Annotated in this window: 54 protein-coding genes and 3 tRNA genes (1 of these 57 only partly in view); 21 read left to right on the top strand and 36 right to left on the bottom strand. The window is 67.6% G+C overall.

The features are described from left to right. Positions 1-196: 196 nt before the first annotated feature. From RMCB_RS24295 to RMCB_RS24310, 4 genes are read left to right on the top strand one after another with little or no spacing between them, the layout of a single operon-like run. The gene (locus tag RMCB_RS24295; protein WP_062830827.1) at positions 197-565 is read left to right on the top strand and encodes a hypothetical protein; all 369 of its coding nucleotides are present in this window, start codon (positions 197-199) and stop codon (positions 563-565) included. Positions 566-578: 13 nt separating this feature from the next. After that, positions 579-1,460 carry a tRNA glutamyl-Q(34) synthetase GluQRS gene (gene gluQRS / locus RMCB_RS24300; protein ID WP_062830828.1) on the top strand — a complete coding sequence of 294 codons (882 nt, stop codon included), beginning with the start codon at positions 579-581 and terminating at the stop codon, positions 1,458-1,460. A 59-nt stretch (positions 1,461-1,519) separates the two neighbouring features. Beyond that, a complete protein-coding gene (locus RMCB_RS24305; protein ID WP_084388603.1) occupies positions 1,520-2,980 on the top strand; it encodes an ABC transporter permease subunit in 1,461 nt (486 codons plus the stop codon). Beyond that, on the top strand, positions 2,977-3,732 hold the full coding sequence (locus RMCB_RS24310) for an amino acid ABC transporter ATP-binding protein (protein WP_029372694.1): 756 nt from the start codon (positions 2,977-2,979) through the stop codon (positions 3,730-3,732). The genes RMCB_RS24305 and RMCB_RS24310 overlap by 4 nt, the downstream gene beginning before the upstream one ends. Here the strand turns inward: RMCB_RS24310 and RMCB_RS24315 are convergent. Continuing rightward, on the bottom strand, positions 3,719-5,071 hold the full coding sequence (locus RMCB_RS24315) for an aldehyde dehydrogenase family protein (protein WP_062830984.1): 1,353 nt from the start codon (positions 5,069-5,071) through the stop codon (positions 3,719-3,721). The two genes, RMCB_RS24310 and RMCB_RS24315, sit on opposite strands and share 14 nt — an antisense overlap. Before the next feature lie 115 nt (positions 5,072-5,186). Here RMCB_RS24315 and RMCB_RS24320 point away from each other — a divergent pair, with 115 nt between their 5' ends. Beyond that, entirely contained in the window at positions 5,187-6,422 is a 1,236-nt protein-coding gene (locus RMCB_RS24320) for an MFS transporter (protein ID WP_084388604.1), read from the top strand. Positions 6,423-6,434: 12 nt separating this feature from the next. On the opposite strand, the gene RMCB_RS24325 is transcribed toward RMCB_RS24320, so the two are convergent. Both RMCB_RS24325 and tgt read right to left on the bottom strand, forming a co-directional pair. Next, positions 6,435-7,652 (bottom strand): cytochrome P450, encoded by a 1,218-nt coding sequence (locus tag RMCB_RS24325; protein WP_062830829.1) that lies wholly within the window; start codon positions 7,650-7,652, stop codon positions 6,435-6,437. A gap of 34 nt (positions 7,653-7,686) precedes the next feature. After that, entirely contained in the window at positions 7,687-8,919 is a 1,233-nt protein-coding gene (gene tgt / locus RMCB_RS24330; protein WP_062830830.1) for a tRNA guanosine(34) transglycosylase Tgt, read from the bottom strand. 68 nt (positions 8,920-8,987) lie between these two features. Between tgt and RMCB_RS24335 the strand changes: the two genes are divergently transcribed. Continuing rightward, positions 8,988-9,500, top strand: coding sequence for a lipoprotein LpqH (locus RMCB_RS24335; protein ID WP_029372701.1), 513 nt, complete (start codon positions 8,988-8,990; stop codon positions 9,498-9,500). Here the strand turns inward: RMCB_RS24335 and RMCB_RS24340 are convergent. Next, a complete protein-coding gene (locus RMCB_RS24340; protein WP_062830831.1) occupies positions 9,487-10,395 on the bottom strand; it encodes a haloalkane dehalogenase in 909 nt (302 codons plus the stop codon). The two genes, RMCB_RS24335 and RMCB_RS24340, sit on opposite strands and share 14 nt — an antisense overlap. Positions 10,396-10,532: 137 nt before the next feature. On the opposite strand from RMCB_RS24340, the gene RMCB_RS24345 reads away from it, so the two are divergent. The 4 genes from RMCB_RS24345 (at position 10,533) to RMCB_RS24360 (ending at position 13,937) form a co-directional block, all read left to right on the top strand. Beyond that, positions 10,533-11,045, top strand: coding sequence for a lipoprotein LpqH (locus tag RMCB_RS24345; protein WP_029372703.1), 513 nt, complete (start codon positions 10,533-10,535; stop codon positions 11,043-11,045). A 93-nt stretch (positions 11,046-11,138) separates the two neighbouring features. Continuing rightward, on the top strand, positions 11,139-11,798 hold the full coding sequence (locus tag RMCB_RS24350) for an SGNH/GDSL hydrolase family protein (RefSeq protein WP_029372704.1): 660 nt from the start codon (positions 11,139-11,141) through the stop codon (positions 11,796-11,798). Then, positions 11,795-13,576, top strand: a complete 1,782-nt coding sequence (locus tag RMCB_RS24355; protein ID WP_062830832.1) for a penicillin-binding transpeptidase domain-containing protein — start codon at positions 11,795-11,797, stop codon at positions 13,574-13,576. Before RMCB_RS24350 ends, RMCB_RS24355 begins: the two co-directional genes overlap by 4 nt. Positions 13,577-13,703: 127 nt before the next feature. Then, positions 13,704-13,937 carry a hypothetical protein gene (locus RMCB_RS24360; RefSeq protein ID WP_029372707.1) on the top strand — a complete coding sequence of 78 codons (234 nt, stop codon included), beginning with the start codon at positions 13,704-13,706 and terminating at the stop codon, positions 13,935-13,937. A gap of 7 nt (positions 13,938-13,944) precedes the next feature. Here RMCB_RS24360 and RMCB_RS24365 read toward each other — a convergent pair whose 3' ends face one another. From RMCB_RS24365 to RMCB_RS24390, 6 genes are all read right to left on the bottom strand, one after another. Next, positions 13,945-15,648, bottom strand: a complete 1,704-nt coding sequence (locus RMCB_RS24365; RefSeq protein ID WP_062830987.1) for a diol dehydratase reactivase ATPase-like domain-containing protein — start codon at positions 15,646-15,648, stop codon at positions 13,945-13,947. Continuing rightward, positions 15,648-15,980: a diol dehydratase small subunit gene (locus RMCB_RS24370; protein ID WP_062830833.1), complete on the bottom strand. Its 333-nt coding sequence runs from the start codon at positions 15,978-15,980 to the stop codon at positions 15,648-15,650. Before RMCB_RS24370 ends, RMCB_RS24365 begins: the two co-directional genes overlap by 1 nt. Then, complete coding sequence (locus RMCB_RS24375) at positions 15,977-18,196, bottom strand: propanediol/glycerol family dehydratase large subunit (RefSeq protein ID WP_062830986.1); 2,220 nt, start codon at positions 18,194-18,196, stop codon at positions 15,977-15,979. The genes RMCB_RS24370 and RMCB_RS24375 overlap by 4 nt, the downstream gene beginning before the upstream one ends. Before the next feature lie 89 nt (positions 18,197-18,285). Next, complete coding sequence (locus RMCB_RS24380) at positions 18,286-19,641, bottom strand: WS/DGAT/MGAT family O-acyltransferase (RefSeq protein ID WP_062830834.1); 1,356 nt, start codon at positions 19,639-19,641, stop codon at positions 18,286-18,288. Positions 19,642-19,690: 49 nt separating this feature from the next. Further along, the gene (locus RMCB_RS24385; protein ID WP_062830835.1) at positions 19,691-20,347 is read right to left on the bottom strand and encodes an MSMEG_1061 family FMN-dependent PPOX-type flavoprotein; all 657 of its coding nucleotides are present in this window, start codon (positions 20,345-20,347) and stop codon (positions 19,691-19,693) included. Positions 20,348-20,349: 2 nt separating this feature from the next. Next, positions 20,350-21,297 carry a PDR/VanB family oxidoreductase gene (locus RMCB_RS24390; protein WP_062830836.1) on the bottom strand — a complete coding sequence of 316 codons (948 nt, stop codon included), beginning with the start codon at positions 21,295-21,297 and terminating at the stop codon, positions 20,350-20,352. A gap of 90 nt (positions 21,298-21,387) precedes the next feature. Between RMCB_RS24390 and RMCB_RS24395 the strand changes: the two genes are divergently transcribed. Next, on the top strand, positions 21,388-21,981 hold the full coding sequence (locus RMCB_RS24395) for a TetR/AcrR family transcriptional regulator C-terminal domain-containing protein (protein ID WP_062830837.1): 594 nt from the start codon (positions 21,388-21,390) through the stop codon (positions 21,979-21,981). A 1-nt stretch (position 21,982) separates the two neighbouring features. Here the strand turns inward: RMCB_RS24395 and RMCB_RS24400 are convergent, their stop codons facing one another. From RMCB_RS24400 to RMCB_RS24415, 4 genes are all read right to left on the bottom strand, one after another. Continuing rightward, positions 21,983-23,458 (bottom strand): aminotransferase class I/II-fold pyridoxal phosphate-dependent enzyme, encoded by a 1,476-nt coding sequence (locus tag RMCB_RS24400; protein ID WP_062830838.1) that lies wholly within the window; start codon positions 23,456-23,458, stop codon positions 21,983-21,985. Continuing rightward, entirely contained in the window at positions 23,458-24,366 is a 909-nt protein-coding gene (locus RMCB_RS24405; protein WP_062830839.1) for a universal stress protein, read from the bottom strand. The genes RMCB_RS24400 and RMCB_RS24405 overlap by 1 nt, the downstream gene beginning before the upstream one ends. Beyond that, positions 24,363-25,772, bottom strand: a complete 1,410-nt coding sequence (locus RMCB_RS24410; RefSeq protein ID WP_201028349.1) for an amino acid permease — start codon at positions 25,770-25,772, stop codon at positions 24,363-24,365. Before RMCB_RS24410 ends, RMCB_RS24405 begins: the two co-directional genes overlap by 4 nt. A gap of 295 nt (positions 25,773-26,067) precedes the next feature. Continuing rightward, positions 26,068-26,769 carry a TetR/AcrR family transcriptional regulator gene (locus RMCB_RS24415; protein WP_081661696.1) on the bottom strand — a complete coding sequence of 234 codons (702 nt, stop codon included), beginning with the start codon at positions 26,767-26,769 and terminating at the stop codon, positions 26,068-26,070. A 216-nt stretch (positions 26,770-26,985) separates the two neighbouring features. On the opposite strand from RMCB_RS24415, the gene RMCB_RS24420 reads away from it, so the two are divergent. Further along, positions 26,986-28,455, top strand: a complete 1,470-nt coding sequence (locus RMCB_RS24420) for an aminotransferase class I/II-fold pyridoxal phosphate-dependent enzyme (RefSeq protein WP_201028345.1) — start codon at positions 26,986-26,988, stop codon at positions 28,453-28,455. A gap of 26 nt (positions 28,456-28,481) precedes the next feature. After that, positions 28,482-30,128, top strand: a complete 1,647-nt coding sequence (locus RMCB_RS24425; RefSeq protein WP_062830842.1) for an amidohydrolase — start codon at positions 28,482-28,484, stop codon at positions 30,126-30,128. A 10-nt stretch (positions 30,129-30,138) separates the two neighbouring features. Here the strand turns inward: RMCB_RS24425 and RMCB_RS24430 are convergent, their stop codons facing one another. From RMCB_RS24430 to RMCB_RS24450, 5 genes are all read right to left on the bottom strand, one after another. After that, positions 30,139-31,314, bottom strand: coding sequence for a Glu/Leu/Phe/Val dehydrogenase dimerization domain-containing protein (locus tag RMCB_RS24430; protein ID WP_062830843.1), 1,176 nt, complete (start codon positions 31,312-31,314; stop codon positions 30,139-30,141). Between the two features lie 3 nt (positions 31,315-31,317). After that, the gene (locus RMCB_RS24435; RefSeq protein ID WP_063979672.1) at positions 31,318-32,673 is read right to left on the bottom strand and encodes a flavin monoamine oxidase family protein; all 1,356 of its coding nucleotides are present in this window, start codon (positions 32,671-32,673) and stop codon (positions 31,318-31,320) included. Positions 32,674-32,791: 118 nt separating this feature from the next. Continuing rightward, positions 32,792-32,882: transfer RNA gene (locus RMCB_RS24440), tRNA-Ser, on the bottom strand. A 110-nt stretch (positions 32,883-32,992) separates the two neighbouring features. Continuing rightward, positions 32,993-33,448 (bottom strand): nucleoside deaminase, encoded by a 456-nt coding sequence (locus tag RMCB_RS24445; RefSeq protein WP_062830845.1) that lies wholly within the window; start codon positions 33,446-33,448, stop codon positions 32,993-32,995. Beyond that, positions 33,445-33,951 (bottom strand): tRNA adenosine deaminase-associated protein, encoded by a 507-nt coding sequence (locus tag RMCB_RS24450; RefSeq protein WP_029372728.1) that lies wholly within the window; start codon positions 33,949-33,951, stop codon positions 33,445-33,447. Before RMCB_RS24450 ends, RMCB_RS24445 begins: the two co-directional genes overlap by 4 nt. An 83-nt stretch (positions 33,952-34,034) precedes the next feature. Here RMCB_RS24450 and RMCB_RS24455 point away from each other — a divergent pair, with 83 nt between their 5' ends. Beyond that, entirely contained in the window at positions 34,035-34,991 is a 957-nt protein-coding gene (locus RMCB_RS24455; protein WP_072278537.1) for a prephenate dehydrogenase, read from the top strand. On the opposite strand, the gene RMCB_RS24460 is transcribed toward RMCB_RS24455, so the two are convergent. From RMCB_RS24460 to RMCB_RS24480, 5 genes are read right to left on the bottom strand one after another with little or no spacing between them, the layout of a single operon-like run. Then, the gene (locus RMCB_RS24460; protein WP_029372731.1) at positions 34,957-35,565 is read right to left on the bottom strand and encodes a putative glycolipid-binding domain-containing protein; all 609 of its coding nucleotides are present in this window, start codon (positions 35,563-35,565) and stop codon (positions 34,957-34,959) included. The two genes, RMCB_RS24455 and RMCB_RS24460, sit on opposite strands and share 35 nt — an antisense overlap. Then, positions 35,562-36,365: an ABC transporter permease gene (locus RMCB_RS24465; RefSeq protein ID WP_062830846.1), complete on the bottom strand. Its 804-nt coding sequence runs from the start codon at positions 36,363-36,365 to the stop codon at positions 35,562-35,564. Before RMCB_RS24465 ends, RMCB_RS24460 begins: the two co-directional genes overlap by 4 nt. Beyond that, positions 36,362-37,024, bottom strand: coding sequence for an ABC transporter permease (locus RMCB_RS24470; RefSeq protein WP_062830847.1), 663 nt, complete (start codon positions 37,022-37,024; stop codon positions 36,362-36,364). Before RMCB_RS24470 ends, RMCB_RS24465 begins: the two co-directional genes overlap by 4 nt. A gap of 4 nt (positions 37,025-37,028) precedes the next feature. Next, a complete protein-coding gene (locus RMCB_RS24475; protein WP_062830848.1) occupies positions 37,029-38,138 on the bottom strand; it encodes an ABC transporter ATP-binding protein in 1,110 nt (369 codons plus the stop codon). Between the two features lie 28 nt (positions 38,139-38,166). Beyond that, positions 38,167-39,108, bottom strand: a complete 942-nt coding sequence (locus RMCB_RS24480; RefSeq protein WP_072278541.1) for an ABC transporter substrate-binding protein — start codon at positions 39,106-39,108, stop codon at positions 38,167-38,169. Between the two features lie 138 nt (positions 39,109-39,246). Here RMCB_RS24480 and RMCB_RS24485 point away from each other — a divergent pair, with 138 nt between their 5' ends. Beyond that, entirely contained in the window at positions 39,247-39,654 is a 408-nt protein-coding gene (locus RMCB_RS24485; RefSeq protein WP_029372738.1) for a LapA family protein, read from the top strand. A gap of 3 nt (positions 39,655-39,657) precedes the next feature. On the opposite strand, the gene RMCB_RS24490 is transcribed toward RMCB_RS24485, so the two are convergent. Further along, positions 39,658-40,680, bottom strand: a complete 1,023-nt coding sequence (locus tag RMCB_RS24490; RefSeq protein WP_062830850.1) for a phosphotransferase family protein — start codon at positions 40,678-40,680, stop codon at positions 39,658-39,660. A 30-nt stretch (positions 40,681-40,710) separates the two neighbouring features. Then, the gene (locus RMCB_RS24495; protein ID WP_062830989.1) at positions 40,711-41,331 is read right to left on the bottom strand and encodes a histidine phosphatase family protein; all 621 of its coding nucleotides are present in this window, start codon (positions 41,329-41,331) and stop codon (positions 40,711-40,713) included. 19 nt (positions 41,332-41,350) lie between these two features. On the opposite strand from RMCB_RS24495, the gene RMCB_RS24500 reads away from it, so the two are divergent. Beyond that, complete coding sequence (locus RMCB_RS24500) at positions 41,351-42,106, top strand: SDR family NAD(P)-dependent oxidoreductase (protein ID WP_029372743.1); 756 nt, start codon at positions 41,351-41,353, stop codon at positions 42,104-42,106. On the opposite strand, the gene RMCB_RS24505 is transcribed toward RMCB_RS24500, so the two are convergent. Then, the gene (locus RMCB_RS24505; RefSeq protein WP_062830851.1) at positions 42,103-43,980 is read right to left on the bottom strand and encodes an alkyl/aryl-sulfatase; all 1,878 of its coding nucleotides are present in this window, start codon (positions 43,978-43,980) and stop codon (positions 42,103-42,105) included. The genes RMCB_RS24500 and RMCB_RS24505 overlap by 4 nt on opposite strands. A 97-nt stretch (positions 43,981-44,077) precedes the next feature. Between RMCB_RS24505 and RMCB_RS24510 the strand changes: the two genes are divergently transcribed. Beyond that, positions 44,078-44,815: a GntR family transcriptional regulator gene (locus RMCB_RS24510; protein ID WP_029372746.1), complete on the top strand. Its 738-nt coding sequence runs from the start codon at positions 44,078-44,080 to the stop codon at positions 44,813-44,815. 67 nt (positions 44,816-44,882) lie between these two features. Here RMCB_RS24510 and RMCB_RS24515 read toward each other — a convergent pair whose 3' ends face one another. The 4 genes from RMCB_RS24515 to RMCB_RS24530 form a co-directional block, all read right to left on the bottom strand. Continuing rightward, the gene (locus tag RMCB_RS24515) at positions 44,883-46,217 is read right to left on the bottom strand and encodes an MFS transporter (RefSeq protein ID WP_062830852.1); all 1,335 of its coding nucleotides are present in this window, start codon (positions 46,215-46,217) and stop codon (positions 44,883-44,885) included. A gap of 176 nt (positions 46,218-46,393) precedes the next feature. Continuing rightward, positions 46,394-47,092, bottom strand: coding sequence for a phosphonatase-like hydrolase (locus RMCB_RS24520; RefSeq protein ID WP_062830853.1), 699 nt, complete (start codon positions 47,090-47,092; stop codon positions 46,394-46,396). 25 nt (positions 47,093-47,117) lie between these two features. Then, the gene (locus tag RMCB_RS24525; RefSeq protein WP_062830854.1) at positions 47,118-48,263 is read right to left on the bottom strand and encodes a TIGR03364 family FAD-dependent oxidoreductase; all 1,146 of its coding nucleotides are present in this window, start codon (positions 48,261-48,263) and stop codon (positions 47,118-47,120) included. A gap of 144 nt (positions 48,264-48,407) precedes the next feature. Continuing rightward, positions 48,408-48,899: a metallophosphoesterase family protein gene (locus RMCB_RS24530; protein WP_029372751.1), complete on the bottom strand. Its 492-nt coding sequence runs from the start codon at positions 48,897-48,899 to the stop codon at positions 48,408-48,410. 141 nt (positions 48,900-49,040) lie between these two features. Here RMCB_RS24530 and RMCB_RS24535 point away from each other — a divergent pair, with 141 nt between their 5' ends. Then, positions 49,041-49,697, top strand: coding sequence for a porin MspA (locus tag RMCB_RS24535; protein ID WP_062829305.1), 657 nt, complete (start codon positions 49,041-49,043; stop codon positions 49,695-49,697). 72 nt (positions 49,698-49,769) lie between these two features. Here RMCB_RS24535 and RMCB_RS24540 read toward each other — a convergent pair whose 3' ends face one another. Genes RMCB_RS24540 through RMCB_RS24550 form a run of 3 tightly spaced genes read right to left on the bottom strand, consistent with a single transcriptional unit; the run spans position 49,770 to position 52,916 of the window. After that, entirely contained in the window at positions 49,770-51,188 is a 1,419-nt protein-coding gene (locus RMCB_RS24540) for an FAD-dependent oxidoreductase (protein ID WP_063979665.1), read from the bottom strand. Between the two features lie 7 nt (positions 51,189-51,195). Continuing rightward, entirely contained in the window at positions 51,196-51,999 is an 804-nt protein-coding gene (locus tag RMCB_RS24545; RefSeq protein WP_165606319.1) for a DUF4873 domain-containing protein, read from the bottom strand. Next, on the bottom strand, positions 51,996-52,916 hold the full coding sequence (locus tag RMCB_RS24550) for an AurF N-oxygenase family protein (RefSeq protein ID WP_029370908.1): 921 nt from the start codon (positions 52,914-52,916) through the stop codon (positions 51,996-51,998). The genes RMCB_RS24545 and RMCB_RS24550 overlap by 4 nt, the downstream gene beginning before the upstream one ends. A gap of 53 nt (positions 52,917-52,969) precedes the next feature. On the opposite strand from RMCB_RS24550, the gene RMCB_RS24555 reads away from it, so the two are divergent. Both RMCB_RS24555 and ponA2 read left to right on the top strand, forming a co-directional pair. Beyond that, positions 52,970-53,599, top strand: a complete 630-nt coding sequence (locus RMCB_RS24555; protein ID WP_062830856.1) for a TetR/AcrR family transcriptional regulator — start codon at positions 52,970-52,972, stop codon at positions 53,597-53,599. Between the two features lie 69 nt (positions 53,600-53,668). Beyond that, entirely contained in the window at positions 53,669-56,110 is a 2,442-nt protein-coding gene (gene ponA2, locus RMCB_RS24560; RefSeq protein ID WP_062830857.1) for a transglycosylase/D,D-transpeptidase PonA2, read from the top strand. A gap of 90 nt (positions 56,111-56,200) precedes the next feature. Here ponA2 and RMCB_RS24565 read toward each other — a convergent pair. Further along, positions 56,201-56,273, bottom strand: a tRNA-Arg gene (locus RMCB_RS24565). A gap of 37 nt (positions 56,274-56,310) precedes the next feature. Continuing rightward, positions 56,311-56,402: transfer RNA gene (locus tag RMCB_RS24570), tRNA-Ser, on the bottom strand. A gap of 126 nt (positions 56,403-56,528) precedes the next feature. Between RMCB_RS24570 and hisC the strand changes: the two genes are divergently transcribed. Beyond that, a protein-coding gene (gene hisC / locus RMCB_RS24575) for a histidinol-phosphate transaminase (protein WP_062830858.1) crosses the window boundary here: on the top strand, positions 56,529-56,844 show its beginning. The gene runs 740 nt beyond the window's last position; 316 of the gene's 1,056 nt are visible here — the first part of the coding sequence; its start codon is at positions 56,529-56,531; its stop codon lies off the right edge, out of view.

Below are 56,844 nucleotides of genomic sequence, written 5' to 3' on the forward strand. Positions count from 1 at the left end.
ACCCGGTCAAACAACTCCCGCCGCGTCGCCTTCGAATGCCGATAACCAGTTGGCACGACAACCTCCCAAATCACCGATGTTGTCGTAACCGTATGAATCTGCCGCGCGGGATCTCGCAGAGGATTCACCCTCGCGGCGGGGACGTGCCTGCGTGGGGCGCGGTTTACCGCCTGCGGTCATCGGGCATGCCACCTGCATGTCTGTGACAGCATTTCAGGATCTGCCGCTCGCCGACCGGGACCGCGAATGGGACGGCGACGCCGCCGACAAACGCGTCCGGAAGTGGGCCGACGCGCAGGACGAACCCAACGCGAAATACCGCGACGCGCACGTCTGGTACGACAAGGACGCCAAGGACAACTTCACGGCCTACAAGCTGCTGATCGCCGACGTGGTCGGCGGCAAGCTCGAAGCCGTACCGCGGGGTGTGATGGCCGCCGGCGGGATCATTGACGGCGCACGGGGCGGCATCGACATCCCGAAGGACGACGTCGACCGCGTGAAGAGCCACCTCGCGAAGTACTACAAGAAGATGGGCGAGGAGCCGCCCTGGGACCGTCGTTAGCTAGATTGCGGGCGTGAGCCTCGCCCCCGCCGGACGGTTTGCCCCGAGCCCGTCGGCTGATCTGCATATCGGCAATCTGCGTACCGCCGTGCTGGCGTGGTTGTTCGCGCGGTCGACGGGGCGCCGGTTCCTGCTGCGGGTGGAGGATCTCGACGACCGTACGTTCAGCGAGATCGGAAACCGTCAGGTCGACGATCTGGCGGCGATCGGATTGACGTGGGACGGCCCGGTCGAATGGCAGACGGGGCACCGCGAGCGGTACGACGCGGTCATCGACGCGCTGCGCGACGACGGACGGCTCTATGAATGTTATTGCAGCAGAAGAGATATCGCCCAGGCGCCGCAAGCCCCGCACGCACCGCAAGGCGCTTATCCGAGCACCTGCCGGGACCTGACCGATGCCGAACGACAGGCCCGCCGCGCCGAGACCGGCCGTCCACCGGCATTGCGGCTGCGCACCGACACGTTCGTCGGGACCGTCACCGACCTCGTGCACGGCTCGTACACCGGCATCGTCGACGATTTCGTCGTGCGCCGTGGCGACGGGGTCACCGCCTACAACCTCTCCGTGGTGGTCGACGACGCTGCGAGCGGCATCGACCAGGTGGTGCGCGGTGACGATCTGCTCAGTTCGGCGCCGCGGCAGGCCTACCTGGCCCGGCTGCTGGGCTACCCCGAACCGACGTATGCCCACGTGCCGCTGGTACTCAACGAGGACGGTGCCCGGCTGGCCAAACGCGACGGCGCGGTGACTCTCGGCGAGATCGGCGTCGAGCGGGCGCTGGCAGAGATCGGCGCGTCGCTGGGGTATACGGCCACCACTGTGCAGGGCATGCTGGACGAGTTCGACCCGGCAGCGCTGCCGCGACATCCCTGGATATACCGGGCCAACTGAGCAGAACACTTCGGCACGGCGCCGATTCCTGTTAGCTTCCGGCAGTGCGCTACCTTCGAATGCCGCTCCTCGGGCTGCTGCTGATCCTCGCGCTGCTGACCGCGGCGTGCGGGCCGTCGGCGAACAACACCACCGACCCGGTGAAGTCCGCCGGGGTGCTGCGCGTCGGCACCGAAGGGGTGTACAGCCCGTTCAGTTACCACGATCCCACCACCGGCCAACTCACCGGCTATGACGTCGACGTGGCCCGCGCGGTGGCCGAAAAGCTCGGAGTCCGCGTCGAATTCGTGGAGACCCCATGGGATTCGATCTTCGCGGCGCTGGAGGCCAACCGATTCGACGTGGTGGCCAACGAGGTCACCATCACCCCCGAGCGCCAGGCGAAGTACGACCTGTCCGAACCGTATTCGGTGGGTGAAGGCGTCATCGTCACGCGCGCCGACAACCATTCGATCAACTCGCTGGCAGACCTCAAAGGCAAGGTGGCCGCCGAGAACGCCACCAGCAACTGGTCGGACGTGGCCCGTAAGGCGGGCGCGCGGGTCGAGACGGTCGAAGGTTTCACGCAGGCCATCGCGCTGCTCAACCAGGGCCGCGTCGACCTCGTGGTCAACGACAGCATCGCGGTGTATGCGTACCTGGCCGAAACGAACGACAAATCGGTCCGCATCGCCGGCACCGTCGGCGAGAAAAGCGAGCAGGGTTTCGCCGCCCGCAAGAACAGCGGCCTGCTGCCCGAGCTGAACAAGGCACTCGACGAGCTGCGCACCGACGGGACCCTGGCCTCGATCTCGCAGAAGTACCTCAAGGCCAACGCTTCCGGCGGCCCGCAGGCGGGGCAGGGACCGCAGGCGCCGCGGTCCACCTGGCGGCTCATCGGTGACAATCTGTGGCCGTTGGCGAAGGCGGCTATCACCAAGACAATTCCGTTGACCGTCATCAGCTTCGTCATCGGGTTGGTGATCGCACTGGCGGTGGCGCTGGCGCGGCTGTCGTCGAATGTGGTGCTCAGCAACGTCGCCCGGTTCTACATCTCGATCATCCGCGGGACCCCGCTGCTGGTGCAGTTGTTCATCGTGTTCTTCGCGCTGCCGGAGTTCGGCGTGAAGATCGATCCCTTCCCGGCCGCGGTGATCGCGTTCTCGCTCAACGTCGGTGGCTACGCGGCGGAGATCATCCGCTCGGCGATCCAGAGCATCCCCAAGGGACAGTGGGAGGCGGCCGAGACCATCGGGCTGAGCTACGTCGGCACGCTGCGCCGCATAATCCTGCCGCAGGCGGCACGGGTCGCGGTGCCGCCGCTGTCGAACACCTTGATCTCACTGGTCAAGGACACCTCACTGGCCTCGACCATCCTGGTCACCGAACTGCTGCGGCAGGCCCAGATCATCGCCGCGCCGACGTTCGAGTTCTTCGCCCTGTACGGCACGGCGGCGGTGTACTACTGGGTGATCTGCCTGGTGCTGTCGTTCGGCCAGAGTCGCCTGGAACACCGACTGGAAAGGTACGTGGCGCGATGACCGAGAATCGGATCGAAGCCCAAGGCGTCCGAAAAGCGTTCGGCGACAACGAAGTCCTCAAGGGCTTGTCGTTCACGGTGCCGCGCGGCAGCGCCACGACCGTCATCGGCCCGTCAGGATCGGGCAAGACCACGCTGCTGCGCGCGCTCAATGCGCTCGACGTGCCGGATGCCGGCGTGATCAAGGTCGGCGACGTCGAACTGGACTTCGCCAACCCCGTACCCAAGGATCAGCTGCGCAAATACCGGGCGCAGAGCGGTTTCGTCTTCCAGTCGCACAACCTCTTTCCGCACAAGACCGTGCTGCAGAACATCACCGAGGGTCCGCTGGTGGCGCAGAAGCGCCCGCGCGACGAGGTGGAGGCCGAGGCCGCCGAGCTGCTCAGCCAGGTGGGGCTGGCCGACAAGCGGGACCAGTACCCGTACCAACTCTCGGGCGGCCAGCAGCAGCGCGTCGGCATCGCCCGGGCGCTGGCGCTCAAACCCAAGGTGGTGCTGTTCGACGAGCCGACTTCGGCGCTGGACCCCGAACTGGTCGGCGAAGTGCTCTCGGTCATCCGCGATCTCGCCGTCGAAGGCTGGACACTGGTGATCGTCACGCACGAAATCCAGTTCGCCAGGCAGGTTTCCGATCAGGTGCTGTTCACCGACGGAGGCGTGATCCTCGAACAGGGGCCACCCGCTTCGGTGATCGGCGACCCGAAGGAGGACCGCACCCGGCAATTCCTGCAGCGGATCCTCAACCCGCTGTAGCCGGGGGCGGCGCCAGGTGCACGACCTTGACCGCCGTCATCTCATCGAGCAGCTCGGGTCCGAACCCGAAGCCGCTGCCGCTGGCCCGGCGGGGCTGGGACGCACCACCGGGCGCACCGCCGAACACGTCGTTGATCTTGACGGTGCCCACCGGGAGCGCACGCCACGCCTCCTGGGCGTGGGCCATATCGGTCGTCAGCACGGTGGCGGCCAACCCATAGCGGTCGTCGGCGGCCTCCAGCAGCGCGGCGCCGAAGTCGGGCACGGTCCGGATCGGGGCGACCGGCCCGAAAGTCTCCTCCGAGAACACCGCCATATCCCGGGTGCAGTCAGTCAAAACGGTTGGCGGATAGAATGTTCCGGCCCCGTCACCCGGTTGTCCGCCGATCAGCACCCGCGCCCCGTGTTTGACGGCGTCAGTGACCTGCTGGTGCACCTGGGCCCGCTGTCGCTCGTCGACGAGGGGGCCGATGCGGTCGGCCCACGCGCGCGCCTCACCCACCAGCGCCCGGGTGAATTCGTCGGCCACCGAGGCCACCGCGAATATGCGCTCGACCGACACACAGATCTGGCCGGCGTTGGCGAACGCGCCGAGCGCGGCCTGCTGCGCCGCCCACGTCGGATCCGCTCCCGCGTCGACGATCAGCGCGTCGTTGCCACCGTTTTCCAGCAACGCCTTGGCTCCTCGCTGGGCGCATGACTGGGCGATGGCCCGGCCGGTCACGCTGCTGCCGACGTGCGCCACGACGTCGACGCGTTCATCGCCGGCGAGGCGGGCCCCGACGGTGCCATCGCCGTCGACGATCTGCAGCACACCGTCGGGCAGGTGTTCGGCCAGCAGCTCGGCGAACCTGCGGCCGGTGCGCGGGCAGCGCTCGCTCGGTTTGTGCACGACGGCGTTGCCGGTCACCAGGGCGGCGCCCAGCAGCCCGGCGGCCACCGCGACCGGGTCGTTCCATGGCGTCAACACCGCCACCACTCCGCGTGGTTCCGGGACCATCATGTCGGTGGCCGACCAGTTGCCCTGCAGCGTGCGGCCACCGTGAAGCGGCCCGAGTTCGGCGTACTGCGTGAGTGTCCCGGCCCCCGCGTCGACGCCGCCCAGGGCGTCCTGCCGCAACTTGCCGGTCTCCCGTACGTTGAGCTCGGCGAGTTCTTCGGCCGCCGCGCGGACCGACTCGGCGGCCGCGTGCAGCGCCGAGGCCCGTTCCGTCGCCGGCATCCGGGACCACCGTTTCGCCGCGGCACAGGCTCGCTCGACGGCCGCACCGCATTCCGCGGGCCCGGCAATGGGGACACGACCTACCAGGTCGCCGGTGCGTGGGTCATGGATCGTCAGTTCACGTGTCTCAGGCACACCTTCGGGTACCCCGGTTGGCCGTGCCTACACGCACCGCACCGCGTGGTCGGATTTCCGCCAGCATCCGGGGTGTCATGCCCATAACGTCACGACCATGACACCCCAGCCAGCTCTGCGCCGAATCACCGTGTGGTTCATAGCGATTGCCGCCGCCCTTGGCACTGCCGCCATGTACCCGCTGCAACCGGCGATATCCGATGTCGCTGACAGTCTTGACATCTCGGTTGCCCAGGCCGGAATCGCGTTGGCGTGCGGTCCCGTCGGCTACCTGATGGGGCTCGCGATGCTGGTACCGCTGGTCGACCGATTTGCACCGAACCGCGTTCTCGCCGCGCAGTTCGGCGCGCTGGCGGTGGCCTTGGCGGTCAACGCCGCCGCGGACACGCTGTGGACGCTGGGCCTCACCATCGGGGTGATCGGCGCCTGTTCGACCGTCGGCGCACAGTTGAGCTCGACAACCGCGCGTTTCGTCCCCGAAGGCGGCCGGGCAACCGCGCTGGGCATTGTGACGGCAGGTATCTCGGCCGGGATCATCGGTGGCCGGATCGCAGGCGGTTGGCTGACCGAAGTGGCGGGATGGCGGGGCGGCTTGCTCGTGTTCGCCGCCGCATGCGCCGTCGTCGCACTCGTCGCCCTCTGGGCTCTGCCCGCCACCGCCGGTTCGGCCACGGGCGGTTACCTGGCGACCCTCCGCGGCCTACCCGGCCTCTACCTGCGATTCCCGGCGTTGCGCATCGCCGCGGTGCGCGGTGCGCTGTGGTTCTTCGCGTTCTGCGCGGTGTGGGCCGGCCTCGCAGCGGCGCTGGCGCAGCCGCCGTACTCGTATCCACCCGAGCGGATCGGCCTGTACGCCCTTGCCGGTCTGCTCGGCATTGTCGCCACTCGGATCGCAGGTGTGTGGACCGACCGTGCCGGCGCACGACGAGTCATGAGGGTCGGCCTTGGCGTCGCCGCGCTCGGCGCGGTCACGCTGGCCGGGTGCCTTGCGAGTCCGGTGGCCACGCTCATCGGTCTGGCTGTGTTCGACGCCGGGTTGTTCGCGGCCCAAGTAGCCAATCAGAGCACGGTTCTGGCCATCGACCCCGCCGCGCCGGCACGGTTCAACAGCGCCTACATGGTGGTGTACTTCGTCGGCGGCAGCCTGGGCACCGCCTTTGGAGCGGCCGCCGTCGGGTGGCTGGGCTGGCCGGCAACCGCAGCCGTGACTGCCGCGGCGATCGCTGTCGCGATGCTGCTCACGGCCGCCGACCGTGCGCGAACTGCTGGCGAAACACGGCGTGGCGGGCAGCAGACACGCACGCTCGGCGAGGTTAAGGCTCGGCGAGGTTAGGGAGCGACGAGGTTAGGGAGCGACGAACAGGCTGGACATTCCTCGCAGGGTCAGGTTCGCCTTGTACACCGGCTCCGCTGCCAGACGAGCCTGCGGATACCGCGCGGTGATCGCCGACAGCGCGACCGAGGCCTCCAGTCGGGCCAGCGGCGCACCCAGGCAGAAGTGTGGTCCCTTGCCGAACCCCAGATGGCGGATGGCCCCGCGATCCGGATCGAATTCGTCGGCGCGGTCGAACACGGCCGGGTCACGGTGTGCCGCGGCCAGCAACAGCAGCATGGTGTCGCCCTCGGGGACCTCGACGTCGCCGATCGTCATGTCTTCACCGGCGATGCGCGATACCAGCTGCACCGGCGGGTCGTAGCGCATGGTCTCTTCGATCACGCTCGACACCCGCCCGGCGTCATTGCCAAGAGCGGCCCACTGCCGGGGGTGGCGCAGCATCGCCAGGATCGCGTTGGCGATCAGGTTCACCGTGGTCTCGTGTCCGGCGATGAGCAGCAGATCGCAGGTGGCGACGATCTCGTCCTCGGTGAGTTGGTCACCGGATTCCTCCACCTGGATCAACGCCGACATCAGGTCGTCCCCCGGCCGGCGCCTGCGCTGCGCGATCAGGTCGTGAAGGTAGTCCGCGAGCCACCTGCCTGCGGCCATCTGCTGGTCGAACAGCGCCGACGCTTCGCCCGTCATCGCCATGAACGGGTCGAGGGCCTGAGCCAGCAGGGCCGAGGCATCGCGAAACTTGGGCTCGTCCTCGATCGGCACACCCAGCAGCCGACAGATCACCGCGACCGGCAGCGGGTAGGCCAGGTCGGCGATGGCGTCGAAGGATCCCTCGGCGACCCGGTCGAGCAACCCGTCCACGAGGGCCCGGATGTCGGGTTCGAGAGCGTGGACCACCTTGGGCACGAACGCCTTGCTCACCAAGCCGCGCAGCCGCGTGTGGTCGGGCGCGTCGAGGAACAGGAAGCTGGTCGCGCCGCGCTCCTGGACCCCGCGCTGAGCCATATGCCGTTGTGCCACAGTTGATTTCATGCGATCGCTGCACGACGCGGGATGCCGCAGCACCGCATCGCACTCGGCGAAGGTGGAGAACACCGCGACGTTGGACTCGGGTATCTGCAAGGGGCCACGCTCGCGGATCCGCCGGTAGGACGGGTACGGGTCGGCCCGGTTGGCCGGGTCGAGCAGCTGCAGCAGGAGCGACTGATCTTCGGCAGCGGTCGTCATCTAGTTATTGTGCACGCGTTGAAGAAGCGGCAGGTCAGCGTACGGGCGCCCCGTAGTACCGCCCCAACACGTGTGCCCGCAGCTCGTCGAACTCACCGGCGACGATCGCCGCCCGGATCTGGTCGACCAGCCGGATCACGAACCGCTCGTTGTGGATCGTGCACAGCGTCGCCGATAGCATCTCCTTGGCCTTGAACAGGTGCCGGATGTACGCACGCGAGTAGTTGGCGCAGGTGTAGCAGTCGCATTCCGCGTCGATCGGGGTGAAGTCCCGCTTGTACCGCGCGCCGGTGATGTTGAACCGCCCGGTCGCCGAGTACACCGCGGCGTTGCGCGCCACCCGCGACGGCGACACACAGTCGAACGTGTCCGCCCCGGCCGCGACCGCGTCGAACAGGTCGTCGGGTTCGCTGATGCCCAGCAGGTGCCGGGGCTTGTCGGCGGGCAGCTCGCTGCTGACCCAGCCGACGATGGTGGCCAGGTTCTGCTTCTCCAGCGCACCGCCGATGCCGTAGCCGTCGAAGCCGTGACCGTCCGCAGTGCGGATCGTGGTGAGCCCGTGTGCCGCTTGGCGCCGCAGATCCTCGTACTGCGCACCCTGGACCACCCCGAACAAGGCCTGCCGGGGCCGCTGCGGGGCCGAGTCCTGCAGCCGGTGATGTTCGGCCAGGCACCGCACCGCCCACTCGTGCGTGCGCTGCACCGAACTCTCCTGGTAGCCACGGGTATTGACGAGCGTGGTCAGCTCGTCGAACGCGAAGATGATGTCGGCGCCGAGCTGGTGCTGGATGCCGATCGAGACCTCCGGGGTGAACCGGTGCTTCGAGCCGTCCAGATGCGATCGGAACGTCACACCGTCCTCGTCGACGACCGCGAGCCGTTCCTTGCCCTTGGCGATGATGTCGTCGGTCTGCAGCCGCGACGTGTCCATCGCCAGCACCTTCTTGAATCCGACGCCCAGCGACATCACCTGAAAGCCACCGCTGTCGGTGAAGGTGGGGCCGGGCCAGTTCATGAAGGCGCCCAGCCCGCCGGCCTCAGCAACGATCTCCGGGCCGGGCTGCAGGTACAGATGATAAGCGTTGGCCAGAATCGCTTGCGCCCCAAGCTGTTTCATGGTCTCGGGAAGTACCGACTTGACGGTGGCCGCGGTGCCGACGGCGATGAAGGCCGGGGTGTGGATGTCTCCGTGCGGGGTGTGGATCACCCCCACCCGACCGAGCCGGCCGGGCAGTTCGGCTTCGACGGTGAAGTACGGCTCGCCCACAGCAGGTATTCAACCGGATGCCCGCCCGATTTCCGTCATAGGGGCCGACGCGACCATACTCGTCTGTCGTGAAGCACGGATTCGTCATCGCCGCCGGAGCCGCGACGTTGCTGGTAGGGATCGTCGGGTGTTCATCGCAGAATTCGAGTTCGCCGGGCGGTTCCCAGGCGCCCGGACCGAAGGCGTCGAGCCAGGAAACGTCGACCTCGACGCTGCCACCGGTGTCGCCCGTGCAGCCCAATCAAGCCCGGGTGACCTTCGGCACCAACGACGCCGGACCGTTCACCGGTGTCGGTTGCGAGACCAAGGACGGGCTGACCACCATCAACATCGAAGGCCACCTGCACACCACGATCGAGCTCACCGACGGTGAGGCGCCGGCGGTCAAGTCGGTGAACATCGGCGAAATCGGTTCTGACGGACCGGCACTGGTTTACGTCGAAGGCGTGTCCGGCACGCCCGTGGTCGCGACCCGCGACGGCAAGAACTACACCGTGACCGGCAGCGGCATGGCCTCGAACTCCGCCAGCACCGAGCCTCCGGTCGACACACCGTTCGACGTCGCGGTCACCTGCCCCTGAGGAATTCGACGATCGCCGCGGCGAGTTCCTCGCCCGCGTCCTCTTGCAGGAAATGGCCGGCGTCGGCGATCACGGGGTGCTCGACGCCCTGGGCACCGCGCATCTCACGGCGGAAGATCCCTGCCATCGCACCCGTGATCGGATCACCGTCACTGAATGCGACGAGCATCGGAGTTTCGCTGGCGCACAACGCTTTCCATGCCGACCGGTTGGCGGCCGCAGCCGGGTCGTCGGGTGTGGTGGGTACCAAGCCCGGCATCGCGCGCGGCCCGGCACAGTAGGTGTCGTCGGGGAACGGGGCATCGTAGGCGGCGCGGACCGCGTCACCGACCGGGCGCCGACACCCGGACGCGACGAACCGGCCCACGTCGATGGTCGGCAAATTCTGGATCGCGGTGCGGAACTGCCACCAGATCTCGGGCATCGGGATGTCTCCCGTCGGCAGGCCCGTGTTGGCAACGACGATGCGGGCGAAGCGTTCCGGATGCTCGGCGGCCAGCCGCAACCCGATCAGCCCGCCCCAGTCCTGCCCCACGAGTGTCACCCGGCTCAGGTCGAGGACGTCGAAGGCCAGCGCCCGCATCCACTCCACATGCCGGGCATAGCTGTGGTCTTCGATGCGGGCCGGCTTGTCCGACCGGCCGAAGCCCACCAGATCGGGACAGACGACGCGGTGTCCCGCCGCGGTGAGCACCGGGATCATGCGGCGGTACAGAAACGACCACGATGGTTCCCCATGCAACAACAGCACGGGGTCGGCGTCCGGCGGCCCCTCGTCGATCCAGGCCACCCGCAGCAGGCCCCCGTCGTCGTCTGAGATCTCGGAATAGCTTGGGATATAGGGAAATTCAGGGAGATCGCGGAACCGCTCATCGGGCGTGCGCAAGGTCTGCATGGTGCCGAACTTACGACCGTTTCCGGTGCCGGGCCAGACAATTCGGCCATTCTCTCGCCGCCACCGACACCTGACTCCATACTGCACAGGTATGGTCCGCCATCGTCGACGGGCCGCATACCTGGAGGAGAACAGTGGTGAAACGTGGGTTCGTAGTAGCCGTCGGGGGCGCGGCGGTCATCATCGCCGGCTTGTCGGGCTGTTCGTCGAGTGAAAAGAAGTCGGAGTCGGGTGGCTCGTCGGCGACGGCGTCGCAGACCGCCACCGTGTCGGCTCCGGGAGGCAACGTCACGGCCAGCACCGGGACGGGCACCGCCAAGGTCACCATCGACGGTAAGGACCATGCGGTCCAGGGTTCGGTGGTGTGCGCGACGGTGGCCAACACCGTGAGCCTCACCATCGGGCAGGCGCCCACCGGCGTCAGCGCCACTCTCACTCCGGGTGATCCACCGACGGTCACCGCCTTGGCGCTGGGCAACATCGACGGCGTGTCGCTCGGATACACGCCCGGCGTGCCCGGCGGCAGCGCCGACGCCACCAAAGACGGAAACACCTACACGATCAAGGGCAACGCCACCGGGATGGACATGGCCAACCCGACGGCCGGAGCCGTCACCAAGCCGTACGAAGTGGAGATCACCTGCCCCTGACGACGGCGCACGAGGGTGGGCCCGGGCACTGTGCGGCGTGCCGAGCGGCCCCGGCTCACCCTCGAATCCGGCGGGATGTGATGTGCTTGGTTCATGGCGGCCAAGCGGATTCTGTGTTTCGGTGACTCACTGACGTGGGGCTGGGTGCCCGTAGCGGACGGCGCACCCACGCAACGGTTCGCCCGCCACGTCCGCTGGACAGGTGTGCTGGCCGACCGGCTCGGCGCCGACTACGAGGTGATCGAAGAGGGGCTCAGCGCCCGCACCACCAACCTCGACGACCCGACCGACCCGCGGCTCAACGGCGCCGCCTATCTGCCATCCGCTCTGGCGGCACACCTGCCGCTGGACCTGGTGCTCATCATGCTGGGCACCAACGACACCAAGGCCTACTTCCGGCGCGAGCCGCTGGATATCGCCCTGGGCATGTCGGTGCTGGCGACGCAGGTGCTGACCAGCGCCGGTGGAGTGGGCACGAGCTATCCCGCTCCGCAGGTACTGGTGGTCGCGCCGCCGCCACTGGCGCCCATGCCGCACCCTTGGTTCCAGCTGATCTTCGAAGGCGGGCAACGCAAGTCGGCCGAGCTCGCGAAGGTCTACGGCGCTCTCGCGTCGTTCATGAAGATCCCGTTCTTCGACGCCGGCTCGGTGATCAGCACCGACGGGGTCGACGGTATCCACTTCACCGAGGCCAACAACCACGACCTCGGGGCAGCCCTGGCCGAACAGGTGCGCGCGCTGGTGCCGGCATGAGCAGACGCACCCTCGGCCTGCTCACGGTGCTCGCGCTGCTGCTGGGGATCGTCAGTTGCTCGTCGGCACCCAAGCCCGCCGACGTCTTCGCCTCGTTCGCAGATGCTCTGCAGCGCAAGGACGCGCACGCCGCCGCCGAACAGACCAGTGACCCGGCCACCGCGGAGAAGACCATCGCCGCGATGTTCAACGGCATGGGCGATCAGGCCAAGCTGACCGTCGGCTCGTCGCCCACCGACGGCCAGGAGAACGGTTTCACCCTGAAGTACCAGTGGTCCTGGGGCGAGGGGCACGACTTCGCCTACGACACCACGGGATCGGCGGCCAAGTCGGGCGACAACTGGCGCGTCACGTGGTCCCCCACCTTGCTGCACCGGGATTTGAAGGACGGCCTGAATTTTCAGTACAGCCAGGACAGCGAGTTGCAGACGCCCGTGCTCGACCGCACCGGTCAGCCGTTGATGAGCTGGCAGACGGTCGGGGTCATCAACCTGGAACGCACCCATCCGGAATCCGCAGCGGCCCTGGCGGGGCTGCTCAACCAGTTCGACCCCACCACCACACCGGATTCCATTGCCGCACAACTCAACGGCACTCAAGATGACCGCGTCACCGTGATCAAGTTGCGCGAAGACGATCTCGCCAAGGTCCGCGATCAGCTCACCCCGATCCCCGGCGTCACCGTCGTCGAACAGGGCCAGTTGCTCACGGCCAACCGGGAACTGGACTCCCCGGCGATCGGCGGCCTTGAGCAGATCTGGCGCGACCGCATCACCCGGTCCGCCGGGTGGTCGGTCTATCTCGTCGACGCCAAAAATGCTCCGTCGCAACGGTTGATCTCCACACCACCGGCGCCGACCGACCCGGTGAAGACCTCGCTGGACATGCGGCTGCAGTTGCTCGCCCAGCATGCCGTCGCGCGCGAATCCCGCCCCGCCGTGCTGATCGCCCTGTCGAGTTCGACGGGCGGCATCCTGGCCGCGGCGCAGAACGCAGCCGCCGCTCCGCAAGGGGCGATCGTGTTTTCCGGGCTCTACCCGCCGGGTTCGACATTCAAGACGATCACCACCGCCGCCGCGCTCAAAGCCGATCTCGTGACACCGCAGACCCCGGTCGCCTGTCCGGGACAGGTGACCATCGAGAACCGGACCATCCCCAACGAGGACAACTTCGATCTGGGGACGGTTCCACTGAGCACGGCGTTCGCGCATTCTTGCAATACGAGCATGGCGGCGCTGGCCGACAAGTTGCCCGCCGACGCCCTGACCAACACCGCACGCGATTTCGGCATCGGTGTGGACTTCACGGTGCCCGGCCTCACCACGGTCACCGGCAAGGTGCCCAACGCCGACTCCGCCGCGCAGCGCGTCGAGAACGGCATCGGGCAGGGCACCGTGACGGTCAGCCCGTTCGGGCTCGCGGTCGCCGAGGCCAGCCTGGCACATGGTTCGACGATCGTGCCGACCCTGGTCGACGGCGAGAAGACCACCGCCGACAAGCCGTCGGTTCCATTGTCGCCCAACGTGGTTGACGCACTTCGCGCGATGATGCGCCAGACGGTGACCGAGGGCACCGCCGCCGAGCTCCGCGACATCCCCGACCTCGGCGGCAAGACCGGTACGGCCGAGTTCGGCGACAACACCCACTCGCACGGTTGGTTCGCCGGGATCGTCGGCGATATCGCATTCGCGACGCTGATCGTCGGTGGCGATTCGTCGGCTCCGGCCGTCGCACTAACCGGAGAATTTCTCCGCCCGGCCCTGGCCAATACCGGCTAGCACTACCGCGGGAATGGCGGTATTCGGCACCCCGGGTTGGGTGTCAGCAGCGACGACATCGACGTGCTGGAAAGACAGGATTTAGTCATCGCCAACAACGGCGAACCCCAGCACTCAGGAGAGCATCATGAAGAACCCGATGAAGTTCGCCGCCACCGCCCTGGCCGCCGCTGCGATCGGCGGAACACTGGCCCTGGCTCCCATCGCCGCTGCCGACACCCAGACCACCAACACCGCCACGGGCGCCAGCCCGCTGGTGCCCAACGGCACCGAGCCCAGCATCCCCTACCGCTTGGGGTACATCGACTCCAACCACGACGAGGCCAACACCACCTCGAACAACGTGGATCTGCCGTTCTGAGATGTGGTCAGCTTCGCGACGCGGTGGCGTAAAGGTGCACCAGACCTGACGCCACCGCGAAACGCGGACCGTGTACTCCGTCGATGTTGGCCCGGCCCACCACCACCGGGACCGTCCGCAGGGATTCACCCACGGTCCGCAACAATTCGTCGTCGAGTGCGCCGCCGCCGGCCAAAACCAGTGCCGTCGGCGGTTTTTCGAATGCACCGAGGCAACGTGCGATGTTTGCGGCGACGGTCTCCTGTTTGATCGCCAGACGTAGGCTGCGCCACTCCTCGGCCGCCAGCTTGTTCGAGAACGGGACCAGACCGGCACTGCCCCGGGTGCACAACCGCCCGATGGCATCGGCGGGAGCCGGGTGGTCGAGGAACACCCGTCGGCCGTCTTCTTCGTGTGCGACGTGCGGCCCCTCCACACGCAGGGCCGGCGTCCGCTTCACGCGCTCGGCCAGGGCCCGCGGAATGTTGAGCATCCGGGCCACGGCGACGGTGATGGTCTCCCCCGCGCCCGCCGCGGTCACCGTCCGGTCGACGCCGACCAGGTCGATGGTGCCGCCGCCGATATCGCACACCACCGAGTTCGGCGGCAGCCCGGGCGTCGTACGGGCCCCGCGCGCCGCGGCTTCCGGCTCGCTCGCGATGGTGTACGCCGGGCGCCCCGTCAACTCCTGCAGGGTGGCTGCCGCGTCGGCGACGTGATCGGCGGCCAGCAGCGCCACGACCGTCCCACGGGCGTCGGCGACCCCGCGGCGCAGCCACGCACCGTTGTCCAACGCCGAAAGATCGGTGAAAAAGGCATCGTCGACGGTGATTTCGTGGTCGGCGGTGGGGATCGAGCGCAGCCGGATCCGCAGCGGATCCCCCGGCGGGTCGCGCCGCAGGATGCTGTGGGCCTGCGCGGGCGAGTAGCGGACCGGCCTGCCGTCGACGGTGAATTCGACGTAGTCGTCGTCGTCGACGGCGGGCGGCTCGGGCGGCGCGGTGCGCGGGGTGACCGCGATGGCGGGCGCATCGGCGAGTTCGCGCGTGAATTCGGCGATGTCGGGCAGTTGCTCATGGTCGAGTTCCAAGGCGGCGCACAGTGCGATCGGATCGGCAAGCGCCCGGTAGGCCCGCCCCTCCGGCACCACCTCCACGGCGACCAGCGCTCCTGGCGCCAGCCCGGCCACGTCGACCTCGTCGACCACCGGGATGTCGATCGGGATGCGGTTGCCGATCAGCACCGCATCGTCTTGCGCGGCGATCACGCCGGTCACCGACCATCCGGCCGTGAGCGCCGCGCGGATCGCCGCGGCAGCGACTTCGAAATCGGTGTCACCGTCGACGGACACGATGATCTGACCCGCCGCGACAGGGCCGGACAACGCGGCCAGCGGGACATGGCGGCCGACGGCGAATCCGCTGCCGGCCGGCGTGCTGGCGTCCGGCTTGCGCAGGCTGCGCACAGGCGAACGTGGCGACGACGCGGGCGGCAGCGGCGCGGTGTCGGTGTCCACCGGGCGGATCGCCGACAGCACGAGGACCTCCGCACCCGCTCCCGCGTCGACCTCGATCCGGTGCAGCAGGGCCGCCGCCCCGTCGAGCGAATCCCGAGACCCCTTGCGGCCCCGGGTCGGTGCCTGCCCATGTCCGACGGGCGTCACGGCGCCGTCCTCGACGCGGGCCAACACGATCTCGGTGGTGTGGTTGCCGACATCGATACCCGCGACGATCACCGCAGCAGACCCCTGCGGGCGTAGACCACGGCGGCCTGCCGCACCAGTTCGGCGCAGCGCGCCGCGCCGCGTGCGGCGAGTGAGGCCTGCAGGGCGTCGAGTTCGGCTGCGGTGGAGCGATATGGCCGCAGCGCCTCGTACAGCCCCATCACGTCCTCGTCGTCGATGGTGGCCAATTCGGCTGCGCGCCGGAAGTTCTCGGCGAGCTGGGGGTTGCCGTCCCGCTCGGCGACTGCGGCCTGATGGTCCAGCACAGCCGGGTCCATCCGCAGATCGGACGGCTCCAGCTTGCCGTCGACGGCAGCGGCGACGGTGAACTTCTCGCTCATGCTCGCGTCACCTCAACCGTCACGGGGCCCTGGCCCGGTTCACTGGCCTCACGCTCCAATGCGACGAGCGCCACCGCGCGCGCGTGGTAGCGCGCCGATATGGACTCGTCGGTGCCGCCGGTGAGGATGGGGATGGGTGCCATGCCTTTCGCGTGCCGGGCCGCGTTGCGGCCGAGCTCCCGGTAATTGCGGGCGGTCAACAGCGGGGCGACGCTGAACAGCTCCAGGTTGGCCAGCGGCGCCAGATCACGACGGTGAATCAGCGCAGTCCCCTTGCCCTGCAAGCCGATTCCGATGCCCGACCCGGACAGTTTCGCGGCGGTCAACCCGATCAACCCGACATCGATGGTCGAGCGCACGCGAACGAACCGTGGCACGCACCCTTCTTCCTCAAGCCCTGCGGAGATCTGCCGGATCACCTCGCCGATGGTCAGCCCGCACAGCGTCAGCCAGACGCTGCGGCCCAGCGCCGGGGACAGGCCGATGCACACCTCACGCGGGTCTCGGCCTTGGCGTGCCGGTTCGATGTCGGTGACGATGATGTGACCGGCGTGTTCGGCCTGATCGGCGGTCAACTCTGCGGCGCTGCGTTGCTGGCGGATGTCGTCGATCTCGGCACGGCGCTCCTCGCTCAGGGTGTACCCGGTGCCCGGGCCCGCGTAGTCGTTGGGGTCGGTGATCTTCGAGAGCACCCGGAACTGGTCGTCGAAGATCGCCGAGGTCTGTAACTGGTCGCCCCGCAGGCGTTCTCGCGTCAGACGCATGATGGCCTCGGCTTCTTCGCCGAAACCGGTCCGGTGCAGCGAAGCAACCACGTCGAACACCGTGAGTTGCTTGGCTTCGATGGCGGCTGCTGCCTCGGCGACGGCCTTCGGGTCCCCGGGCGGCAGGTCGCGGGATCCGTTGGCGGCCACCACCTCGTCGATGTGGCTGTCGTCGAAGTCGGCCAGCCCGAGATCGCGGTACACCGCCTGCACGGCCCGCGCCGCGCGGCGTCGCACCCGGGCCAGATGCTCGGCGGGCACCGTCCGCAGACCGCCGTCGGCACCCCAGTCGCGTTGCAGGACAAGGAAATCGTCCATGTCGTCGGAGTTGAAGTTGGACAGCGCGAACGCGTTGTCGTAGCGCGGGATGGAGCCGAAGCCGGAGAAGATGAAGTCTGCCCCGGCCAGCAGCACCGGCAGGGTGTGGGCGCTGCGGCGGATGTCGGACTCGGAGATCAGGTTGTCGTTGCCCGCACACGATTCCAGGTCGCGCATCATCACCATGAGGTTCTCGGCGAGCAACTCCTTCATACCTTCGGGCACCGAGGCCACCACCCCGACCCCGTCGATACCGCCGTTCTGCACCCCTTGGGAGCCCAGCGCGCGGGCCAGCGACACGCATCGCGATTCCAGATACAGGATCGAGCACTTCTCCGCGGCCCCCATGAGCACCTCGGCGCCGCCGCCGCTGGTCACCCGCATCTTCAACCCGCGCGACGCGTAGGCACTCGTGAGGATCGCCTTGGAGAACGGGGTGTCGTCGCCGTCGACGAACACCTGCTCGGTGCCATAGATGGAGATGGTCTCGGCGTAGCTGGTCAGGCCGCGCAGGCCCAGCCGGAGCTCCAGCGCTTCCTCGATGGAGCACTGGGCCATCGCTCCGGGTGTCCCCACCTGCGAACCGATCAGCAGCGCAACGGCATTCGACGGCGCGTCGCCGAGCACGGGAACCGTCGTCTCGACCTCGCGGAAACCGTAGGCCACCGCGCTGGCCGCATCGGCGGCGATCAGCAGCGGGTCGTCGAGTTGATTGGTCACGTGCGCCTGGTTGCTCGGCGTGCGGCGAGCGCGCATCTTGGCCATCGCCATCTGCATCTCGACGGGCGTCATCACCGCGATCACCCGCGCCAGCTTGGCCGGGGTGGTGCCGCCGATCAGCCGGACCACCTCCGCACGCGGCACTCCGGGGTCGACGGCCATGCGCGCGAGCGCGACGTCGGGACACGCCATCGCCTCGGCGGCCACGTCGAGATCCAGGCCGTAGCGGGCGATGAACTCGTCGATGACGTCGAAGTCGGCGGCGGACTTCCCGTCCAACTCGACGACCTCGCCGTCACGCACCACCAGCGACGGCTCCGGATCGTTGGGGCTGCGCATCGCGGCCAGGCCCAGACCCGGGTTGGCGACGCTGAAACCGTCGAGGTTGACCGGTTTCGCGTCGAGAACCCGCATCCGGCCCAGGGTCACACCATCGCCATCCGTCACGGAAACCATTTTGCGTGAACGGCAGTATTTGGTCTACCCAATACGCGTTTTTGGTGTCAGACGCCGGTCGCGACCTCCAACCCCTTGAGTGAGTCCTCGAGGTGGCTCAGCATCCGCTGCAGATGCGGCACGCTGCGCCGGCACCCGACCAGACCGAAGTCCAGGTTGTCGCCGTTGTTGGCCAGCGTGATGTTCATGGCCTGGCCGTCGAGCGCGATCGACAGCGGATAGTTGCCGTCCAGCCGGGCGCCCTTCCAGTACAGGGGATGCCGCGGCCCTGGAACATTGGAGATGACGAGGTTGAACGGCGGTGCGGTCGCCTTGACGAAACCCGGCACCGCGGCCAGCCCCAGCGGCGCGATCATCAACGCCGACAACGCCAATGCCTGCACCCGGGGCAGCTCGGAGAAGACCTGCTTGTTGCCGCGCATCGACTCACTGATGATGGCGAGCCGCTCGGCGGGGTCGTCGCTGTCGGTGGCGAGGTTGCACAGGATCGACCCGACCAGGTTGCCACCCGCATCGGCCTCGTTCTCCGAACGCAGGCTGACCGGGACCATCGCGATCAACGGCCGGTCCGGCAGTGCGCCCTGCTCCAGCAGATAGGCCCGCAGCGCGCCGGCGCACATCCCGAGCACCACGTCGTTGACGGTGACGCCGCTGGCCTCTTTGATCCGCTTGAACCGCTCCAGCGGCCACGACTGCGCCGCGACCCGGCGGGCACCGCCGATCTTGACGTTGAACATCGTCTTCGGGGCTGCGAACGGCAACGTGAGTTGCTGTTCCAGCAACGCGGCACGGGCGAGTTTGACCGTCGAGGGCGCGATCCCGACGGCGGCACCGGCCGCATCGGTCACGGTGCGCAGCAGCGACGGACTCTGCTGCCTGCGCTTCTGCCGCGGCAGGTCCCACGGCACCCGCACCTCGGTGTCGTCGGGATCCTCCGACAGGGTGCGCATGATCAGCTTGAGTGCCGAGACACCATCGATCAACGAGTGGTGCAGCTTGGTGTAGACGGCGAACCGGCCGTCGGCGAGCCCCTCGATCAGATGGGCCTCCCACAGCGGCCGATGCCGGTCCAGCAGGCCGCTGTGCAGTCGCGAGGTCAGTTCCAGCAGGTCACGCACCCGGCCCGGCGACGGCAGCGCCGAGCGGCGCAGGTGGTAGTCGAGGTCGACGTCGTTGTCGTAGGTCCAGCCGACGTTGGCGATACCACCGAGGATGGTGGCCGGGTGTTTGCGGAACACCGGCTGAAAGTCGGTGTGCGCGACCATCTCTTCGTACAACTCGCGCACGAATTCGGGGCTCGCGCCCGCCGGGGGCTCGTAGAGCGCCAGACCGCCGACATGGAACGGGTGTTCCCGCGTCTCGGCGATGAGGAACATCGAATCGGTCGGCGACATCAACTCCATACGGCCATTGAACGCTTCGCTCCGCGCGGGCCGTGGCGAAACGAGTACGTCAGTACAGGGTCGTCTCGTAATGCTCGTTGGTGATGTCGATTAGGCCGCTCACGTCGATCCCCATGGCTGTCGCCATCTCGCCCATCTCCGCACCGATGGCGCAGTAGAAGTTCGCGCCGCCCAGCAACGCGTCGGCCAATGCGGGATCCGGATTCCACATGCGGGACCGGATCAGCGCCTTGCCGCACTGGTAGAACACTTCCTGAACCCGGACGATCGTGGCGAGTACGGCGGGCTTGCCGTCGGCCGCGAGCATGTCGAGCAGCTCGGGGTCGTCGGTGACGAAGGCGTCGCCGTTGACGCGCAGCACCTCCCGGACGCCCGGCACCAGGAACAGCACGCCGACCCCGGGCCGCTCGACGAGATTGCGGAACGTGTCGATGGCCTTGTTGCCGGGGCGGTCGGGGATCGCGAGCGTGCGCGAATCGAGCACCTTCACAGCGCCGGGCGGGTCGCCCTTCGGACTGGCATCGACCTGCCCGGCGTCGTTGACCGTCGCGACGACGTAGAACGTGCTGTGCGCGATGAAGCGCCGGGCGAACTCACCGAGACTCGAGGTCTTCTTCTCCTCGATGAATTTGGGCGGATAGCCGATGATTTCGCGAATGCGCGCGAGGTCGATGGACCGGTAGTCGTCTGCTGCGGTGTGGTTCATGATCAGATGTCCAGTACCAGTCGGGGTCCGGCGGCGCGGGACACGCAGATGAACATGCGGTCGTTGGCTGCTCGTTCCTGTTCGTCGAGGATGTCGTCGCGGTGATCCGGGATGCCGTCGAGCACCGGCGTCTCGCACGTACCGCACAGGCCTTCCCGGCACGACGTCGAGACCGGCACACCGGCGTCCTCGAGGACGTCGACGATGCTGCGATGCGGCGGCACGGTCAGGGTCTTACCCGAACGGGCACAACGGACTTCGAACTCGGTATCGATCCGGGCCGGCTTGGGCCGCGACGTGAACCGCTCGATGTGCAGGGCGCCGGGCGGCCAGTGCGTCATGCGCTCGGCGACCGCCGCCAGCAGCGACTCGGGCCCGCACGCGTACACACCGGTGCCGGGCTGCGGTTCGGCCAGCAGATCGTCCAGCGGGATACGGCCGGCTTGATCGCTCGCGTAGTACTCGACGTCGGCGCCGAATACCGCCAGCTCGCCGGTGAAGGCCATCGATGCTGCGCGCGAAGCCGCATAGACCAGCCGCCACGGTTTGCCTTGTGCTGCGACACCGCGCACCATCGCCAGGATCGGGGTGATGCCGATGCCGCCGGCCACGAACAGGTAGCGATGGTGGTCACGGAGGGGAAAGTTGTTGCGGGGACCGCGAATTGCGACCTTCTGACCCGGGCGGAGAAAGGCGTGGATGTACTCCGAACCGCCGCGGCTGCGAACCTCACGCCGGACCGCGATGCGGTAGGCGCTCCGGTCGGCGGGTGAGCCACACAGTGAGTACTGCCTGGCGATCCCGGTGGGCAGCACAAGGTCGACGTGTGCGCCGGGGTCCCAGGCCGGCCACTCGGTGCCGTCGGGGCGGGTCATCGACACCGACACCACGCCGTCGGCCTCGAGTCGCAGCTGCTGGACGACGGCGGGCTGCGCGGCAACCGCACTCATAGGGGTCCACCTTTCTTGAACAAGGATCAAGAACCACTATCCACTACACTTGATCAACGATCAAGGCGTCGATATTGCGAGGGAGCCGGCGTGGGCCTGAACCGAGAACATGTGGTCAGAGCCGGCCTTGAGGTGCTCGACGAGATCGGCCTGGACGCGCTGACCATGCGTAAGGTGGCCAATCACCTTGGTGTGCAACTCAATACGGTGTATTGGCACGCCGCGAGCAAGCCCGCGCTGCTGGCGGCCATGGCCGATCTGATGCTCGAGGGCTGCGCCGACGAACCGCTACCGCGGCACTGGCAGAAGCGGTTACGCGAACTCGCGCATCGCTACCGGGGCGCGATGCTCGCACACCGCGACGGTGCGCGCGTCATCGCCGGGACCTTTCCCGTGGAACCGCGCACCCTCCAACTGGGCGAAGCCTTCGTCTCGACGCTGCTGGCAGGCGGTATCGAACCCCGCACCGCCGCGTGGTCGGCCTGGGCGATCGCGTACTACACCATGGGTATCACCCAGGAGCAACAGGCGATCACCGCGCTGGAACACCCGGTGCACCTCGCCGAAGCGGTCACCGCCGACCGGTATCCGGCGCTGTCACAGGTCGCCGATTTCTTCGGTCCCGATGATTTCGACCGGCGGTTCGATTTCGGGCTCGATCTGCTGATCGCGAACCTGTCCTGAGTTACGGCTCCTTCGCCAGCACGTTGATGGTGTGGAACGTGGGATCGCTTGCGCCGTGCAGCTTTCCGCCCCCGTCGGCGATCTCGCGCAGATAGGTGATGATGTCGGCGTCGATGCGCTCGCCCGGCAGCAGCGCCGGGATGCCCGGCGGGTAGCTGGCGATCGATTCGCAGGAGATCCGCCCCGCGGCGTCTTCCACCGCCACCTGCTCGGCCTCGCCGAGGAACGCCTCGCGCGGCGGGATCGCCACCTCGTAGCCCAGCGACGCCGCAGGCGGCACGATCAACGGGGTGTCGCCCGGCACCTTGAGCCGCTTGACCACCTCTTCGACGTCACCGGCCACCCGCAGCAGGTTCGCGGTGGACTCCCCGAGGCCGATCACCAGCACGATGGTCGCGTGCAGCGGCAGCTCGACATGCACGTCGTAGCTCTGCCGCAGCGCGTCGGCGATCTCGTAGCCGGTACGGCCGGTATGCCGCACATCGAGGACGATGCGCAGCGGGTCGTAGCCCGTCACACCCATCCGGCCGACCATCGACTCGTCGACCAGGTCGATGCCGTCGATGCTCTTGAGCTTCTCGCTGGCCAACCGGATGGCCACCAGGGTTTCGTTCAGCAGCTGCTCACCGTGCATGACCAGTTGGCGCCGGGCCGCGTCGAGCGAGGCCATCAACAACGACGACGGGCTCGTCGACCGCAGCAGCCGTAACGCCCGCGCGACCGCGCCGATGTCGACACGCCCGGTGTCCGCGATGTGCAGCATGGCGGCCTGGGTGAGCGCGCCTGCGATCTTGTGGGTACTGGTCAGCATGGCGTCGGCACCCTGCGACAACGCCGTCGGCGGCAGCCCGTCATGGAAGCCGAAGTGCGGGCCCCACGACTGGTCGACGATCAGCGGCACGCCGCGCGAATGCGCCGCCTCGGCCAGACCGGCGATATCAGCGGCCATGCCGAAGTACGTCGGCGACACGATGAACGCGGCCCTGGCGTCGGGAGCGTTGTCCAGCGCTGCGGCCAGGGATTCCGGCGTCACGCAGTGCGCGACGCCGAGCACGTCGTCGTACTCGGGCGCCACGAAGCTGGGGATGCCGCCGGAGAGCACCAGCCCGTCGACGATCGACGCATGCGAATTACGTTGCGCCACAATACGAGTGCCCAAAGGGGCCAGCGCCAGGCACAGGGTGTGGTTGCCCTGCGTCGCGCCGTTGGTGAGGAAGAACGAGCGCGCCGCACCGAACGCCTCCGCTGCAAGCCGCTCGGCCTGGACGTACGGTGACGGCTGCGGACCGATGTCCACACCCCAGAGCCCCAGCGGCACGTCGGATGCCAGAGCGTCGATACCGATCGCTTTGACCAGCGCCGGATCCGCGCCGGGACCACCCTTGTGGCCGGGCGTGTGATAGCGGGCCGCACCGCGGAACGAATACGCCAGCACCGCATCGAGATACGGTGCGTTCGGCTGTTCAGCGGCGCCCATCAGTCTCCACCCTTCGCTTCGGCCAACTCCTCGGCCGCCTCACGCGGCACCACGATGACCGGGACCGGCGCGTGCCGGACGATCTTGGTGGCCCGCGATCCGATGAACACCCGTGCGACGGGCCCAGTCTCGCTCGACCCGATCACGAGCACTTCGCCGGGCTCCCATTCGATGCTCTCGAAGGCCTCGTCCCAATCGCGTCCGTGCCCGAGCACGATCTCGGGCCGGGAGGCTTGCGGCTGCCCGCCCGACGACAGCGCCTTCTCCGCCGCGGCATAGATGTCTTCCGTCCACTCCGCTAGCACGGCGCCGTGCTCGTCGCGGAACCGCGCCGTCTCGGGTGGCGAGAGGTGAACGGCGAAGGATGCCAATCGCAACGCACACCCGTACTCGGCTGCCATCGCCCGCGCCGAAACCAGCAGCAGCGAACTCTGTTCGCCACCGGTGAAGGCCAGCGTGATCCGGCTGATTTTCTTTCCGGAGGACCGGAATCCGCGGGGAGCCACCGCGACCGGCAGGTGCGAACTGTGCAGCAGCCGGTCGGCGACACTGCTCAACGAGATGTACCCGAACTGACCCGAATCGGACGACCCGGTGACGATCACGCTGGCCTGGTGCTGCGAGGCGGCCTCCAGCAAGCCTGCGGAGGCCGACTTCGCGTGGACCGTGACGAATTGGGCCGACACGTCGGCGTCCAGGTCCTCACGGGCCTGGGCGACGGCGGTGTCGACGAGTTCGTCGATGTAGGCGCGGTAGCCCTGGTCGGCCCGGGACAGCCCCGGCGTCCACGGCGCCGGGATGACCACGCACACGAGCAGGTCCTGGCCGCTGGTCCGCGCCAGCATGCCTGCCAGACTGAGCACCGCCTTGGCCCGCCGCTTGAGCGGATACCCGACGAGGATGGTCATGGCTGGGGCTCCTCCTTCGCCGCGTCCAGCCCGACGTGCTCATGTCTGCCGAGATGCGAGTGGCTGCGGGCGTAGACGAAGTACCACACCAACGACAGCCCGACCCAGATCACGAAGACGTAGATGGTCACCGTCCGCAGGCTCGCGATGATCCACAGCGCACCGAGGACCGACAGGATCGGCGTGATCGGGTACAGCGGGACCTTGAACGTGCGGGGCAGTTCCGGCGCGCGCCGGCGCAGCACGATGACGCCGATGGACACGGTCACGAACGCGGCCAGGGTGCCGACGCTGGTCATCTCCGCCAGGAAGTTGATGGGGATGAAGCCGGCGAGGATCGCGATGACGGCCGCGACGATGATGGTGTTGGGCACCGGGGTCAAGGTGCGGGGATTCACCTTGTGGAAGATCGGCGGGATCATGCCGTCGCGCGACATCGCGAACAGGATGCGCGTCTGCCCGTATACCGACACCAGCGTCACGCTGAAGATCGAGATGATGGCGCCCGCGGCCAGCACGGTGCCCGGCCAGGACTGCCCGGTGACGTTCTCCAGGATCTTCGCCAGCCCCGCTTCCTGACCGTCGAATTCGCCTGACGGCTGGGCACCCAGCGCGACCAGGGCCACCAACACGTACATGACCGTCACGGTGATCAGCGAGATCATGATCGCCAACGGAAGGTTGCGATGCGGGTTCTTGGCCTCCTCACCCGCGGCGGCCACGCCGTCGAGTCCCACGAACGTGAAGAAGATGATGCTCGCCGCGGTGGTGACGCCGCCGATGCCGTGCGGTGCGAACGGCTGCATGTTGTCCGCGTTGAAGCCCTGGATGCCGATGAGGACGAACATGACCAGCACGGCGAGCTTGATGGCGACCATGATCGCGTTGGTCTTGGCCGACTCACTGACGCCGCGGATCAGCAGCACCGCGCACATCAGGATCAGGATGATGGCAGGCACGTTGCAGATGCCGCCCTCTTCGGGCGCGTTGGACAGCGCCGAGGGCAGCTGGAAGTGGAAGACGTTGAGCAGGAACTCATTGACGTACTGCGACCAGCCGACGGCGGTGGCAGCGCCGGCCACACCCCATTCCAGCAGCAGGCACGCGCCGACGCCGAGCGCCACCACTTCACCGAGCGTCGTATAGGCGTAGGAGTACGACGAGCCGGCCACCGGGACAGCGCCCGCCAATTCGGCGTAACAGACCGCCGTCAGGCCCGCGACGACCGCGGACAGCACGAAGGACCACAGCACGGCCGGGCCCGCGATGGGGACCGCCTGGCTGAGGATGAAGAAGATGCCGGTGCCGATGGTGCCACCGATGCCGATGGCCGAGAGGCCCCATAGCCCGATACTTCGCTTGAGCTCGCTTTTTCCGGTGTCCGCACCTGTTTCGGCGTTGATCATGCCCACGGGTTTGCGGCGCAGGGCCTGCTCTGTAAGAGATGCCACGAGTCCTCCTCAGTAAGACGCCGTTGTCTGACTAGCTGCTGCTACGTGGTCGGCCGCCGGCTGCGTCAGCGAGCGTCCCGGCGGTCAGGCTACGACTGCACTGTTCAGTGGACTGCCCGTTATGCAACAGTGGTGCGATATTGTCGGAATTGGTGCCCACATCGTGATGTGAAGCCGATATCGACGGCCGAGGAGTTGGCAGCGTCCACACCTACCGGACGTGCCCCAAACAGGTTGGTGCCGGTGATCTTCAGGCCGGCAGCGGCGGATGCGCCATCGATTGCGAGGCCTTCGCCAGCGCTGCCCTGTCGACCTTGAACAGGTCGGCGATGGCGTCGAGGATCATCGATTCCATCAGAGGGACCGTCATCTCGTAGAGGCCAAGCAGCGTCTGGATGGCCAAACCGTCGGTGAGAGCGACGATCCGGGTGACGGCGTCATCGACATTTCCGTTCGACTGCAGCACCCCGCGTGCGATCCCGTCGTTGATGCACTCGGTGAACAGCGTCCGCCAGAGGTTCATGATGCGGTGAATGTTCTTGCGCAACTCGCGATTTCGCGTACTTGCCGCATAGAACTCGACCCACAGCCCCCAGGCCATGTCGAAATCCTCGTCGGTCACGATGAACCGCGCCAGGCGCGCGATGCGGACCAGTGGCTCGTCGTCCTCGGCGACACAGCGGCGCCATCCGTCCCTGCTCTGCTCGGCCGACGCGCGGAAGGTTTCCAGCACGAGGCGGTCCTTGGTACGGAAGTAGTGCTGGATCAGTCCGACGGAGACGCCGGCCTCCTCCGCCACGTCAGCCAACCTCGTGGAATCCACCCCGTTGGTCACGATCACCCGCGCGGTAGCGGCGACGATGGCCGCACGGCGCGCGTCCATGTGTTCGGGGTTCGACGCCCGGAATCGAGCCGTCGTGGCCGACCGGGAGGGGCGAAGTGCTTCTGACATGGGATGACGCTATAATATGTTCAAATTATTAACAAGAGTTTGAGCGAGACACCGCAGGGATCATCCATCCGCCACCCCGCCACCGCCGGGTGGCTCGAATGCCGAAACATAAAGTGGCACGGACTTATTGGACGCTAAAGCGTCCTTCCGCCGGTGACTTTTGCCAAACTCGTCAAGCCCGGACAATAGCCGGGCCCCAAGGTGATGGGAGGGCCATTGAGCTCCACCGAACCGATCGACCACGATCGCTCGCCGTACGCCGACGCCATGCGCGCCTACGGCGAGGGCGACTGGGTCCGGGTGCACGTTCCCGGCCACATGGGCGAACCCAAGCGTCATCCCCTGCTCGCGGAGTGGTTCGGCGACCGGGTTCTCGAACTCGACGTGCCGCCGCTGATCGAAGGCGTCGACATCACGCCGGACCCCACCCCCATCACGCAGGCCCAACGGCTGGCCGCCGACGCGTGGGGCGCCGCGAGGACCTGGTTTCTGACCAACGGCGGATCCCAGGCCAACCACCTCGCGGTGATGTGCGCCCGCCAACTCGGCCGGACCCTGGTGGTGCAGCGCAGCGTACATTCCAGCGTGGTCGACGCCCTGGTGCTGGCCGGCCTGCGATCGGCGTTCGTCCACCCCTCGGTCGACGACCACCTGGGCATCGCGCACGGCGTCACCGCGGCCGACCTGTCCGCCGCGCTCGACGCGAACCCCGACGCCGCCGCCGCGCACCTGATCACTCCGAGCTACTTCGGCGCGGTCAGTGACGTGGCCGCACTCGCCGAGGTCGCCCACGACCACGGGGTCCCACTCATCGTCGACGAGGCCTGGGGCGCACACTTCGGCTTCCACCCCGCGCTGCCCGCCAATGCCCTCTCCAAAGGCGCCGATCTGGTGTGCTCGAGCACCCACAAGCTCGGCGGCAGCCTCACCCAGTCGGCGATGCTGCACCTGGGCGCCGGGCCGTACGCCAAGCAGCTGGAGCCCATGGTGGTCCGCGGTCTGCACACCGTGCAGTCGACCTCGACCAGCGGCATCCTGCTGGCCTCCCTCGACCTGGCCCGCAGGCAGCTGGCCACCGGGCAGGCGCGGATCGGCGAGTCGGTGGCGGTCGCCGACGAGATCCGGGCCCGGGTCCGCGCCCACGGCCGGTTCCGGATCGCCAGCGATGACTTCCTGCAGTTCCCCGACGTGGTCGCGGTCGATCCGCTGCGCGTGGCCATCGACACCTCGGCCGGCGGTATCAGCGGTGTGCGGGCCAGCAAGGTGTTGATCAACGAGCACAGGATCCACGTCGAGGTCGCGACCGGGGCGGCGATCGTGATGGTGATCGGAGCCGGCTCCGCGCCGGACGTGGACCGCATCGTCAACGCCCTGCACGCGCTGCCGGAAGAGAACGGCGGCGGCGAGGACCACTCCGCACTCAAGGTTCCGCCGCCCGGTGAGAGCCGGATGACGGTGCGCCAGGCGTTCTTCTCCCCGGTCGAGGTGGTCGGAGTCGACGCGGCCATCGGGCGCGTCAGTGCCGACACCCTGGCCGCCTACCCGCCCGGCATCCCGAATGTGCTGCCGGGCGAGGTGATCACCGCCGAACTCGTCGACTTCTTTCGCGGCACGACTGCTCACGGTGGCTACGTCCGCGGCGCCGTCGACCGCGCCGTGACCGGCTTCCGCGTGGTCGCCGAGTAGCCCGCCGAACACAACTGGAAGGAACCATGACCGACGTCATCTACCGCAATGCGGTCGTCCACACCGTCGACCCCGACCGGCCGAGCGCCTCGGCCGTCGCCGTCACCGGTGACCGCATCACCGCCGTCGGCGACGACGCCACGATCGCTGCCCTGGCCGGCCCCGACACCCAGATCGTCGACCTCGGCGGCCGGCTGCTGCTGCCCGGATTCGTCGACGCCCACAACCACCTGAGGCTCGGCTCGGATGTGGCGAGCGCCCAGTTGGCCGGCGCGGCGACGCTCGACGAGGTCTACCGCAGGCTGACCGCCTGGATCGAGGCCAACCCCGATGCGACGTGGATCGAGGGCGAGAGCCTCGACTACAGCGCGTTCCCGGCGGGCCAGATGCCCACGGCCGCCGACCTCGACGCCATCACCGGCGACAAGCCGGCGTTCGTGCTGACCTACGACGTGCACACCGCGTGGCTAAACACCGCGGCGCTGCGGTTCCTGGGCATCACCCGCGATCACACCGAATTGCCGTTCGGCACCGCCAAACTCGACCCGGTGACCGGCGAACCCACCGGATTTCTCACCAACTTCGCGGTCAAGGGGCTGGCCCGCGACGGCCAGCGCGCGATGGCCGAATTCCTGCCGTGGGCGTCGGAGGACCGGCGCTACGGGCGGCTGCTGTCCAGCCTCGACATGGCCATCGCCAACGGGCTGACGACCGTCGTCGAACCGCAGAACTCGCTCGACGACATCGGGCTGTTCACCCGGGCCCGCAGCGAGGGCCGGTTGAAGTCCCGGGTGATCGCCGGGCTGTTCCATCCCCGCGGCACCCCGGCGTCGGACCTTGCCGACTTCGCCGAGGCCATCAAGCAGTACCAGGACGACCAGTTCCGGCTCGGGCCGCTCAAGCTCTACATCGACGACGTCGTCGAGCCGCACACCGCCGCCCTGCTGGAGCCCTACTACAACGAGCCGGGCAACCGCGGAGCCACCTATTACGAGCCGACGGAGTTCGCCGAAGTGCTCACCGGGCTGGACGCGGCGGGCTTCCAGGCCTTCGTGCACGCCACCGGCGATCGCGGCATCCGCACGGTGCTCGACGGGGTCGCAGCGGCCCGCGCCGCCAACGGCGCCCGCGATGCCCGGCATCAGATCGTGCACGTCGAGTGTCTGCACCCCGACGACGTCGCCCGGTTCGCCGAGCTGGGCGTGGTGGCGTGCATGCAGCCCCGCCACGGTGCCCCCGACGTCGCCGGGCCGGGCAAGGACTGGGCGGAGGCCATCGGGCCGGAGCGCTCCGAACACGCATGGGCATTCCGCAGCCTGCAGCAGGCCGGCGCGGTGCTGGCGTTCTCCAGCGACTGGACCGTCGCCGAGATGGACCCGCTGTCACACCTCTACACCGCGGTGACGCGGCGCGGCCGCGGCGACACCCCGGCGTGGGTGCCCGAGCAGGGCATCACCTTGGACGAGGCCGTGTACGCCTACACGATGGGCAGCGCCTACGCGAACTTCTGCGAGGACAACCGCGGGTCGATCACCCCCGGCAAATACGCCGACTTCGCGGTGGTCTCCGACAACATCTTCGCCGGGCCGCCCGAGGCCATCCGCGATGCGACCATCGACATGACGATCGTGGGCGGCGAGATCGTGTTCGACCGGGCGGCCGCCATCGCGTGACGGCTCCCGACTAGAGGATCGGGAACCGCTCGTCGATCAAAGCCAGGCGCTGCGCTGCCACCGCGAGCGCGGCTTCGCGCGGTGTCACGCCGTTGGCCTCGGCATAGTCGAACATGTTGTCGCTCAACGCCTTCATCCGGTCGGCGATCTTGGCGAACGACTGCTCGGGACTGCCGTCGATATCGCCGAAGAACACCCACCACCACCACGCGTTGGTCGCGGAATTGGCCACGAAGTCCGGTGACACGGTGACTCCGCGAGCCGCCAGCGCGGCCTCCGCGTCGGGCAGCACCGGCATGTTGGCCGCCTCGACGATGAGCGTGGCCTGCACATCGGCCTGGTTGGAGTCGTCGATGCAGTACGACATCGCCGCGGGCACCAGCACGTCGGTGGAGAGGCTCAGCCAATGGTCGCCCGGTAGCTGGGTGTCGCCGTCACGCAGCTGACTGCGGTCGATACCGCCGGTGGCGTCGCGGGTGAGCAGTAGGCGCTCGACGTCCAGGCCCGACGGATTGGCCACCACGCCATGGACGTCGACGAGGCCGACGATGTGCACGCCCGCCTGCGCCAGGTAGCGGGCCGTCGCCCCGCCCATCGAGCCGAAACCCTGTACGACAGCCCGGGTTTCGGCAGCAGGCAGCCCCAGGCGCGCCATCGCCGCCAACCCGGCCTGCGCGACGCCGTAGCCACCCACCAGCTCGTCGAGCTTGACCCCGTCGACCACGCTGCTGAAGGCCGTCTTCATCCGGGCGTCGGCAGCCGCCTTGTCGTCGATCACCTGGTAGGCGGCCTCGATCGAACTGCTCAGGCCGATGGCCGCGATACCGCGGTCCACCGCGTCCTGGCGGACACCGAAATCCTCGCCCATGGTCCAGCGCTGCGCGATCAGCGGCTTCATGGCGGCCAAGTACCGGAACAGCACCTGCTCGGCGTCCGGGCTGTACGGGTCGAAATCGATGCCGCCCTTGGCCCCGCCCAGCGGAACATAGCGGGCGCCGTCCTCGTAGTGCACGGCCTCTTTGAGAGTCATGCCCTGTGCCAGGCCGCGGACCTCGGAGAGCGTGCAGCCGGCCCGCATCCGCAGCCCGCCGCTGCTGATGCCACGGACCAGCCGGTCGATCACCAGGTAGCCCTTGGCCTGCGTGACGGGATCGGTCCAGGTGACTTCGAAGAACGAGTCAGCCATCGGTCACGCCTTCCCGAGCCGCGCGAGCACCTCGTCGGCGGCGCGCCGGCCTGATCGGATGGCGCCGTCGACGTGCATCAACCCGATGCCCGCGATGTCCGAACTGGCGAAACTCAGCGCACCGATCGGCCGGCGCATGTCCGGCCCGAAGCGCACCAGCCCGCCGGGACCGAACGTAGGCGAATAGGCGCCGCGGGTCCACGGGTCGGCGTGCCAGCTGCTTTCCGCGAAATCGATGGGGTCCAGGGCCTGCGGGCCGAAGTAGGCCGCGAAGGACTCCAGGACTGCCGCCCGTCTGCCCTCGGCGTCGAGGCGGGCGACCCGGTCGGCGGCCGACGCCACGATGAAGCCGATGAGCACGCCCTCGCCGCTGCTGGGCAGCGTGTTGTCGTACACCTCGTGCACTGTGAGCTCCGGACCGAACCCGGTGCCGGACAAGCCCTCGTCGCGCCAGAACGGCCGGGCGTAGAAGGCCTGTACCTTGATCACCAGGCCCTGGGTGAAGTTCTCGTCCATCGTCATCCGCCAGGACGGCAGCGCCGGCTCGAATCGGATGCCCGACAACAGGTTCGGCGGCACAGCGAGGATCGCGGCGCGGCCCGCCACGGCGCCGTCGGCGGTTTCGACCACCACCGAGTCGTCCGTCCAGCGCACGGCACGCACCGCGTTGGCCAGCCGCACCCGCTCGCCCAACCGTTCGGCGAGCCGCAGCGGAATCTGGCTCAGCCCGCCGACCAGCCGGCTGTTGAGCACCTCGTCGGCATCCGCGAGGTGGCCGACCCCGCCGCTGGTGGCCGCCAGCCACGCCGCCGCCAGCACCGAGAACTGCACGGTCTCCTTGGTCATGAAGGCGGCCACGATCTTGCCGACCGCGGCGATCGCCTCGGCGTGGCCGCTCTGCTGCCGTAGCCACGCGTCGAACGTGGTGCCGTCGAGCTCGGCGGCCTGCGCGTGCTTCCAGGGATCGTCGGGATCCACCTCTGTGGTGATCCGGTCAAGGGCCTCGAAGATCTGGTCCACCGCGGCGACACCTTCGGCGTCCAGCGGCAGCTGCTCATGTGCGTGCGTCTGGCGTCGCCCGTCGGTGCCCACGTACACGTCGGCACCGCCCCTGGGCCGGACGAACTCCTCGATGCCCAGCTCTTTGGCCATCGCGAGCGCGGCATCCTGGTAGGGCGCCAGCCACTGCCCGCCCATCTCGACGTACCGGCCGTTGCGCTGCTCGGTCAGCAACCGGCCGCCGACCCGGTCACGTGCTTCCAACACCACCACGTCGCGCCCGGCGTCCACGAGAGTCTTGGCGGCGGTCAGTCCGGCCGCTCCGGCGCCGATGATGACGACATCAGTCTGTTCAGCCATGCCGCGCACCATATCGCCGTGCCGGGCTGCGTGAATGCCGTTGGAGCGCAATAGTATCGGCCTACTTGCCCGGTGCAGACAAAAACCCCGCCACCTGCATCGGCAGGCGCGGGGCTTATGGCGGTGGCGGAGGGATTTGAACCCTCGGACGGGGGTTACCCGTCACACGCTTTCGAGGCGTGCTCCTTAGGCCGCTCGGACACGCCACCGTGAGGCAGCTTACCGAACGCCGGCCGATGGCCCTAATCCGCTCGCGAGCGTGAAGAAGATGGCGAAGATCGGCCGGGAATTCGCGATCATGTTCACTTTCGGCGAATCGCTACCGCTGAGCCGAGAAGAAGCTCTCGAGAAGCGCGGCGCACTCGTCGGCCAGCACCCCGCCGACCACTTCCGGGCGGTGGTTGAGCCGCCGGTCGCGCACCACGTCCCACAGCGAGCCGACGGCCCCGGTCTTGGGCTCCCACGCCCCGAACACCACCCGCGCCACCCGGGCCAGCACCAGGGCCCCGGCGCACATCGTGCAGGGCTCGACGGTCACGGCGAGCGTGGCGCCTTCCAGCCGCCAGCCGTCACCGAGCACCTGCGCGGCCGCCCGCATCGCGACGATCTCGGCGTGCCCCGCCGGGTCGCCGGTGGCCTCCCGGACATTGGCGGCGCGGGCCAGCTCGGTACCGTCGGCCGCGACGACGACAGCGCCGATCGGCACGTCTCGGGGACCCGCCAGACGGGCAGCGTCCAGCGCGGCACGGATCAGGGTTTCGTCAGACGAAGTCACCGATTGAGTCGGTCGAGCACCGCCGACAGCTCGTCGGCGAAGCCCATCTCCCTGGCGATGCGGCCGAGCTGCTCGTCGGCGTACAGATCGGTTTCGTCGAGGATGACACCCAGCACCGCCTCGGGCAGCCCGACGTCCGAGAGCAGGCCGAGATCGCCCTCCTCGAAGGGCTCGGCGTCGTCGAGATCGTCGGGGTCGATGTCGGCGTCGAGCGTCTCGAGCACCTCGGCGGCGATGTCGTAGTCGAGCGCCGCGGTGGCGTCCGAGAGCAGCAGGCGGGTTCCCGCGGGCGCCGGACGCACGATGACGAAGAACTCATCGTCGATGTCCAGCAGCCCGAAAACACATCCCGAGCTGCGCAGTTCCCGCAATTCGGTCTCTGCGGCGGACAAACTGTTCAGTGCGGCCGAACGCATCGGCGCACACCTCCATTTGCCCTCCTCACGGACGACGGCCACGCCGAACCCGTCTGGCAGGTCCGCCGGCGCGCGCTGTGCTCCCATGTGCGCCTACGGTAGTCGCCGACCAGCGATTTTGACCAGGCATCACCGTCCACCTCTGCCTGAGGGTGTGCCAATCTTGGTAGGTGACAAACACACCCGTATGCGTGGTGGGACTCGGACTCATCGGCGGCTCGCTGATGCGGGCGGCCGCGGCCGCGGGCCGCGAGGTGTTCGGCTACAACCGTTCGGTCGACGTGGTGCAGGAGGCCCGCTTCGACGGATACGACGCCAGCGAGAATCTCGACGCGACCCTGCGCCGCGCCGCCGAGAGCAACGCCCTGATCGTGCTCGCGGTGCCCATGCCCGCGTTGCCGATCATGCTGGCCCACGTGCGCGACACCGCACCGGACTGCCCGCTGACCGATGTGATCAGCGTCAAAGGTGCTGTGCTGCAGCAGGTTCAGAAGTTCGGGCTGCTGGACCGTTTCGTCGGCGGGCATCCCATGGCAGGCACGGCACACTCCGGATGGGCGGCGGGTAACGCGGCGTTGTTCGTCGGCGCGCCGTGGGTGGTCAGCGTCGACAGCCACGTCGACCCCGGGGTGTGGGCGCAGGTCAGCAGGCTGGCGCTGGACTGTCACGCCGTGGTGGTTCCGGCCTGCTCCGAGGAGCACGACGCGGCGGCCGCTGCCATCTCGCATCTGCCGCATCTGTTCGCCGAGGCGCTGGCGTTGAACGCCGGTGAGGTACCCCTGGCCTTCGCGCTGGCCGCGGGCTCGTTCCGGGACGGCACCCGCGTCGCGGCCACCGCACCGGATCTGGTCCGGGCCATGTGCGAGGCCAACGCCGGACAACTGCTGCCGGCCCTCGAGCACGGCATCAAGCTGCTCACGCAGGCCCGCGACAGCCTGGCTGCGACGGGCTCACTGGCCGACCTCGTCGAGAGCGGCCATGCCGCCCGGATGCGCTACGACAGTTTCAGCCGACCGGAGATCGTCACCACCGTCGTCGGCGCCGAGAACTGGCGCGACGAACTCGCCGCCGCGGGCCGCGCGGGCGGCGTGATCAGATCCGCTCTGCCAGTCCTGGGTAGTCGATGATGAACCCGTCCGGGTCTACGGTGATGGTGGTCTCGGCCACCGGCGAGAGCAGCTCGATGCCCGTCGGGGTGCCGGTGTAGGTGATGTTCGCGGACTCCACCGACAACTCCGGCAGCCGGACGTAGACCACCGGCAGCGTCACCGACTCGTTCGTCAGGTGCAGGCCGGTACGCCGGATCGGCAGCGCGTTGAAGAATGGGCTGAAGATCACATCGACGTCGAGTGCACCGTCGTAGCTCGACCGCTTGGTCTGGTTGTGGTCCTGGACCAGCCACATGTTCTCTTCGTCGCGCGCGATGGAGAGCTGGCGCTCGCGTTCGGCGAGGGTGACGGTGAGGGAGAGTCGCTTGGTCGCACCCGCCTCGTCGGTCACCAGATCGTATGACGCCGCGAACGCGGGGTGAGACGTGGTGGCAGCAGCCACTATTCGTCCATTGGCCTTGATGCGTTTACCCGTCAGCTGCACCCGTACCCACTCCATCCGGGGTTCGTCGTGCGCTCGCCACGTCAGCACGGCCGGCCAGGCGGATGCCGGCTCGACTGACTGCTCGACTGTGCGTTCGGCTTCACTCACCCTTCTACCGTATGCGACGGACTACCGCCTTCGTGGGCGAGTCCCGAACTCCCGCGCGTTGCTGTGGATCGCGATTCGAGCGCCACCTCGTCGTCGAGCAAGGGGGCAGGCATCTCCCCCGCGCCGCCGCCCCAACGCCGCATCCGGCCGGTGCCGGGCACCGACAACCACACCGCGAACGCCAGCGCCGCATCGAGGATCAGCGCCAGCGCGGTCACCATGAGCGCGCCCACGAGGGCGATGTGGAACTGCCGCACCTTGATCCCGTCGATGAGGTACCGGCCGAGCCCACCGAGACTGGCGTAGGCCGCGACCGTCGCCGTCGCGACGACCTGAAGCGTCGCGGTGCGCAGCCCGCCCAGGATCAGCGGCAGCGCGTTGGGCACCTCGACCCGCAGCAGCACCCGGCTTTCGGTCATCCCCATCGACCGGGCGGCATCCACCACGGCCGGATCCACATTGGCGATGCCCGAGTAGGTCCCCGCCAGCAGCGGCGGGATGCCCAGCAGCATGAGAGCCACCGTCGGCGGCACCAGACCGAGCCCCCACAGCAGCACGCCGAGCAGCAGCACGCCGAGGGTGGGCAGGGCGCGCAACGCGTTCACCCCGGTGACGACCAGGAAGGTGCCGCGCCCGGTGTGCCCGATCAGCAGGCCGATCGGAACCGCGACCAGCACCGAGAACACCACCGCGATGGCGGTGTACTGCAGGTGTTCGACGATGCGGGCGGTGAGCCCGGCGGGCCCGCTCCAGTTCGCCGCGGTGAAGATGAAGTTCAGTGCCTGTTGCAGGAAGTTCATGCGGCCGCCTTGGCGCGGGGGGTGCGGGACCGGCGATTCCAGGGTGTGATGACCTTGCCCAGCAACATGATCAGGGTGTCGATGACGACGGCCAGCACGAAGATCGCGATGATCCCGGCGACGATCTGGCTGCTCTTGTTGGACTGGTAGCCCTCGGTGAACCACGTGCCCAGCCCGCCGATACCGATCACCGAGCCGACCGACACCATCGAGATGTTGGTCACCGCGACGACTCGAAGACTCGCGATGAGAACCGGGATGGCCAGTGGCAGTTCGACTTTGACGACCCGAACCCACGGCTTGTAGCCGACCGCGGTGGCTGCGTCGAGCACCTCCGCGGGGACGGCGTCGAGCGCCTCGGGTACCGCCCGCACCAACAGGGCGGTGGTGTAAAGAGTCAGCGCCACAATGACATTGGCTTCGTCGAGGATGCGGGTGGGGATGATCAGCGGCAGCACCACGAACAGCGCCAACGACGGGATGGTGAAGACGATGCTGGCGACGACGGTGGTGAACCGTCGTACCGTGGTGGTCCGTTGCACCAGCGCGCCCAACGGCACCGCGATCAGCAACCCCAGGACGATCGGCACCAGCGACAGACGCAGGTGGATCACCGTGAGTGCCCACGCCTTGTCGAGATGGGTCAGGAGGTAGGTCACACCGCTACCCGACCTTCGGCACGCGACGCTGTGTCTTGAGGGCCTCCAACACGTCGTCGGCCTGGATACCGCCCAGCAGGCGACCGTCTTCGTCGACTGCCACCCCCAGTCCCGACGGCGAGGACAGCGCGGCGTCGAGCGCGAGCCGCAGGCTGCCGTCGGGCCGGAAGAACGAGCCGCCACCGACGCTGCTGTCATACAGCGTGCTGCCCTTGCGGTGCACCTCGACTCCCTCGGCGTTGATCCACGCGTACGGCTTGCCGTCGGCCCGCAGCACCAACGCCCACTCCCCCGGGGCCAGCTGCAACTCGTCGATATCGGCCTCCGCGACTTGGCGGATATCGTGCAGCGGCAGCCCGGTCGCCTTGAAGAACTGCAGTCCGCGGTAGCCACGGTCGGCGCCGACGAACCCCGACACCAATTCGTTGGCGGGATTGGACAATACGAATGCCGGGTCGGCGTATTGCTGCAGCACCCCGCCCCGGCCGAACACCGCGACCTTGTCGCCGAGCTTGACCGCCTCGTCGATGTCGTGCGTGACGAACACGATGGTCTTACGCAATTCGCTTTGCAGCCGCAGGATTTCGGTCTGCAACTCCTCCCGCACCACGGGGTCGACGGCACTGAACGGCTCGTCCATCAGCAGGATGGGCGGGTCTGCGGCGAGTGCCCTGGCGACCCCGACCCGCTGCTGCTGGCCGCCGGACAGCTGGGCGGGGTACCGGTTGGCGAGCTTGGGATCCAAGCCCACGCGGTCAAGTACACCGAGTGCGGCTTTGCGTGCGGCGCGCCGGGTTTCACCCTTGAGCACGGGCACGGTGGCCACGTTGTCGACGACGCGCTGATGCGGCATCAGCCCCGCGCTCTGGATCACGTAGCCGATGCCGAGGCGCAGTTTCACCGGATCGACCTTCGTGACATCCGCACCGTTGACGGTGAGAGTGCCCGACGTGGGCTCGATCATGCGGTTGATCATCCGCATCGAGGTGGTTTTCCCGCAGCCCGATGGCCCGACGAACGCGGCGAGCGTGCCCTCGGGGACGTCGAGCGTGAGATCGTCGACAGCCACGGTGCCGTCCGGATACTTCTTGGTGACGTTGGTAAACGTGATCATCGCGGCCCTCTGCTCTTCGCGCAAGCGCTCATCGCCCCACCGGCCGATCGAATCCGTTGTCCTTGATCCACTTTCCCGCCGCCTCGTCGGGATCGACGCCCTTGTTGCCCTCGACGGCGGTGTTCAGCTCGATGAGCGCTTGGGTGGTGAGCTTCGCCGACACCGCGTCGAGCACGGTCTTGAGCTCATCGGACATCTTCTGCGAAGCCACCAGCGGTACGACATTGGCGGCCAGGAACGTGTTCTTCGGATCTTCGAGGACCACCAGGTGGTGCTCTCCGATGGCCGGTGAGGTGCTGAAGATGTTGGCGGCCGTGATGGACCCGTTGGTCAGAGCTTGCACGGTGGCAGGGCCGCCGCCGTCACTGATCGCGACGAAATTGGCGGGCGCGATGTCCAATCCGTATTTCTCCTTCAGCCCGACGAGACCGGTCTGCCGGGTCTGAAACTCTGACGGGGCACCTACTTTCACCTCCGCCGAATGGGCGGCCAGGTCAGCGATGGTCTTGAGGTTCCAGCGCGCCGCGGTCTCGGCAGTGACGGCGAGGGTGTCCTTGTCCTCCGCGGGCGACGGGTACAGGATCGACAGATCACCGGGCAGGGCTTTGAGCAGACCGATCAGCACCGCGTCGGATGTGGTGGCGGTGGTGTTCTTGTCGAAGTACTGCAGCAGGTTGCCGGTGTATTCCGGGATCAGATCGATCGAGTGGTCCTGCACCGCAGGTACATACGTCTCCCGGCTGCCGATACCGAACTGCCTGCCGACCTGAAAGCCGTTGGCTTCCAGCGCCTGGGCGTAGATCTCGGCGACGATCTTGGATTCCGGGAAATCCGCCGAACCGACGACGATCGACTTCAGGTCACCGGATATCTGCCCGCCGCCCAGCGGATTCGCGCTGCCGCAGGCCGTGAACACGGGCGCCATCAGGGCGAGCAGAACGGCGAGCACTGCCAGGGTCCGATGCTGCATGCGAACGTCCTTCCGACGGCTGCAGCCGAATCCGATGACCTCGGCCGGCTTTCCTGACCATAACCGCAGGGCCGACATGCTGCCGGTCTTTACCCTCCGGTTGTTTGCTTTGCCGCCGATCCGGGCAAAGATACAAACATGACCAGCGATCTGCCCGCATCGCCCGATCAGCCGGAACCGAAGCCCGCGCCCACGGCCCCGAAGCCCGACGCGGCCAAGCCGGCACCGGATGTGCCCACGTCACAACCGCCTGCGGCGTCGAAGTCGCACCCACCGGCGGCGCCCAAGTTCACCCGGGCCGGCGCGCTCTGGTCAGCGCTGATCGCGGGTTTCCTGATACTTATCGTCCTGCTGATTTTTATCGCGCAGAACACCGATCCGGTCGATCTCGCCTTCCTCGGGTGGCGCTGGTCGCTGCCGAAAGGCGTGGCCATCCTCGGCGCCGCGGTCGGCGGCGGCCTCCTGACCGTCGCCGCGGGCACCGCCCGGATCTTCCAGCTGCGCCGTACGGCGAAGAAGAATCTGAAGGCTGCGCTGCGCAGCTGAGGGTCAGCGCAGTGCGGCGAGCCCCGACGCGATCGCCGGGGCCACGGCTGCGCCCACGCTCGAGCTGCCTTCCGCTGCCGAACCCTGGCGGTGGCGGAAGTCGATACCCGCCGCGATGATCGCCGCCTTGAAATAGGCCAGCGCCATGTAGAAGTCCCAGTGCGCCAGATCCTGGCCGGATTGCACCGAGTAACGGTTCGCCAGCTCATCGGCCGAAGGCATCTGCGGCGAACTCCACGCGGCTTCCATGCTGAGGATCAGATTGAACATGGGATCGCGGTACACGCACATCAACGCCGCGTCCGACAACGGATCGCCCAGCGTCGAAAGCTCCCAGTCCAGCACCGCAAGGACCTTCGTCGGGTCCTGGGCATCCAGGATGGTGTTGTCGATGCGGTAATCGCCGTGCACGATCGAGTTGCGGCTCTGCGCCGGAACCGAATCCGCCAACGCTTGATGCAGCCGTTTGACGTCGGCATCGCGCGGATCGTCGGGCAACCGGACCAGGTCCCACTGCGAACCCCACCGCCGGACCTGGCGTTCCAGATAACCCGCCGGCTTGCCGAAATCGCCGAGCCCGACCGCATCCGGATCCACCGCGTGCAGCTCGGCCAGAACCCGGATCAGGGCGTCGACACTGCCGTTGATCACCGCCTCGTCACCGAGTGCGGCCAGCTCGGACGCGCTGCGCACGACAAGTCCCTCGACGTGCTCGACCATCTGGAACGGCGCGCCGAGCACCGAATCGTCGTTGCTCATCGTCACCGCGCGGGCCACCGGCACCGCGGTGTCGGCCAATGCGGCGACCACCCGGTATTCGCGCGCCATGTCATGCGCCGACGGGGTCAGCCCGTGCAGGGGCGGCCGCCGCAGCACCCACTTCGACTGATCGTCGGCGATCAGGAACGTGAGATTGGACCGGCCGCCGGCGATCAGCTGCGCGCGCAGCTCACCGCTGCGGGCGATGCCCTCGGCACGCAGGTGGCGATCCAGGGCATCCAGGTCGAGACCTTCCAGAGATGTCACGGAAACTGTCTACCACTCCGGTTGTCGCTCTCAGCGCGAGCGCTCATCGAAGAGATTCCGCGGCAGCAGATCCCATACGTGTTCGGTGCCGTTGACCGAGGCCACCGCCAGCTTCCCGCTGCGCGACGACAGCAGCCGCGTCACCGAGGCGTAGTCGACGTGGAAGGACAGCAACCGCTCGGTGCCCAGGATCTGGTGCAACAGCACGTTGATCACCCCGCCGTGACTGAACACGGCCACGGTCTGGTCGTGGTCGCCGGCAGCCACCAGGTCTGTGACGGCGGCAGCGACGCGCGCGGAGAAGGCCTTCTCGTCGACGCTGCTCGGGAGATGCCCGCTGGCGAGCCTGGCCAGTTCCTCCGGGTTCTCCTTGGCGATCTCCTCGATCGGCACGTAGTGCGACAGGTCCCGGTCGTATTCGGCGAGCCGATCGTCGACGTCGATCGTCAACCCGAGCGCTGCGGCGACCGGTTCGGCGGTCTGCACCGCACGCAGTTGCGGGCTGCTCACCAGCCGGGAAATCGGGAAGCGGGCCAACGCGGCGGGCAGCCGGCCGGCCTGCTCCAGACCGGCCTCCGACAGGTGCGGATCGGACCCTTGACCAGGCTCGCTGCGCAAAGGCAGCGCATGACGGACCAGAAGCAGTTGCACCGTGACACCATATGGCCGCATGGGATACGCCGACGAACTGTTCGACCTCACTGATCGGGTGGTGCTGGTCACCGGTGGCAGCCGCGGCCTCGGCCGCGAGATCGCGTTCGGCGCAGCCCGCTGCGGCGCCGACGTGGTGATCGCGAGCCGCAACCTGCAGTCGTGTGTGGCCACCGCGGAGGAGATCACCGCAGAGACGGGCCGCAGCGTGTTTCCCTACCAGGTTCACGTCGGCCGGTGGGATGAGCTCGACGGCCTGGTCGACGCGGTCTACGACCGATTCGGCAGGCTCGACGTGCTGGTCAACAATGCCGGCATGTCACCGCTGTACGAGTCGCTGTCCTCGGTGACGGAGAAGCTCTTCGACGCGGTGTTCAACCTCAACCTCAAGGGCCCGTTCCGGTTGTCGGCGTTGGTCGGTGAGCGCATGGTCGCCGCGGGCGCAGGCTCGATCATCAACGTCAGCTCATCCGGATCGCTGCGCCCGGACCAGTACATGCTTCCGTACGCCGCGGCCAAGGCCGGGCTCAACGCCCTGACCGAAGGGCTGGCGAAAGCCTACGGACCCACAGTGCGCGTCAACACCCTGATGGCGGGACCGTTCCTGACCGACGTCAGCAAGGCATGGGACATGGCCGGCGAGCCGTTCGGGCACCTGGCCCTGCAGCGCGCCGGCAATCCACCCGAAATCGTCGGTGCCGCACTGTTTTTGATGTCGGATGCGGCCAGCTTCACCACCGGCTCGATCCTGCGTGCCGATGGCGGCCTGCCCTAGGGCGTGATGATGTCGAAGTCGGGGTCCGGCCGGTCCAGCACCGCGACGAGCGACGACAGCGCAGCAGCATCGCCGGTGATCTCCAGGCCCGCAGATGCCGAGTCTCCGGCCGCAAAGGTCAACAGCCGCAACTTGTTCGCCAATGCGACGGTCGCCTGTGCCGTCGCGGGATCGGCAGTCACCTTGCGGTAGACCAGAACTCCGTTGCGCAGGGTGAGCCGGTAGTTGTCCGCCGTGTCGGTGAAGGTGATGTCGACGGCGATGTCGAGGTCCCAGGCCCGCGGGCCGTTGACGTTGATCGCAAAGGTGTCGAACATCTGCTCGGGTGTCAGCTGCGCCAACATCGTCGGCGACGCGGTCTGGGTCGGCGTGCCGAATTTCCCCTCGCGCAGTTCAGTGGCACCAGACAGGAAGAAGTTGCGCCAGGTCGCGTTCTCGGCGCCGTAAGCCAGTTGCTCGAGGGTGTCGGCGTACAGCGCCCGGGCCGCGGCGTGATGCTGGTCGGTGAAGATGGCGTGATCCAGCAACGTTGCCGCCCAACGGTAATCGCCGGAGTCGAAGGCCGTCCGGGCCAACTCGACGACCCGGTCGATGCCGCCGATGGCTTCGACGTAGCGCGGCGCGAGGGCCTCCGGCGGATGCGGCCACAGGCGGCCCGGGTTGCCGTCGAACCATCCCATGTAGCGCTGGTAGACCGCTTTGACATTGTGGTTCACCGAACCGTAGTAGCCGTGGGTGTTCCATGCCGCCTCCAGCGCGGGCGGCATCTGGAACTGTTCGGCGATCTCGACGCCGGTGTAGCCCTGATTGAGCAGCCGCAGCGTCTGGTCGTGCAGGTAGGCGTAGAGATCACGCTGCAGCGACAGGAATTCCACGATGTTGTCGCGACCCCAGGTCGGCCAGTGGTGCGACGCGAACACCACGTCGGTGCGGTCGGCGAACGTGTCGATGGCCTCCGTCAGGTAACCCGACCAGCCGTGCGGGTCGCGGACCAGCGCACCGCGCAGCGTCAAGAGGTTGTGCAGGTTGTGCGTGGCGTTCTCGGCCATGCACAGCGCCCGGAACTTCGGGAAGTAGAAGTGCATCTCAGCTGGCGCCTCGGTGCCGGGCGCCATCTGGAACTCGATCTCGATGCCGTCGATGGTGTGGGTTTCCCCGGTCTCGCCGATGTCGACGGTCGGCACGATGAGCGCCACCTCGCCGGTCGACCCGGCCTGGCCCAGGCCACACCCCACCTGGCCCTGAGGTCCGCGGGCCAGTGCCAGGCCGTACATGTAGGCCGCGCGGCGCGCCATGGCGGTTCCGGCGTAGACGTTCTCCTGCACGGCGTGCTCGGTGAAGTGTTCGGGCGCGATGATCGCCACCTTGCCTGCGTCGACGTCGGCCTGATTCGTCACGCCGAGCACACCGCCGAAATGATCGACGTGGCTGTGGGTGTAGATGACAGCACTGACCGGACGATCTCCCCGGTGGGCCCGGTACAGCGCGAGCGCGGCCGCAGCAGTCTCGGTGGAGATGAGCGGGTCGATGACGATGACGCCGGTGTCGCCCTCGACGAAACTGATGGTCGACAGATCCAGCCCGCGGACCTGGTAGATGCCTTCGACCACCTCGTAGAGCCCCTGTTTCGCGCACAGTTGGCTTTGCCGCCACAGACTCGGATGCACGGTGTCGGGCGCGTCCGCGTCGAGGAACCCGTAGGAGTCGTTGTCCCACACCACCCGACCGTCGGCAGCCGTGACGACGCATGGTTCCAGGGCCCCGATGAACCCGCGGTCGGCGTCGGCGAAATCTCGGGTGTCGTGGAAAGGCAACTGGTCGATGCTGGCTTTGTGAGCGGATTCGATGACGGCGGTGGGCGGCTTCTGCTCCATGTCGACGAGCCTGCCATCCGTGGCCGTGCCGGGCATGTGAACTCGCTGATTACTATTGGCATGCTTGTCTTGACAACTGTCAGAGAGGGTGGCCTCGATGGCTTCTTCCGATTCGCTGCCCCGCCACGCCCATGTCGCGAGCGAGCTGCGCCAGCGGATCATCCGGCGCGATTATCTGATCGGTGAGTCCCTGCCCACCGAGAGCGCGCTGTGCACCGAGTTCGGCGTGTCCCGCGGCCCGGTCCGTCAAGCCCTGGCGACATTGAAAAACGAAGGCCTGATCAGGCTTTCGCAGGGCAAGCCCGCAGTGGTACGCAGCCACGACGCCACCCAGACCCTCGACACATTCACCCCGTTCACCCAGTGGGCGCAGCGTAACGGCCGCACCGCGGGCAGCCGCACCGTCGAGGTCGCGCGGCGACGCGCCTCCGAACCGGCTCAGGTCGCCCTGGATCTGGCGGCGACGGACTTCGTGGTCGACGTGCTGCGGGTCCGGCTGCTCGACGGCGAGCCGGCGATGATCGAGCGCAGCACCTTCATCGACTCCGTGGGCTCGCTGCTGTTCGATTTCGACACCGACTCCGGCTCGATGACCGACTATCTGGCAGGCCGCGGCGTCTACTTCGATTCGATGGAGCACATCCTCGACGCGGTGGCGGCCTCCGACGTCGACGCGGAGAACCTCGGCATCGCGGCGGGCAGTCCGCTGCTGCGTGAGCGCCGCACCTCGCGGGATCAGAACGGCCGGGTGTTCGAATACGCCGACGACCGCTACCGTCCCGAGCTGGTCGCGTTCAGCATCGTCAACGCCAAGACCATCGACCCCCGGATGTAGGCAGACGCCGAAGCCGTGGCCGCGAAACCCCTCAGATCCGCAGCCACGGCCTCGGTTTCGGATGCACCTAGTCGGCTGCGGGCATCCGGTTCCAGTGCGGGATCAGCAGCAGCATGGCGATGAACGCCGCTCCGGCGAACCCGTAGAACAGCATCGAGGTGCTGAGGTATCCGGGCAGCAGGCCACCGAGGATCGCTCCGACCGACCCGCAGCAGTTGATCAGCCCGGCGGCGGTTCCGGCATGCTTGGACGTTCCGAAATCGACTGCCGCGACGCACGAGATCATGGCGTCGGCGCCGTAGACACTCAGCCCGATCACGCTCAGCACGGCAACCATGATCCAGACATTGCCGGTCGCGGTCAGTGGTGCGAACAGCGCGAGCACCACCACCAGGATCGCCAGGCTGATGACAGAGACCGGTACCCGGCGGGCCTTGAACATCCGGTCCGACATCCGGCCGAACAGGATGGGGGCGACGACGCCTGCGACGCCGAATGCGATAGGGACCGTGACGGCTTGGAACTTGTCGCCGTCCGCGAGCTGTTCGGCGACGATCACCGGACCCCACAGCAGGATCGCGTAGCGGGCCGGCTTGAGCAGGAAGTACGACATGCCAAGGGTTCTCACCATGGGGTCGCGAAGCACGGCCACCAGGGATTCCCGCCACGACGGGGTCGGCTCGGCAACTGCCTCGGCCTCCGGCGAGTCGTCCAGCTCGACACCTTCTTCGGCGTCCGCGGCCGCCCGGTACTCCTCGATGGGCGGCAGCCCCACGTCCGCGGGGTCGTTGCGCTGGAACAGCAACATCAGCACGAAGACCGTTGCCACGACGGCTGCCCCGCCGAAGAACGCCGCCCGCCAGGTACCGAACACGTCGTAGGCGACCCAACCCAGGAACGGCGCGGCGACCAGTCCACCGAACGCGTAGTTGGTGCTCCAGACGCCGAGGATCTTGCCGCGTTCCCCGATGGAGAAGAACTGGGCCATGTTCTTGAGGGTGCCGGACCAGCCGGTCGACTGGGCGAGCCCCTGGACGATCATCAGCGGCAGCAGGAACACGAGCGCCGGCAGCAGGCCCATGAACACCGTCGCGATGGCCGAGATGGCCAGTCCTCCAAGAAGTACCACGCGCGGACCGAAGCGGTCGGACACCTGACCCCAGACGAACTGCCCGGCCGCGTAGGCGGTGAGATACGCGGCGTCGAGGTTGGCCAGCGTGCTCTTGGTCAGGGAGGTGCTCAGGATCGGATCTTCGAGGATGCCGAGCTTGGCGACCGAAAACGCTTGGCGGGTGAAGTAGAAGCCGGCGTATGCGATCCAGGTGACGGCGAAGATCTGGATGCGCCAGCGCTTGTAGAGCGGGGCGATGTTCTGTGGCCGGGATGTGGTGACGTGGGACATGACAATGCACCTCTGGTGGGCGTGAAACAGACGGTGAACTGGCGGGGCCGGGGCAGAGCGCCAAAGGGCCGAATCAGATGCCAGGGACTGGTTTCTCGAGCGAGAACGTCTGGAGCGGTGACGCGGCGGCCGGGAAGCTGGGCCTCGGACCGGCCGCCGCAGGAGTGGGTTGGGTGTCAGCTCAGGGTGGCCACCAGGCTGGGGAGTTCGGCGACGCTGCCGAGGATGTGGGTGGCACCGGCCGCCGACAGCTGGGCGGTGTCATGGGCACCGGTCAGCACACCGATCGAAGCCCGCGCACCGGCGCGCAGACCGCTGATGACGTCGGACGAGGTGTCACCGAGGACCATCATCGAGGACACCGAGTCGGTTTCGGTGCGCATGAGCGCGGTCAGCGGCATGTCGGGGTACGGCCGGCCACGGACTCCTGGCTCTGGGCACAACACCACGTCGGCGAGGTTCTGCCACCCGAGCGCGTCGATGATGGCCGACTGGGTCTCGCGCGCGAAACCCGTTGTGAGCGCGGTCTTGATGCCCCGGGACCGCAGGGAGGTGATCACCTCTTCGGCGCCCGGGATCGGGCTGCAGTTGCCCTCGGCCACCAGCTGCGCGTAGCAGCGTTCGAACTCCTTGTTGGCGGCTTGCGCCTGTTCCTCGTTGCCGCGTGCCAGGTGCCGGAACACCACGATCTTGGACTGGCCCATCGTGTCGGAGACGTAGCGCAGCATCTCCTCGCGGTCGGCGTCGGTCTTCGACAGTCCCGCATGGCTGTCGGCGGCCAGGAACGACTGCTGGACCAGGCCGCTGTCTTCGACCGTGGTGCCCGCCATGTCGAAGACGACGAGGCTGACCGGTTGAGTTTCGTTGGTGGTCATGCTGTTTCCCTTCAGTTGAGTTCGATCAGGCGGTTGCGACGGCAGTGTCGCGGATGAATGCGTTCTCGACGTTGCTGTGCGCCAGGCCCATGCTGGTGGTCATTCCGATGCCGGTGGTGACGGTCACGACGTGGATACCGTCGATCGGCTCTTCGATCAGGAATTCCTGGCCGGGAGCCGAGCAGTACACGCCCTGCCACCGTTCGCTGACATCGATATCGTTGACCCCGAACAGTTTTCGAGCCTCGTCGATGAGTGCGGTGAAACCCTCCTCGGATTGGAACGCCGGGGCGGACACGTCGCGGTAGTGGGTGTCACCGATCAGCAGGGATCCGTCGGGCTGCGGGGTGTACATCTGGTGCAGGTCGATGGCGACGTAACCGGGGTACTCGGAACGCAACCGGTCGGCGACCGCCTGGGTGCTGGGGAGATTCTCGAACCCGGCGTAGCGCAACAGCGACCAGCCGGTGAACAGCGGTGCGGGCAGCGCGAAGGCGAGCGGCAGGCGCGCGCGCAGCATGTGCAGGCGGCACCGCAGCAGCCCGTCGCGTTCGGCGAGACCGGGGAACAGCCGGTCGATGTCGCAGTTGACGGTGACGAACGTGGCCCCGGCGGAGATCGGGCCGCGCGACGTCATCACGATGCCTTGGTCGAAACCTGTTGCCGCCGTGCGCCAATAGAAGTCCACCCCCTGGCCGGCGAGCCACCGGGCGATGGATGGGGCTGCGGTGCGCGGGTCGACCTGTAGATCGTTGGGCAGGTACATGCCGCCGGTGACGCCCGCTTCGGCCACCGGGATACGGCTGAGGATCTGCTCGCGATCGAGCAGAACGACCTCATCCGCGGCGCGGGTCGGTGCGAATTCGTGCATCACCGCCAGCTCGTCGTCGTGGCGGGCCACACAGTAGGTACCGGCCTGCGCCGACCAGAAGCCGGCCTTCCGGGACAGGTCCAGCCAGTGGCTGCGCCCCTGCCGCGCATAGTCCAGTGCGACACCGGACTGCGCGGTGATGCACGCGTGGCCGAAGTTCTGCACCGATGCGCCGACCACGCCCTCGGCGTGATCGACAACCGCGACGCTCAGGCCCCGTTCGTGGGCGTGATACGCGTGCGCCAGGCCGACGATGCCGGCGCCGACGACGACGACGTCGTAGCTCTGCTGATTTCCCATACGCATACTGTGGGGCACATCACCACACTTGTCAATACAAGTTTGATGAATGACCTACTGATGTACCTATGTGGGGCGAGCAATCGGAAGCAAAACCCGGCGATCCGGCACTGCCGGCGATCGCGATGTCACGTACGTGGGGTGTCAGAGCTCGTGCAGCGTGACCCCGGAGAGCACACCGCCCACCACGTCAGCGGTCATGTAGGTGCAGAACGGCTGGCGGCGCCGGTCGGTCGGCGATCCCGGATTCAACAGGCGCAGACCGGTTTTCGTCGTGGTGTCCCACGGAATGTGGCTATGGCCGAACACCAGCACGTCGGTGTCCGGATAGGCCTTGGCCATCCGGGCCTCCCGGCCGGTCGCCGCGCCGGTCTCGTGCACGACGGTGAACCGCAAGCCCTCCAGCGTGACGTCCGCACGCTCCGGGAGCCGCCGCCGCAACTCCGCGCCGTCGTTGTTGCCCCAGCACCCCACGAGCAGACGGGCGCGGGCGCTCAAGGTGTCGAGCAAACCGGGCTCCACCCAGTCACCGGCATGCATGACGACATCGGCATGGTCCACCGCATCCCAGACCGGGACGGGCAGGTCGCGAGCGCGCTTGGGGACGTGGGTATCTGCGATGAGGAGCAGCCGCACAAATTCCACCGTACGTGGTGCAGAAGGGACAGCAGAGGTGTACGGTGCTGTAACTCTGAGGGAGATCTCACCGAATCCTAATTGAGACCAGCTCGCGATCTACCATCACGAGCCAACTACGACCGGAGACAGGAAGACAAGATGAAGGCATTGAGTCGGGTGCTGACCGCGTTGGTGGTGGCGATGGCTGGTGCCTTCGCCACTCTGTTCGTCAGCACTGGCACCGCGCACGCAGGTCTGGACAATGAGCTGAGCCTGGTCGACGGCCAGGATCGGACCCTGACGGTCCAGCAGTGGGACACGTTCCTCAACGGTGTGTTCCCGCTCGACCGCAACCGCCTGACCCGTGAGTGGTTCCACTCCGGTCGCGCCAAGTACCACGTCGAAGGCCCCGGCGCCGCCGACTTCGCCGGCACCCTGGAACTGGGCTACCAGATCGGCTTCCCGTGGTCACTGGGTGTGGGCATCAACTTCAGCTACACCACGCCCAACATCCTGCTCGACGACACCAACATCAACCCGCTCTCGGCCGGCTTCAACCCGCTGGGCTCGGTCATCACCCCCAACCTGTTCCCCGGCGTCTCGATCTCGGCCGACCTGGGTAACGGCCCGGGCATCCAGGAGGTCGCCACCTTCTCCGTGGACGTCAAGGGCCCGGCCGGCGGTGTGGCGGTGTCCAACGCGCACGGCACCGTGACCGGCGCGGCCGGCGGCGTGCTGCTGCGTCCGTTCGCCCGACTGATCGCCTCCACCGGTGACAGCGTCACCACCTACGGCGAACCCTGGAACATGAACTGATTTCAGGTTTACCCTGGCCAAGGTCGGCGCGTCCGCTCCTCCCCTAGCTGGAGCGTGACGCGTCGACCTTTTTCATGTCGCGACCTTGTCCTGAGATCGGACCGGCCACAGGCGCAGCCGTCGTCCCGCGGGCTCTGAACGCCGCGGCGCGCTCAGGGCGCCTGCCGCGTAGTCGGCCAGCAGGGTGTCGACCGTTTCCTCCGCACATGTGCGGTTGGTGCCGATGCCGCCCGTCGGGCCGCGGCGCGCCCACCCCGTCGCGTAGACCCCGGCCGACACCCGCCCAGCGACGGTGTCGAACGTGGCGCCGCCGAATCCGATCGACCGCAGCACCAACCCCGCTTCGACGAATTCGCCGGTGCTCAACCGAACTCCGGCCGCCGCGCCGTCGCCGACGATCTCCACCGGCGCCGCATTGAACCGGATGACGATGCGTTTGGCTCCGGTGGCCGGCCGCACGGCGAGTTCCCGCAACAGTTCGAGCTTGGGCCCGTCACCGTGCGCGACATCCTCCGGGTCGACGATCACGTCGAGCCCGGGAACCCGACTCAGCGCATACAGCTCCGGAGTGGTGAAGGCGGCATGGGCAGCCCCGCGGCGCCCGAGAATGACCACCTCGTCGATCGCGCTGCCCCGCAGTGCCCTCAGCGCGGGCTTCGCGATATCAGTGTCCGCCAGCGCATCCGGATCGGCAGTCAGGATCCGCGCCAGATCGAGTGCGACGTTGCCGTTGCCGATGACCACGGCACGCCGGCCCGTGAGGTCGGGAGCCAGCCGGGCGTGGTCGGGATGGCCGTTGTACCACCCCACGAACGGCAGCGCCCCGATCACCCCGGGCAAATCCTCACCGGGGATGTCGAGCCGGCGTTCGCCCGCGGAGCCGGTGGCGTAGATGACGGCGTGGTGCCGGTCTAGCAACGCCTCGTGGCTGAGGCCGGCGCCGCCCACCTCAACACCCAGGTGCAGCGTAAATCGTTTCTGTTGCCCTGCAGGCCAACGGAATTGGCCGGCTACCGCCTTGGTCGCGGGGTGGTCGGGAGCCACGCCGTAGCGGATCAACCCGTGTGGGGCGGAGAGCTTCTCGTACATGTCGACCCGCACTCCCGGGTGACGCAGCAACGCCGTGGCGGCGTAGAACCCGGCAGCGCCGGATCCCACGATCGCGACCCGCAGCCCCTCGGCACTCACCCGCGCGATCCGCCGCGGTTGCCGCCGGTACCACTCGGGACTGGGCGGATTGCTCTGGTAATACTCGGCATTCGCCCGGATGTACCAGTGGTCGTCGGCCGCCAATGCGGTGTCGGGCCGGATCGCGTCCACGGGGCAGGCGTCGGCGCAGGCACCGCAGTCCACGCAGGTGTCCGGGTCGATGTAGAGCATCTCGGCCGTTGCGAATCCGGGTTCGTCCGGGGTGGGATGGATACAGCCCACCGGGCACACCACGACGCACGACGCGTCACTGCAACAGTTCTGGGTGACGACGTATGTCACGAAAGTCCTATCCGTCGAGCCGGGCCAGTTCGGCCAGCAGGGGCAGCGGATACGGCGAAAGTCCTTCGCCGACAATGTGTGAACCACCCCACGGGTCGTGGTCGACCAGGATGGCGGGCACCGGCGGCCGATCGTCGATGCGGATCTGCACCGGTTGATTGACGTCGCGGTGCAGGCGTGCGAGTTCCTGCGACGGTTGGATTCGTCCCGACCAGCGCACCATGTTGTCGACGGGCTGATACAACGCCAGCAGATGGACCTGCACGTCGGTCTCGGTGCCGTCGGCAGCGATCAGTACAGCAGGACCACGGTAGTCCTCGTCGTCCTCGTCGCGATCCCGCGCGCTGGTGAACTCATACTCCGCGAGATCCGGTGTGCGACGCGCCTTTCGGCCCGGGCGGGCGATGCCGGCATCCACCTGGCGGCTGTACTGGCTCTGCACGTGCGGCTTGACCTCAACACGCGTGCACGCCCGGTCCCGCAGCGCATCGAGACATGCCGACACGTAGCGGGCGGCATCTTCGTCGGTGACCGTGAAGTGGTTGGGGAAGCCGTGCCGGGCAAGCCCGAGGTACGGGTGTGCTCCGAACCGGGCCCGCGCTACGTCGTCATCCAACAGGCCTGTGCGAGCCCCGGTTTGCGGTGTCGTGTCGATCAGCACCCGTGCGGCGACGTCCCCGGTCAACCAACGGTCGGTTGCCGCGTCGAACACCGCCGGATCGGCTGATCCGAGGACGACGTCGGCTCGCAGTGCCCGAACCAGAGGTGTTGTCGCCGAAGCTACTACGGCAACATCGACCGGCCGGCTCACTCCAGGAATCCGTAGTAGCGCCAGAAGCGGCGGGAAATCCAGCTCATCAGCCCGTTGTCCTCCATGAACTGATAGAGGCTGCGGAAGGATTCCTGCCGGATCGCGCCGACCTGCTGGTTGGCCCGGGACTGGCGCATCGCCTCCTTGACGTCCAGACCGCAGCGCCGGTAGACCTCTTTGTCGTACATCAGGCGGCGGATGACGAAGGCGGCGATTCCGTTGAGGTCCTTGGCAAGTCGCCGCTCCCACCACGTCGAGTGCTGCAGCCGCCGCAGAACTCCCTCGCGTGCATAGCGGATGTGCCGCGCTTCCTCGGCGATGTGAATGCGGAAAACCTGCGCCATGATCGGTTGCAGCTGCGGGTGGTGCGCGAAGCGGCGCTGCAGATCGTCGAGCAGTTCCTCGCCACACAAGGCGGCGCCCCACAGCAGCAGACCCTTGTAGAGCGACGGCAGCCGCTGCACGCTGAAGGCCTGAAGCTTGGACAACCGGTAGGGCCGAGCGCCGATGGCGCTGATGGTGCGGCCGAACATGATCATGTGGCGGGTCTCGTCACCGATCTCGGTCAGCGCGTAGTGCACATTGCGTGAGGTCGGGTCCTGATACAGCATCGCCCGCAGCAGGCCCTGGTTGAGCGTGTTCTCGAACCACACGCCGCGGCTGAGCAGGTTGGCCGCCTCCTGGCGGGACAGCTCGACGCGTTCGCGGTGGGTCATCTGTTCCCAGATCGGCGTGCCGTAGAGGGACACCCCTTCGGGCGGCAGATAGAAGAGGTCCGGATCCTGCGGAGCGTCCCAGTCGATATCGATTTCCGAGTTGTAGGACCGCCGCATCGAGCCGCCGATCAGCCGGTCGGCCATCTCCTGCCGCTGAGCTTCGTAGCCCGGTACGTCGGACATCTTGGACAACACTGTCATGATTTGGAAGGTTAGACAGTTCTTGTCTTTCTGTCTATGCATAGAATCAACTCGTGAAGCGACGGCCCGCGACCAGCGCCTACTCGGCCGACACCCGGGAACGGATCCTGGCTGGGGCGCTGCAACTGGCCGCGATCACGGGCTTGCGCAAGTTCTCCATGGAGGAGATCGCCCGGCAGGCCAAGATCGGCCGGGCCACGCTGTACCTCTACTTCAAAGGTCGCGACGCGCTGATCAGCGCGCTGGTGCAGAGCGAGCTGGCCCGCTACTTCGCGGGCATTCAAGAGGTTGTCGACCAGTACGAAGACTCCGAGGACCGACTCGTGCACGGGTTCGCGCAGGCCTACCGACTGCTGCGGAACCACCCCGCCCTGACCACCGTGTTACGCGTCAACCCCGAGGTGCTGCTGCCGTACCTGATCGCCGAGGACAGCATGGCGCTGAACCTGGCCCGCGGCTTCGTCGACTCGACCTTCGACCACGAGGACCTTCCGCAGGCCGCGCGTGCCCCCTTCGCCGAGTACCTCTCGCGCGCCATCCACTCGCTGATCCTCATCCCCGGCGGCGCGGTGAACATCGACGCCCCTGACGGCCCAGAGAACTACGCCCGGACCTTCCTGCTGCCGGTCCTGCGCTCGATGCGGCCGGCACTGGTCGACGCCCAACCCGAGCTGAGCACCTGAGCGTCCGGAAGGCGACTGGGACAGCACGTTTCGTCCAAATTCGCGAGCACATCACCATACGCTGTATCCATGTCCGACCCGGGCCCGCGAAAGTGGGCTTTGGTTGCCCGGCTGGCCTCGCTCTGCATGCTGGCCGGGGTGCTCGTGGCGGCGTTGCTGTTCCCGGCCTTCGGCGGCGCAGGCATGCTGGCGGGGCGGCTGTCCGACGCGGTCGCACAGGACTCCTCGGAAGTACTCGCCGGTGACGCACCGATAGTCACCACCATGGTCGACGCCGCAGGAACCCCGATCGCTTGGTTGTACGACCAGCGCCGGTGGGTGGTGCGCAGCGATCAGATCGCCAACACCATGAAGCTGGCGATCGTCTCGGTCGAGGACAAGCGCTTCACCGAACACAACGGGGTGGACATCCAGGGCACCCTCAACGGGCTGTTCGGTTATCTGCGGGGAGTCGAGGAGGTGCGCGGCGGGTCGACCATCGAGCAGCAGTACGTCAAGAACTACAACCTTCTGGTCACGGCGAAAACGGACGCGCAGCGTCGGACCGCCGTCGAGGCCACCCCCGCGCGCAAGCTGCGCGAGATGCGGATAGCGCTGGCCTTGGACAAGGAACTGTCCAAAGAGCAGATCCTGACCCGTTACCTGAACCTGGTGTCGTTCGGCAACGGTTCCTTCGGCGTGCAGGACGCGGCCCGCACGTACTTCGGTGTCGACGCCGCACAGCTCAACTGGCCGCAGGCCGCGCTGCTGGCCGGCCTGGTGCGGTCCACCAGCACCCTCAACCCGTACAGCAACCCGGACGGCGCCCTGGCCCGGCGCAACACCGTGCTCGACACCTTGATCGATTACCTGCCGGAGCGGGCCGATGAACTGCGCGCCGCGAAGGGCACACCGTTGGGTGTACTCCCCCAGGCCGCCCCGCTGCCGCAGGGCTGCATCGCCGCCGGTGACCGCGCCTTCTTCTGCGAGTACGTGCTGCAATACCTGGCGCGCGCAGGTCTGACCGTGCAGGACATTGCGCGCAACGGTTATCTGATCCGCACCACGCTGGACCCCAAAGTGCAAGACAGCGTCAAATCGGCGATCGACAAACGGGCCAGCCCACACACCGACGGTGTGGCCAGCGTGATGAGCGTCATCATTCCGGGCAAGGACACGCACCGGCTCGTGGCAATGGCCGACAGCCGCGCCTACGGCCTCGACCTCGATGCCAATCAGACGGTGCGACCCCAGCCGTTCTCCCTGGTCGGGGACGGCGGCGGGTCGGTCTTCAAGATCTTCACCACCGCCGCCGCCCTCGAGATGGGCATGGGGATCAGCACCCAACTCGATGTCCCCCAGACGTTTCTGGGCAAGGGCCTGGGCAACAGCGATGCGCCCGGATGCCCCAAGGAAACCTGGTGTGTGACCAACGTCAGGCCCTACCGAAGTCCGCTGAGCGTCACCGACGCGTTGGCCCAGTCACCCAATACCGCCTTCGCCAAACTCATCTCGCAGATCGGGGTGCCGCATGCGGTGGACATGGCGGTCCGACTGGGCATGAGAACCTATGCCGAGCCCGGCAGCGCGGGCGCATACAGCTCCGACCCGAACGACAGCATCGCCGACTACGTCAAGCGGCAGAACATCGGATCCTTCACGCTCGGTCCGCTCGAGCTCAACGCGCTCGAGCTGGCCAATGTCGGGGCGACACTGGCCTCGGGCGGCACGTGGTGTCCGCCGAGCCCCATCGACAGGATTTTCGACCGCAACGGCCGTGAAGTGACCGTCAACAGAGCCCCGTGCGAACAGGTGGTGCCCGAGGGCTTGGCCAACACGTTGTCCAACGCGCTCAGCAAGGACGCCGTGAACGGGACAGCGGCCGGCGCGGCGAGCTCGGTCAACTGGACCCTGCCGATGTCCGCGAAGACCGGCACCACAGAAGCCCACCGGTCATCGGCGTTTCTCGGCTTCACCAACCGCTATGCAGCGGCGAACTACATTTTCGACGACTCCGCTACGCCGTCAGGCCTGTGCTCCTACCCCTTGCGCAAATGCGGTGACGGCAACCTGTTCGGCGGCACCGAGCCCGCCCTGACGTGGTATGGCGCGATGAGCCCGATCGCCAACGACTTCGGCCCGGTGGCGTTGCCACCCGTCGACCCGCGTTATGTCGACGGTGGCCCCGGCGGCCAGGTGCCCAATGTGACCGGCATGAAGGTAGACGAGGCACGCAAACGCCTGCAAGACGCGGGCTTCCGAGTCGCCGATCAACCCGTCCAGGTGAACAGCGAGGCCACAAGGGGTTCGGTGGTTGGCACGACCCCCAGCGGCAAGACCATTCCCGGCTCGATCATCACGATCAACACCAGCACGGGCTACGTGCCACCGCCGCCGGTCTACGTGCCACCGCCGCAGGCGCCACCACCTCCACCCGGCGATGTGCCACCGCCCAACGTCATCCAGATCCCCGGGTTGCCGCCGATAACCCTTCCTGCCCCAGCTCCCCCGCCGGAACCGCCGCCGCCGTGAACGCCGGGTCGCATGCGCGGAATAGCCGGGATATACAGAAGCGGTGTTTGTCGGCTGCCCGACAAACACCGCTTGACCTGCACTCAATTGTGCGCCCGAAGGGATTCGAACCCCTAACCTTCTGATCCGTAGTCAGATGCTCTATCCGTTGAGCTACGGGCGCGTGCACGTATTCAGTTGTACGGCTGACGTTCCAGCCGTGGCGGAGGCGAGAGGATTTGAACCTCCGGTCCCCCGTAAAGGGGACAACTCATTAGCAGTGAGTCCCATTCGGCCGCTCTGGCACGCCTCCTGAACTTCTTGAGGGTACCGGACCCGATCTGGCTTTCAGACTGTCCCCGGAACCGCCGAGGGCACAGCCTACACATGCCTGACCGCTAGAAGCAAAGCGGCTTTTCGGCCGCCCTATGCTGGTCGGGTGACCGCCCGTTTGCGCCCCGTGCTGGACCAGATTCCCGCCTACACACCCGGCAAGACGGTTCCCGGCGCCATCAAGATCGCCAGCAACGAAACCGTGCACGGCCCACTGCCCAGCGTTCGGACCGCGATCACCGAGGCGATGGACAACCTCAACCGGTACCCCGACAACGGCTACCGCGACCTGCGCGAGGCCCTGGCCAAGCACACCGACTTCACGCCCGAGCACATCTCCGTCGGCTGCGGCTCGGTGAGCCTGTGCCAGCAGTTGATCCAGATCACGTGCACGGTCGGCGACGAAGTGCTATTCGCGTGGC

The organism is Mycolicibacterium brisbanense, assembly GCF_001570425.1.
Lineage (GTDB): Bacteria > Actinomycetota > Actinomycetes > Mycobacteriales > Mycobacteriaceae > Mycobacterium > Mycobacterium brisbanense.

Bases quoted from the DNA above. Each gene is read 5' to 3' on its own strand.
- RMCB_RS24295 (WP_062830827.1), top strand. From the start codon at position 197: ATGTCTGTGACAGCATTTCAGGATCTGCCGCTCGCCGACCGGGACCGC.
- RMCB_RS24305 (WP_084388603.1), top strand. From the start codon at position 1,520: ATGCCGCTCCTCGGGCTGCTGCTGATCCTCGCGCTGCTGACCGCGGCG.
- RMCB_RS24310 (WP_029372694.1), top strand. From the start codon at position 2,977: ATGACCGAGAATCGGATCGAAGCCCAAGGCGTCCGAAAAGCGTTCGGC.
- RMCB_RS24320 (WP_084388604.1), top strand. From the start codon at position 5,187: ATGACACCCCAGCCAGCTCTGCGCCGAATCACCGTGTGGTTCATAGCG.
- RMCB_RS24325 (WP_062830829.1), bottom strand. From the start codon at position 7,652: ATGACGACCGCTGCCGAAGATCAGTCGCTCCTGCTGCAGCTGCTCGAC.
- RMCB_RS24340 (WP_062830831.1), bottom strand. From the start codon at position 10,395: ATGCAGACCTTGCGCACGCCCGATGAGCGGTTCCGCGATCTCCCTGAA.
- RMCB_RS24350 (WP_029372704.1), top strand. From the start codon at position 11,139: ATGGCGGCCAAGCGGATTCTGTGTTTCGGTGACTCACTGACGTGGGGC.
- RMCB_RS24355 (WP_062830832.1), top strand. From the start codon at position 11,795: ATGAGCAGACGCACCCTCGGCCTGCTCACGGTGCTCGCGCTGCTGCTG.
- RMCB_RS24360 (WP_029372707.1), top strand. From the start codon at position 13,704: ATGAAGAACCCGATGAAGTTCGCCGCCACCGCCCTGGCCGCCGCTGCG.
- RMCB_RS24370 (WP_062830833.1), bottom strand. From the start codon at position 15,980: ATGAGCGAGAAGTTCACCGTCGCCGCTGCCGTCGACGGCAAGCTGGAG.
- RMCB_RS24375 (WP_062830986.1), bottom strand. From the start codon at position 18,196: ATGCGGGTTCTCGACGCGAAACCGGTCAACCTCGACGGTTTCAGCGTC.
- RMCB_RS24380 (WP_062830834.1), bottom strand. From the start codon at position 19,641: ATGGAGTTGATGTCGCCGACCGATTCGATGTTCCTCATCGCCGAGACG.
- RMCB_RS24385 (WP_062830835.1), bottom strand. From the start codon at position 20,347: ATGAACCACACCGCAGCAGACGACTACCGGTCCATCGACCTCGCGCGC.
- RMCB_RS24390 (WP_062830836.1), bottom strand. From the start codon at position 21,297: ATGAGTGCGGTTGCCGCGCAGCCCGCCGTCGTCCAGCAGCTGCGACTC.
- RMCB_RS24400 (WP_062830838.1), bottom strand. From the start codon at position 23,458: ATGGGCGCCGCTGAACAGCCGAACGCACCGTATCTCGATGCGGTGCTG.
- RMCB_RS24405 (WP_062830839.1), bottom strand. From the start codon at position 24,366: ATGACCATCCTCGTCGGGTATCCGCTCAAGCGGCGGGCCAAGGCGGTG.
- RMCB_RS24410 (WP_201028349.1), bottom strand. From the start codon at position 25,772: ATGATCAACGCCGAAACAGGTGCGGACACCGGAAAAAGCGAGCTCAAG.
- RMCB_RS24415 (WP_081661696.1), bottom strand. From the start codon at position 26,769: ATGTCAGAAGCACTTCGCCCCTCCCGGTCGGCCACGACGGCTCGATTC.
- RMCB_RS24425 (WP_062830842.1), top strand. From the start codon at position 28,482: ATGACCGACGTCATCTACCGCAATGCGGTCGTCCACACCGTCGACCCC.
- RMCB_RS24430 (WP_062830843.1), bottom strand. From the start codon at position 31,314: ATGGCTGACTCGTTCTTCGAAGTCACCTGGACCGATCCCGTCACGCAG.
- RMCB_RS24435 (WP_063979672.1), bottom strand. From the start codon at position 32,673: ATGGCTGAACAGACTGATGTCGTCATCATCGGCGCCGGAGCGGCCGGA.
- RMCB_RS24450 (WP_029372728.1), bottom strand. From the start codon at position 33,951: ATGGGAGCACAGCGCGCGCCGGCGGACCTGCCAGACGGGTTCGGCGTG.
- RMCB_RS24465 (WP_062830846.1), bottom strand. From the start codon at position 36,365: ATGAACTTCCTGCAACAGGCACTGAACTTCATCTTCACCGCGGCGAAC.
- RMCB_RS24475 (WP_062830848.1), bottom strand. From the start codon at position 38,138: ATGATCACGTTTACCAACGTCACCAAGAAGTATCCGGACGGCACCGTG.
- RMCB_RS24480 (WP_072278541.1), bottom strand. From the start codon at position 39,108: ATGCAGCATCGGACCCTGGCAGTGCTCGCCGTTCTGCTCGCCCTGATG.
- RMCB_RS24485 (WP_029372738.1), top strand. From the start codon at position 39,247: ATGACCAGCGATCTGCCCGCATCGCCCGATCAGCCGGAACCGAAGCCC.
- RMCB_RS24500 (WP_029372743.1), top strand. From the start codon at position 41,351: ATGGGATACGCCGACGAACTGTTCGACCTCACTGATCGGGTGGTGCTG.
- RMCB_RS24505 (WP_062830851.1), bottom strand. From the start codon at position 43,980: ATGGAGCAGAAGCCGCCCACCGCCGTCATCGAATCCGCTCACAAAGCC.
- RMCB_RS24510 (WP_029372746.1), top strand. From the start codon at position 44,078: ATGGCTTCTTCCGATTCGCTGCCCCGCCACGCCCATGTCGCGAGCGAG.
- RMCB_RS24515 (WP_062830852.1), bottom strand. From the start codon at position 46,217: ATGTCCCACGTCACCACATCCCGGCCACAGAACATCGCCCCGCTCTAC.
- RMCB_RS24520 (WP_062830853.1), bottom strand. From the start codon at position 47,092: ATGACCACCAACGAAACTCAACCGGTCAGCCTCGTCGTCTTCGACATG.
- RMCB_RS24525 (WP_062830854.1), bottom strand. From the start codon at position 48,263: ATGGGAAATCAGCAGAGCTACGACGTCGTCGTCGTCGGCGCCGGCATC.
- RMCB_RS24535 (WP_062829305.1), top strand. From the start codon at position 49,041: ATGAAGGCATTGAGTCGGGTGCTGACCGCGTTGGTGGTGGCGATGGCT.
- RMCB_RS24550 (WP_029370908.1), bottom strand. From the start codon at position 52,916: ATGACAGTGTTGTCCAAGATGTCCGACGTACCGGGCTACGAAGCTCAG.
- ponA2 (WP_062830857.1), top strand. From the start codon at position 53,669: ATGTCCGACCCGGGCCCGCGAAAGTGGGCTTTGGTTGCCCGGCTGGCC.